This is a genomic window from Nocardia huaxiensis, from assembly GCF_013744875.1.
Classification (GTDB): Bacteria; Actinomycetota; Actinomycetes; order Mycobacteriales; family Mycobacteriaceae; genus Nocardia; species Nocardia huaxiensis.
Window position 1 is genome coordinate 1,724,014 of record NZ_CP059399.1, and the last position, 56,283, is coordinate 1,780,296.

At 67.9% G+C, this 56,283-nt stretch carries 58 protein-coding genes (2 of these 58 cut by a window edge); 29 read left to right on the forward strand and 29 right to left on the reverse strand.

Going from position 1 to position 56,283, the window contains the following annotated elements; genetic code table 11:
- Positions 1-781, forward strand: the 3' portion of a protein-coding gene (locus H0264_RS07760) for a YncE family protein (RefSeq protein ID WP_181583333.1). 269 nt of this gene lie to the left of the window's left edge; only the last 781 of its 1,050 coding nucleotides appear in the window; the start codon falls outside the window, past its left edge; its stop codon occupies positions 779-781.
- Here H0264_RS07760 and H0264_RS07765 read toward each other — a convergent pair.
- Positions 768-1,244 carry a nucleoside deaminase gene (locus H0264_RS07765; protein ID WP_181583334.1) on the reverse strand — a complete coding sequence of 159 codons (477 nt, stop codon included), beginning with the start codon at positions 1,242-1,244 and terminating at the stop codon, positions 768-770. The genes H0264_RS07760 and H0264_RS07765 overlap by 14 nt on opposite strands.
- A gap of 67 nt (positions 1,245-1,311) precedes the next feature.
- Positions 1,312-1,755: a winged helix-turn-helix transcriptional regulator gene (locus H0264_RS07770; RefSeq protein ID WP_181583335.1), complete on the reverse strand. Its 444-nt coding sequence runs from the start codon at positions 1,753-1,755 to the stop codon at positions 1,312-1,314.
- 111 nt (positions 1,756-1,866) lie between these two features.
- On the opposite strand from H0264_RS07770, the gene H0264_RS07775 reads away from it, so the two are divergent.
- Positions 1,867-2,715, forward strand: a complete 849-nt coding sequence (locus H0264_RS07775; RefSeq protein WP_181583336.1) for an SDR family oxidoreductase — start codon at positions 1,867-1,869, stop codon at positions 2,713-2,715.
- Positions 2,716-2,798: 83 nt separating this feature from the next.
- On the opposite strand, the gene H0264_RS07780 is transcribed toward H0264_RS07775, so the two are convergent.
- Both H0264_RS07780 and H0264_RS07785 read right to left on the reverse strand, forming a co-directional pair.
- Positions 2,799-3,140, reverse strand: a complete 342-nt coding sequence (locus H0264_RS07780) for a hypothetical protein (RefSeq protein ID WP_181583337.1) — start codon at positions 3,138-3,140, stop codon at positions 2,799-2,801.
- Positions 3,141-3,142: 2 nt separating this feature from the next.
- Positions 3,143-3,319, reverse strand: coding sequence for a hypothetical protein (locus tag H0264_RS07785; protein ID WP_181583338.1), 177 nt, complete (start codon positions 3,317-3,319; stop codon positions 3,143-3,145).
- Between the two features lie 188 nt (positions 3,320-3,507).
- Between H0264_RS07785 and H0264_RS07790 the strand changes: the two genes are divergently transcribed.
- Positions 3,508-4,722, forward strand: a complete 1,215-nt coding sequence (locus H0264_RS07790) for a helix-turn-helix domain-containing protein (RefSeq protein WP_181583339.1) — start codon at positions 3,508-3,510, stop codon at positions 4,720-4,722.
- A gap of 151 nt (positions 4,723-4,873) precedes the next feature.
- Here H0264_RS07790 and H0264_RS07795 read toward each other — a convergent pair whose 3' ends face one another.
- The 3 genes from H0264_RS07795 to H0264_RS07805 all read right to left on the reverse strand — a co-directional run bounded on the left by H0264_RS07795 (position 4,874) and on the right by H0264_RS07805 (position 7,021).
- Positions 4,874-6,157, reverse strand: a complete 1,284-nt coding sequence (locus H0264_RS07795; RefSeq protein ID WP_244976130.1) for an RNA polymerase sigma factor — start codon at positions 6,155-6,157, stop codon at positions 4,874-4,876.
- A 7-nt stretch (positions 6,158-6,164) separates the two neighbouring features.
- Positions 6,165-6,524 (reverse strand): YciI family protein, encoded by a 360-nt coding sequence (locus H0264_RS07800; protein ID WP_181583341.1) that lies wholly within the window; start codon positions 6,522-6,524, stop codon positions 6,165-6,167.
- 119 nt (positions 6,525-6,643) lie between these two features.
- Positions 6,644-7,021, reverse strand: a complete 378-nt coding sequence (locus H0264_RS07805; RefSeq protein WP_181583342.1) for a VOC family protein — start codon at positions 7,019-7,021, stop codon at positions 6,644-6,646.
- Between the two features lie 124 nt (positions 7,022-7,145).
- On the opposite strand from H0264_RS07805, the gene H0264_RS07810 reads away from it, so the two are divergent.
- A complete protein-coding gene (locus H0264_RS07810) occupies positions 7,146-7,766 on the forward strand; it encodes a hypothetical protein (RefSeq protein ID WP_181583343.1) in 621 nt (206 codons plus the stop codon).
- 24 nt (positions 7,767-7,790) lie between these two features.
- Complete coding sequence (locus H0264_RS07815; RefSeq protein ID WP_181583344.1) at positions 7,791-8,435, forward strand: GNAT family N-acetyltransferase; 645 nt, start codon at positions 7,791-7,793, stop codon at positions 8,433-8,435.
- A gap of 10 nt (positions 8,436-8,445) precedes the next feature.
- On the opposite strand, the gene H0264_RS07820 is transcribed toward H0264_RS07815, so the two are convergent.
- The 9 genes from H0264_RS07820 to ramB form a co-directional block, all read right to left on the reverse strand.
- The gene (locus tag H0264_RS07820; RefSeq protein WP_181585359.1) at positions 8,446-8,976 is read right to left on the reverse strand and encodes a carboxymuconolactone decarboxylase family protein; all 531 of its coding nucleotides are present in this window, start codon (positions 8,974-8,976) and stop codon (positions 8,446-8,448) included.
- A gap of 73 nt (positions 8,977-9,049) precedes the next feature.
- Positions 9,050-9,730 carry a GntR family transcriptional regulator gene (locus H0264_RS07825; RefSeq protein WP_181583345.1) on the reverse strand — a complete coding sequence of 227 codons (681 nt, stop codon included), beginning with the start codon at positions 9,728-9,730 and terminating at the stop codon, positions 9,050-9,052.
- A 14-nt stretch (positions 9,731-9,744) separates the two neighbouring features.
- Positions 9,745-10,437 carry an urea ABC transporter ATP-binding subunit UrtE gene (gene urtE / locus H0264_RS07830; RefSeq protein WP_181583346.1) on the reverse strand — a complete coding sequence of 231 codons (693 nt, stop codon included), beginning with the start codon at positions 10,435-10,437 and terminating at the stop codon, positions 9,745-9,747.
- Positions 10,430-11,233, reverse strand: coding sequence for an urea ABC transporter ATP-binding protein UrtD (gene urtD / locus H0264_RS07835; RefSeq protein ID WP_181583347.1), 804 nt, complete (start codon positions 11,231-11,233; stop codon positions 10,430-10,432). The genes urtE and urtD overlap by 8 nt, the downstream gene beginning before the upstream one ends.
- Complete coding sequence (urtC, locus tag H0264_RS07840) at positions 11,230-12,372, reverse strand: urea ABC transporter permease subunit UrtC (protein ID WP_181583348.1); 1,143 nt, start codon at positions 12,370-12,372, stop codon at positions 11,230-11,232. The genes urtD and urtC overlap by 4 nt, the downstream gene beginning before the upstream one ends.
- Positions 12,369-13,253 carry an urea ABC transporter permease subunit UrtB gene (gene urtB / locus H0264_RS07845; RefSeq protein WP_181583349.1) on the reverse strand — a complete coding sequence of 295 codons (885 nt, stop codon included), beginning with the start codon at positions 13,251-13,253 and terminating at the stop codon, positions 12,369-12,371. Before urtB ends, urtC begins: the two co-directional genes overlap by 4 nt.
- 82 nt (positions 13,254-13,335) lie before the next feature.
- Positions 13,336-14,604, reverse strand: a complete 1,269-nt coding sequence (gene urtA, locus H0264_RS07850; protein WP_181583350.1) for an urea ABC transporter substrate-binding protein — start codon at positions 14,602-14,604, stop codon at positions 13,336-13,338.
- Between the two features lie 199 nt (positions 14,605-14,803).
- On the reverse strand, positions 14,804-15,388 hold the full coding sequence (locus tag H0264_RS07855; RefSeq protein WP_181583351.1) for a DUF8020 domain-containing protein: 585 nt from the start codon (positions 15,386-15,388) through the stop codon (positions 14,804-14,806).
- 95 nt (positions 15,389-15,483) lie between these two features.
- Positions 15,484-16,893 carry an acetate metabolism transcriptional regulator RamB gene (gene ramB / locus H0264_RS07860; RefSeq protein WP_181583352.1) on the reverse strand — a complete coding sequence of 470 codons (1,410 nt, stop codon included), beginning with the start codon at positions 16,891-16,893 and terminating at the stop codon, positions 15,484-15,486.
- A 93-nt stretch (positions 16,894-16,986) separates the two neighbouring features.
- Between ramB and H0264_RS07865 the strand changes: the two genes are divergently transcribed.
- The gene (locus H0264_RS07865; protein ID WP_181583353.1) at positions 16,987-18,528 is read left to right on the forward strand and encodes an ATP-dependent DNA ligase; all 1,542 of its coding nucleotides are present in this window, start codon (positions 16,987-16,989) and stop codon (positions 18,526-18,528) included.
- Here the strand turns inward: H0264_RS07865 and H0264_RS07870 are convergent.
- A complete protein-coding gene (locus H0264_RS07870) occupies positions 18,508-18,942 on the reverse strand; it encodes a MarR family winged helix-turn-helix transcriptional regulator (protein ID WP_181583354.1) in 435 nt (144 codons plus the stop codon). The two genes, H0264_RS07865 and H0264_RS07870, sit on opposite strands and share 21 nt — an antisense overlap.
- Positions 18,943-19,050: 108 nt before the next feature.
- On the opposite strand from H0264_RS07870, the gene H0264_RS07875 reads away from it, so the two are divergent.
- Together H0264_RS07875 and H0264_RS07880 are read left to right on the forward strand one after the other, a co-directional pair.
- Complete coding sequence (locus tag H0264_RS07875) at positions 19,051-19,395, forward strand: DMT family transporter (protein ID WP_181583355.1); 345 nt, start codon at positions 19,051-19,053, stop codon at positions 19,393-19,395.
- A gap of 37 nt (positions 19,396-19,432) precedes the next feature.
- The gene (locus H0264_RS07880) at positions 19,433-19,753 is read left to right on the forward strand and encodes a DMT family transporter (RefSeq protein WP_181583356.1); all 321 of its coding nucleotides are present in this window, start codon (positions 19,433-19,435) and stop codon (positions 19,751-19,753) included.
- Between the two features lie 285 nt (positions 19,754-20,038).
- Here the strand turns inward: H0264_RS07880 and H0264_RS07885 are convergent, their stop codons facing one another.
- The 8 genes from H0264_RS07885 to H0264_RS07920 all read right to left on the reverse strand — a co-directional run bounded on the left by H0264_RS07885 (position 20,039) and on the right by H0264_RS07920 (position 28,689).
- The gene (locus H0264_RS07885; protein ID WP_181583357.1) at positions 20,039-20,488 is read right to left on the reverse strand and encodes a DUF4254 domain-containing protein; all 450 of its coding nucleotides are present in this window, start codon (positions 20,486-20,488) and stop codon (positions 20,039-20,041) included.
- A gap of 125 nt (positions 20,489-20,613) precedes the next feature.
- On the reverse strand, positions 20,614-21,438 hold the full coding sequence (locus H0264_RS07890) for an esterase/lipase family protein (RefSeq protein WP_181583358.1): 825 nt from the start codon (positions 21,436-21,438) through the stop codon (positions 20,614-20,616).
- A complete protein-coding gene (locus H0264_RS07895) occupies positions 21,435-22,964 on the reverse strand; it encodes a beta-N-acetylhexosaminidase (protein ID WP_181583359.1) in 1,530 nt (509 codons plus the stop codon). The genes H0264_RS07890 and H0264_RS07895 overlap by 4 nt, the downstream gene beginning before the upstream one ends.
- Entirely contained in the window at positions 22,961-24,571 is a 1,611-nt protein-coding gene (locus H0264_RS07900; RefSeq protein WP_181583360.1) for a CocE/NonD family hydrolase, read from the reverse strand. The genes H0264_RS07895 and H0264_RS07900 overlap by 4 nt, the downstream gene beginning before the upstream one ends.
- 271 nt (positions 24,572-24,842) lie before the next feature.
- Positions 24,843-25,631, reverse strand: coding sequence for a DeoR/GlpR family DNA-binding transcription regulator (locus H0264_RS07905; protein WP_181583361.1), 789 nt, complete (start codon positions 25,629-25,631; stop codon positions 24,843-24,845).
- Between the two features lie 21 nt (positions 25,632-25,652).
- A complete protein-coding gene (locus H0264_RS07910) occupies positions 25,653-26,543 on the reverse strand; it encodes a carbohydrate ABC transporter permease (protein ID WP_181583362.1) in 891 nt (296 codons plus the stop codon).
- On the reverse strand, positions 26,540-27,439 hold the full coding sequence (locus H0264_RS07915; RefSeq protein WP_231083579.1) for a carbohydrate ABC transporter permease: 900 nt from the start codon (positions 27,437-27,439) through the stop codon (positions 26,540-26,542). The genes H0264_RS07910 and H0264_RS07915 overlap by 4 nt, the downstream gene beginning before the upstream one ends.
- Positions 27,436-28,689 carry an extracellular solute-binding protein gene (locus tag H0264_RS07920; RefSeq protein ID WP_181583363.1) on the reverse strand — a complete coding sequence of 418 codons (1,254 nt, stop codon included), beginning with the start codon at positions 28,687-28,689 and terminating at the stop codon, positions 27,436-27,438. The genes H0264_RS07915 and H0264_RS07920 overlap by 4 nt, the downstream gene beginning before the upstream one ends.
- A gap of 149 nt (positions 28,690-28,838) precedes the next feature.
- On the opposite strand from H0264_RS07920, the gene H0264_RS07925 reads away from it, so the two are divergent.
- The 11 genes from H0264_RS07925 (at position 28,839) to H0264_RS07975 (ending at position 39,227) form a co-directional block, all read left to right on the forward strand.
- Positions 28,839-29,753, forward strand: coding sequence for an SIS domain-containing protein (locus H0264_RS07925; protein WP_244976131.1), 915 nt, complete (start codon positions 28,839-28,841; stop codon positions 29,751-29,753).
- Positions 29,750-30,748, forward strand: coding sequence for an ROK family protein (locus H0264_RS07930; protein WP_181583365.1), 999 nt, complete (start codon positions 29,750-29,752; stop codon positions 30,746-30,748). Before H0264_RS07925 ends, H0264_RS07930 begins: the two co-directional genes overlap by 4 nt.
- Positions 30,749-30,960: 212 nt before the next feature.
- Positions 30,961-32,109: an N-acetylglucosamine-6-phosphate deacetylase gene (locus tag H0264_RS07935; protein ID WP_181583366.1), complete on the forward strand. Its 1,149-nt coding sequence runs from the start codon at positions 30,961-30,963 to the stop codon at positions 32,107-32,109.
- Positions 32,106-33,161, forward strand: a complete 1,056-nt coding sequence (locus H0264_RS07940) for a hexose kinase (RefSeq protein ID WP_231083575.1) — start codon at positions 32,106-32,108, stop codon at positions 33,159-33,161. The genes H0264_RS07935 and H0264_RS07940 overlap by 4 nt, the downstream gene beginning before the upstream one ends.
- Positions 33,152-33,988 carry a class II fructose-bisphosphate aldolase gene (locus tag H0264_RS07945; RefSeq protein ID WP_181583367.1) on the forward strand — a complete coding sequence of 279 codons (837 nt, stop codon included), beginning with the start codon at positions 33,152-33,154 and terminating at the stop codon, positions 33,986-33,988. Before H0264_RS07940 ends, H0264_RS07945 begins: the two co-directional genes overlap by 10 nt.
- Positions 33,989-34,113: 125 nt before the next feature.
- Entirely contained in the window at positions 34,114-35,058 is a 945-nt protein-coding gene (locus H0264_RS07950; protein WP_231083572.1) for a 1-phosphofructokinase, read from the forward strand.
- A gap of 119 nt (positions 35,059-35,177) precedes the next feature.
- Entirely contained in the window at positions 35,178-35,585 is a 408-nt protein-coding gene (locus H0264_RS07955) for a hypothetical protein (RefSeq protein ID WP_181583368.1), read from the forward strand.
- Between the two features lie 88 nt (positions 35,586-35,673).
- Positions 35,674-36,495, forward strand: coding sequence for an ABC transporter ATP-binding protein (locus H0264_RS07960; protein ID WP_181583369.1), 822 nt, complete (start codon positions 35,674-35,676; stop codon positions 36,493-36,495).
- The gene (locus tag H0264_RS07965; RefSeq protein WP_181583370.1) at positions 36,492-37,247 is read left to right on the forward strand and encodes an ABC transporter permease; all 756 of its coding nucleotides are present in this window, start codon (positions 36,492-36,494) and stop codon (positions 37,245-37,247) included. The genes H0264_RS07960 and H0264_RS07965 overlap by 4 nt, the downstream gene beginning before the upstream one ends.
- Positions 37,244-38,047, forward strand: coding sequence for an ABC transporter permease (locus H0264_RS07970; RefSeq protein ID WP_181583371.1), 804 nt, complete (start codon positions 37,244-37,246; stop codon positions 38,045-38,047). The genes H0264_RS07965 and H0264_RS07970 overlap by 4 nt, the downstream gene beginning before the upstream one ends.
- Before the next feature lie 79 nt (positions 38,048-38,126).
- On the forward strand, positions 38,127-39,227 hold the full coding sequence (locus H0264_RS07975) for an ABC transporter substrate-binding protein (protein ID WP_181583372.1): 1,101 nt from the start codon (positions 38,127-38,129) through the stop codon (positions 39,225-39,227).
- Between the two features lie 5 nt (positions 39,228-39,232).
- Here H0264_RS07975 and H0264_RS07980 read toward each other — a convergent pair whose 3' ends face one another.
- A complete protein-coding gene (locus H0264_RS07980) occupies positions 39,233-40,234 on the reverse strand; it encodes an XdhC family protein (protein WP_181583373.1) in 1,002 nt (333 codons plus the stop codon).
- 13 nt (positions 40,235-40,247) lie between these two features.
- A complete protein-coding gene (locus H0264_RS07985) occupies positions 40,248-40,958 on the reverse strand; it encodes a nucleotidyltransferase family protein (RefSeq protein WP_181583374.1) in 711 nt (236 codons plus the stop codon).
- 111 nt (positions 40,959-41,069) lie between these two features.
- Here H0264_RS07985 and uraD point away from each other — a divergent pair, with 111 nt between their 5' ends.
- The 5 genes from uraD (at position 41,070) to H0264_RS08010 (ending at position 45,560) form a co-directional block, all read left to right on the forward strand.
- The gene (gene uraD, locus H0264_RS07990) at positions 41,070-41,579 is read left to right on the forward strand and encodes a 2-oxo-4-hydroxy-4-carboxy-5-ureidoimidazoline decarboxylase (RefSeq protein ID WP_181583375.1); all 510 of its coding nucleotides are present in this window, start codon (positions 41,070-41,072) and stop codon (positions 41,577-41,579) included.
- Positions 41,576-41,896, forward strand: a complete 321-nt coding sequence (uraH, locus tag H0264_RS07995) for a hydroxyisourate hydrolase (protein WP_181583376.1) — start codon at positions 41,576-41,578, stop codon at positions 41,894-41,896. The genes uraD and uraH overlap by 4 nt, the downstream gene beginning before the upstream one ends.
- Positions 41,897-41,900: 4 nt before the next feature.
- Positions 41,901-43,265: an 8-oxoguanine deaminase gene (locus H0264_RS08000; protein WP_181583377.1), complete on the forward strand. Its 1,365-nt coding sequence runs from the start codon at positions 41,901-41,903 to the stop codon at positions 43,263-43,265.
- A 239-nt stretch (positions 43,266-43,504) separates the two neighbouring features.
- Complete coding sequence (locus H0264_RS08005) at positions 43,505-44,236, forward strand: 2OG-Fe dioxygenase family protein (RefSeq protein ID WP_181583378.1); 732 nt, start codon at positions 43,505-43,507, stop codon at positions 44,234-44,236.
- Positions 44,229-45,560 (forward strand): M20 family metallopeptidase, encoded by a 1,332-nt coding sequence (locus H0264_RS08010; protein ID WP_181583379.1) that lies wholly within the window; start codon positions 44,229-44,231, stop codon positions 45,558-45,560. The genes H0264_RS08005 and H0264_RS08010 overlap by 8 nt, the downstream gene beginning before the upstream one ends.
- Here the strand turns inward: H0264_RS08010 and H0264_RS08015 are convergent.
- Entirely contained in the window at positions 45,493-48,330 is a 2,838-nt protein-coding gene (locus H0264_RS08015) for a tetratricopeptide repeat protein (RefSeq protein ID WP_181583380.1), read from the reverse strand. The genes H0264_RS08010 and H0264_RS08015 overlap by 68 nt on opposite strands.
- A gap of 334 nt (positions 48,331-48,664) precedes the next feature.
- Here H0264_RS08015 and H0264_RS08020 point away from each other — a divergent pair, with 334 nt between their 5' ends.
- The 3 genes from H0264_RS08020 (at position 48,665) to H0264_RS08030 (ending at position 53,188) form a co-directional block, all read left to right on the forward strand.
- Entirely contained in the window at positions 48,665-49,072 is a 408-nt protein-coding gene (locus H0264_RS08020; RefSeq protein ID WP_181583381.1) for a hypothetical protein, read from the forward strand.
- A 343-nt stretch (positions 49,073-49,415) separates the two neighbouring features.
- On the forward strand, positions 49,416-50,234 hold the full coding sequence (locus tag H0264_RS08025; RefSeq protein ID WP_181583382.1) for an FAD binding domain-containing protein: 819 nt from the start codon (positions 49,416-49,418) through the stop codon (positions 50,232-50,234).
- Positions 50,231-53,188 carry a molybdopterin-dependent oxidoreductase gene (locus H0264_RS08030; RefSeq protein ID WP_181583383.1) on the forward strand — a complete coding sequence of 986 codons (2,958 nt, stop codon included), beginning with the start codon at positions 50,231-50,233 and terminating at the stop codon, positions 53,186-53,188. The genes H0264_RS08025 and H0264_RS08030 overlap by 4 nt, the downstream gene beginning before the upstream one ends.
- Here the strand turns inward: H0264_RS08030 and H0264_RS08035 are convergent.
- Positions 53,122-54,264: a lipase family protein gene (locus tag H0264_RS08035; RefSeq protein ID WP_181583384.1), complete on the reverse strand. Its 1,143-nt coding sequence runs from the start codon at positions 54,262-54,264 to the stop codon at positions 53,122-53,124. The genes H0264_RS08030 and H0264_RS08035 overlap by 67 nt on opposite strands.
- Before the next feature lie 486 nt (positions 54,265-54,750).
- Here H0264_RS08035 and aceA point away from each other — a divergent pair, with 486 nt between their 5' ends.
- The gene (gene aceA, locus H0264_RS08040; protein WP_067716784.1) at positions 54,751-56,040 is read left to right on the forward strand and encodes an isocitrate lyase; all 1,290 of its coding nucleotides are present in this window, start codon (positions 54,751-54,753) and stop codon (positions 56,038-56,040) included.
- A gap of 233 nt (positions 56,041-56,273) precedes the next feature.
- Positions 56,274-56,283: the start of a 3-hydroxybutyryl-CoA dehydrogenase gene (locus H0264_RS08045; RefSeq protein ID WP_181583385.1), read on the forward strand. Its footprint extends 863 nt past the window's final position; only the first 10 of its 873 coding nucleotides appear in the window; it begins with the start codon at positions 56,274-56,276; its stop codon lies beyond the right edge, outside the window.

Genomic DNA, 56,283 nt, shown 5'->3' on the forward strand with positions numbered 1-56,283 from the left:
GCTTCCGGCTGTGCCGCGTGACATCGCGGTGGATTCGGCTGCGCACACCCTCTACGCCGTATCCAGTCCCGGCGGTTACGAACAGCTGGAATCGGGGACCGTCACCGTTGTCGACACCAACGCCAAGACCATCACCGCCACTATTCCCACGGGGAAGAACTCCTGGCAGGTCGAGGTCGACGAGAACACCCATACCGCTTACGTTTTGAATTGTGTGCGGAACTGCCTCGCCATGGATGTGTCGTCGGAGGAGCCCAGCACGCTGACAGTGATAGCTCCGGGTGACGTCGCGGCAGGCACTCCGGTACCGTTCGGCGACTATGCCAGCGGGTTCGTGCTGGATGCCGACCGGCAGCGTGCCTATGTCGCGACCGCTGCCAAGAGAATCGATGTGATCGATCTGGCCACCCTGGCCAAGGTTGCGGAAACACCGGTTCCGCACTGGGCTTCGGACATCTCCTTCGATCGCGCGGGTCGGACGTTGTTCACCGGATACTGGCGATGGAAAGAGCTCGATCTGATCGAGGTCGACACCTCGGCCGTCCGGTCCATCGATCGGCCAGGCTGCACTGATCCCTCGATGGTGCAGACCATGGACAGTTCGGCACACACCCTCTACGCCACGTGTCCTGCCGCCGACACGGTTGCCGTGATCGACACGAGGACCGGAGCGGTGACCGGCACCGTGAATATCCGCAGTCCCGAGGCGGTCGCCGTGGACCCGGATACGCACACCCTGTACGTATACGGCGCGGGTGAGGTCTCCGTCATCTCCCGTTGAACCGGCGGTGCAGGGCGTACACGCGATCGGTCAGTTCCGGGAACGGGCCTGCCACAGCGATATTCGGGGCAATCTGCTGGATCGGCAGCGGATTCACTGGTCCCGGGGCGACGCCGAACTCTGTGAGCCAGGCGGTGAGCTGGATGGTCGAGGCGGCATAGACGATGGGGCCGAGGCCGACCCAGGCGTGTGCGGCCGAGCACATGGGGCAGTGTTCGCCGGAGGTGTAGACCGTGGCCTTCGCGCGGTCTTCGGGGGCGAGATGCGCTGCGGCCCAGCGGGCCAACTCGAACTCGGGATGGCGGGTGTGGTCGCCGCCCGCCACGCGATTGCGATCCTCCGCGAGTACCGTTCCGTCCGCTGCCACCAGGATGGACCCGAACGGCTCGTCGCCCGCATCCAGTGCCTCGCTTGCCAATTCGATGCAGCGCTCCAGGTACCGCAGGTCGGTTGTGTCGGTCACGGGTCCTCCTTCGGCGATCTCGAGGGGGTTCGGAGGCGAAGCCCCTGAGAAGCCCCGAAGAGTTGGGTCAGTCCCGGTGGTAGGACTCTTGGGCGGCGCGGATCTTGCCGATATTGGATTCGAGCACGTCGATGAGGTCGTGCAGGTGGTAGGCGACCTGGGCGCCGAGGTCGGTGAGGGTGTATTCGACGTGCGGGGGGATGGAGGTCTGGACTTCGCGGTGGATCATGCCGTCGCGTTCCAGGGCCTGCAGGGTTTGGGAGAGCATGCGTTCGCTGATGCCGTCGACGCGGCGGCGCAGGGCGCTGAAGCGGTAGGGGCCTTCGCGGAGGGCGACCAGGGCGAGGACGCCCCAGCGGCTCGCGACATTGCCGAGGACCGGGCGGGACAGGCAGTTGCGGGCGAAGACGTCGGCCTCGAGGGTGGGGTCGGCACTGTCGGCGGCGAGGGCCTCGGGGTCGTCGGCCGGGTCGGGGCCCGGGACTTCGAGGGAGGAGTGCCGCGTGCTCATGACTTCCAGGGTATCCGTCCTTGTTGCAGTGGTGCGGGAATGGATGGTACTAACTAATAGTTAGTACATACCGAAGATGCAGTTCATTCCCTTACCTACCTGGAGGAAGTCATGACCGTCGCGGTTACCGGAGCCAGCGGACAGTTCGGCCGTCTCGCCGTCGAGGCGCTGTTGCGGGAGGGGGCCGACGTGGTGGCGGTCGTGCGTGACCCCGCCAAGGTGGCCGATCTCGCGGAGCGGGGCGTGCAGGTGCGGCAGGCGAGCTACGACGATCCGGAGGCCCTGGATCGCGCCTTCGCGGGTGTCGATCGGGTGCTGCTGGTGTCCGGCACCGAGTTCGGTCAGCGGGTTGCCCAGCACACCAATGTGATTCGGGCGGCCGAGCGCGCGGGCGTCGAGCTCCTCGCTTACACCAGCATCCCGAATGCCGAGCGCAATGAGCTCATCCTGGCCCAGGAGCACCGCGGCACCGAGGCGGTACTGGCCGAGTCGTCCGTCCCGAATGTGCTGCTGCGCAACAGCTGGTACTGGGAGAACTACCTCGGCGGCCTGCCGCACGCCGTCGAATCCGGCGTGCTGCACGGCGCGGCCGGAACCGGTCGGGTGGCGGGCGCGGCACGCGCCGACTACGCCGAGGCCGCCGCCAAGGTGCTGACCACCGACGGCCACGCCGGGCAGGTGTACGAACTGGGCGGTGACGAGCGCCTCACCTATGCCGAACTGGCGCAGGCCGTTTCGGAGGCCGCCGGCAAGCCGGTCCGCTACGAGAACCTGCCGCAGGCCGACTATGCCGCCGCCCTGGAGCAGGCCGGTCTGCCGTCCGGCTATGCGCAGGCCCTGGCCGACGCCGACAACGGCATCGCCGGCGGCATCCTCGACGTGACCAGCGGTCACCTGCAGAAGCTGCTGGGCCGTCCCGCGACCCCGGCCGTGGAGGTGTTCCGCGCAGCGCTCAACTGACCTGCGCGGAACCGGCGTCGCCGGCTGCCGCCGGTTCGTGTCCGGCCGGATGCGAAGCAGCGGCGGCCACGCGCGGACACGGTTCATCGCGACCGCATCTCGTCCGGGAGCTGCCCGGCGCTCCAGCGGGCATATGTCCGTTGTGGTTCGACGGTGATCACATCCACCACCCGAACCAGCTCCTCGGGGATCCTGCCCCCGAAGTGGGCGATACCGGGCACCACCACCGCCTCCGCGCCGACCCGCAGCACGACGTTGATCAGCCTGCGAATGGGATCGTCGGTGTTCTCGTTGAATACAACGGTTTTCGCGACGGTGTAGCCGAGACGTGCTGCCAAGCTCCGGTTTTGATGCTCGTCCCATTCCTTGCGCTGCCCGGAGACGTCCGCGCGCAGATAGCCGATGGCGGTACAGATTCCGAGCATCGTCAGCACCTCCGACCGGCGATGACGTAGGTTGGCCGCTCCTCGGCCGCCAACCTGGCCGTGATCTCGGCGACGCTGCGCCCGCGATGGTGACGCGCGGGCGTCGGCGAGTGGTTGGATACGGACAGTGCGATGACGATCACCAGTGCGGCGAGTGTGATCGCGAGGATGATTTCCACGTCGAGCGCCTCCAACTCCCCTGGAATGGGTGGAATGCATCCGACGCGGCTGTGGATCGAGACGCCGGGTTTACGAATGAGGTTCGGCCGCCAACGGATGCCCCTAGACAGTGGCCCGTGCCACAATGGCAGAGGGGCACAAACTGTGCCCCTACTGCAGGGGCACCCCTGGTTGGCTCGGAGACATCATGGTTCTCGATGACAACGAATTCGGACAACGGCTCCAGCGCCTTCGCACGCAGCGAGGCATGACCCGTCCTGTACTGGGGGATCTGGCCGGCCGTTCGGCAGGTTGGGTCAAGGGGCTCGAAACGGGCAGGCTCAAAATGCCTCGTGTGCCGATGCTCATCCGGCTTGCGGAGATCCTCGAGGTGCGCGATCTGACGCAGCTGACCGGCCCGCAGCCATTGCAGCGTTCGGCGTACGGCAAGGCAGTGCATCCGGCGCTGCCGAAAATCACTGAGGCGCTTGCGTCGTACCCGACCGAGCCGAGTAACGAAGACGCCGACCTGTCGCCGCGGGCTATCGCAGCGCGTACGCAACAAGCCTGGGCGTTGTGGCATGGCGCGGCTCGCCAGCGTTCGGCCATCGCGACCGTCTTGCCGGATCTGTTGCGCGACACGCGCGTTGCGGTTCGGCAGCTGGACGGTACGGATCGCCGGAAGGCGCTCGTCATGCTGGCGCAGGTATATCACCTCACGCAGTTGTATTTGTCGTTCCAGCCGCCCGCCGCGCTCGTGCTGCTATCCGGTGATCGCGCGATGACCGCCGCGCAGGATGCTGACAACCCGTACGCGATGGCTGCCGCCGCGTGGTACGTGAACCACGTCTACCGCGACGCAGGCGAAGAACACGAGGCTCGCGTCGAACTGGCCCGGCAGATATCCGGACTTCTCAGCCCCGACAAGGGCGGCGACGACCTTGCGTTCTGGGGCGTGCTGCGGCTGGCCATGGCGCTGTCATACGCGAAGGTCGGTCGAGAGGGTGACGCACTGCGATACTGGGATGAGGCCGACCGAGCCGTTAAAGCGCTGGGCGACAACTACGTTCACCCGTGGCTCATGTTCGGCCGCTCCATGGTCGACGCTTACATGATCACCATTCAGGCCGACCTCATGCACAGTGGGTATGCGATCCGCCAGGCCGCGAAGGTCGACCTGAGCAAGATGCCCTCGGCCACACGACGCAGCTTCCACATGGCCGAAACCGCGCGAGCTCACTTCATGCGCGATGAAGCGCTGGCAACGGTGGCCATGCTGACCAAGGCGAATGGCGAATCGCCCGACACGCTCGGTTTCTCGCTGTTCGCGCAAACGGCGGTGCCCGACTTGGTCGAGAACGGCGGCGCAACGGTGCGGGCCGAAGCCGAGCGGCTCGCGTCGGCACTCGGTCTCGACGGGTGACCTCGGCCCCGACCATCTGACCGTGATGCGTTGTGCCGCTATCGTTTCCGTGGGCGGCCGAGAGCAACATGAGAACGCGGCGCGTGCCCTTTCGCCTATCAGGGTGCCGCAATGGTTGTCGCAATAGGGCTGCAGGAGCGGCGAGGGCGCATTAATCGCGGGATTGCTCGGCGGCGCGGGTGCGCAGGAGTGATTGCTCGGTGGTGTTGGCGGTGAGGTCGGCGGCGCGCTGGAAGGCGTCGCGGGCTTCGTCGTAGCGGTGCAGGCGGGACAGGAGGTCGCCTCGTACCGCGTGCAGCAGGTGGTAATTCGTGAGTTCGCCGGTGGCGGTTACGGCGTCGGCGAGGTCGAGGCCGGCGGCGGGGCCGTGCACCATGGCGACGGCTACGGCGCGGTTCAGGTCCACGATCGGGGACGGGAAGCGTTGGGCCAGTACGGCGTACAGGCCGGCTATGCGGCGCCAGTCGGTGTCGGCGGCGGTCGGGGCCATGGCGTGTGCGGCGGCGATGGCGGCTTGCAGGGTGTAGCGGCCGGGTGGATGACCCTGGGCGCGGGCCACCGAGTGTGCTCGCGCCAGCGCGGCGTAGCCGCGGCGGATGTAGAGGCGGTTCCAGCGGGTGCGGTCCTGATCTGGCAGCAGGACAAGGGAATTGCCGGTGTCGGTGCGGGCGGAAAGGCGGGACGCCTGTAATTCCAGCAGCGCAGCGAGGCCGTGCGCTTCGGCCTGATCCGGGAGCAGCGCTGCCAGAATGCGCGCCAATCGCAGTGCGTCTTCGCATAGTTCGTCGCGCGCCCACCGGTCGCCGGAGGTCGCGGAATACCCCTCGTTGAAAATCAGGTAGATGACCTCCAGCACCGAGTCCAGGCGTTCGGTCAATTCCGGGCCGTGCGGCACCTCGTAGGGGATCCGCTTGGCGGCGATGGTGCGTTTGGCACGGACGATGCGTTGCGCCACCGTCGATTCCGCGACGAGGTAGGCGCGGGCGATCTCGGGGGTGGTCAGGCCGCCCACCATGCGCAGGGTGAGTGCCGCCCGTGCGGCGGGACTCAGTACGGGGTGGCACGCGGTGAAGATCATGCGCAGGAGATCGTCTTCGATCTCGTCCGCGCCCGTCTCCACCGTCGCCGTCTCGTCGTCGATCAGCAGTTGGTGTCCGAGCAGCGGCAGTTTGCGGGCGAAGGTGGCGTCGCGCCGAATCCGGTCCACCGCACGGTGTTTGGCGGTGAGCATGAGCCAGCCGCCCGGATTGGGCGGGACGCCGTCGCGTGGCCACTGTTCCAGCGCGGCGACGTGCGCGTCCTGCGCCAGTTCCTCGGCCGCGCCGATATCGCCGGTGAGCCGGGTCAATCCGGCGACCAGCCGCGGCCACTCGATGCGCCAGGCCGCTTCGACGGCCCGGCGTGCCGAATCCTCGTGTGACCGCGGCGGATTCACGTCCGGATCAGTCCTGGTGGTCGAGTTGCCGGAGCTCGAGTTCCACATCCCAGGACGGATCGTGCAGGCGCAGGAAGCGGCTCGACCATTCCGTGGCCTCCTCGGTGGATCGGGTCTGCAGCAGCAGGTATCCGCCGATGATCTCCTTGGTCTCGGTGAACGGCCCGTCGACGACGGCCGCTGAACCGTCGGGTCGCTGCCGGAGGCGGGTGGCCTCCTCGATGGGGCGCAGGCCGTTGGTGTCGAGCAGGACGCCGGCCTTGGTCATCTCCTCGAGCAGGGCGGTGATCTCCGAGACCATGTCCGCGTCGGGGCCGCCCTCGGGAATCGTGGTGGGGTCGAGGCGGATCAGCACCATGTGTCGCATCGGTCTTCCTTTCGGTCGAATTCGCGGGCCGCTGTCCGGCCCTCGACTACTCCTCGATCGGGTGGACCGGGAATCGACACGACCGCCGGAGAATTTTTCCGGCGGTCGTCGTTCTCATGTCAGACCCACTGTACGAGCTGGATGATCACGCCGTTGGGGTCGACGGTCTGGAAGTAGCGCTCACCCCAGGGCTCGGTTTCGATGGGGGTCACGATCGGCGCTCCTTCCTGCTGGACGCGTTCGTATTCGGTGTCGATGTCCTCGACGACGAAGACCACGAGCAAGCCCTGGCCGGCGGGGCCCGCGATGCGTTCGGGTTTGAAGGTGGGCAGGCCCGTGCGCAGGTAGATGACGTTGAATCCGGCGTCCTCGCGGGCCAGGGAGACGAAGCCGTCGGCTGACATCTGCTCGGCGAAGCCGAAGTGGTCGATGAGGAACTTCGCCGAGGCGGCCGGGTCGGCGACGTTGAGGGACAGGGCGGAAGCGGTGATTTTCATGGGTCCTCCTGCGGTGCCGGATATCTCTATACGTTGTACGCTATACTTTGTACGGAAATTCCCGATCGGTTGCATCGTGACGGTCGTCACGCCCGGAGCGCGGTTGCCGGGTAGCCTTGTGTCGGTGCGGTGGGTGCGTTTCCAGGGGGGTGGCATCCAGCATTGGCTGGAGCTGTCCGATGAGGGAGCGGTGCTGCGCCGCATCGAATTCGACAGCGCCGCACCGGATCCGCTGCCCGAACAGCTGAAGCCGCAGCACAGCGACTATCCCGGCGCCGCGGCCGTCGCCGCCTCGACCGCCGAATTCATCAGTGTGCGTTCCCGATTCGGGGATAGCGGAGCCTGGGTCTACGAGGCATTACGCGGAATCCCCGCGGCCGAGTCCGAACCACCCGCCGATGCCGACGACGTCACGGGCGACGAATTCGAGCGCGCCTGGAACCACGCGGTGGTGCAGCGCAACTTCACGCCCTGCGACGGCGGCCCGCTACCGGAGGGCTCACGGGTGACGGGCACCGTGGAAGCCCTGCCCTGGGGTCCCGGGCAGACCGGGATCCTCGTCGATATCGGCATCCCGATCCCCGGGTTCGTGGACCGCGCCCACCTGCCCGCCGACCCCGCGGAGTGGCCGTCCATCGGCGTGCGCGGCACCTTCGAGGTGCTGCAGATCCGCTTCAGCCAGTGGGAAGACACCGCCCGGCTGCAGATCCGATTGCGGCCGACCGGAATTCTCGGGCGGCGATGACTTCGCAGGAGCAGAATTTCAGCTATGCCGCGATCCACCCCGGCAATCGTTGCCACTGAGCTCTTCACGCGGTCGGCGCAGCCGGTGATCCCGGCGGGCGACCGGCTGGTGTTGCGGCCGTGGCTGCGCCGCGACGCCCCCGAGGTGTACGCCGCGTTCCAGGACCCGGCCATCCGGCGCTGGCATGTGCGCACCGCCGACACCGAGGACGAGGTCGACGAGTGGGTGCAGGCGTGGGCGCACACCTGGAGTCGCGGGGTGGACGCCAATTGGGCTGTGGCCGACAGTCGTTCGGGCCGGATCGTGGGCCGGGTGTCGCTGCAGCACATGGTGCCGACGCAGGGGCTGGCGGCGGTGGCCTACTGGGTGGTGCCGGCGGCGCGCGGCCGGGGTGTCGCGCCGCGTGCGGTCAACGCGCTCACCGAGTGGGCGTTCCAGCAGGCCGGATTCCATCGGCTGGAGCTACGCCACTCGGTGCACAATCCGCAATCGTGCCGGGTGGCAATCAAATCCGGGTTCCTGCTGGAGGCCGTGAACCGCAGCGCCGGGCTGCACGAGGACGGCTGGCACGATATGCACCTGCATGCCCGGGTCGCGGGTGACGAGGACGAGAACCTGGAGTTCGCGTCCGCGCCGACGCTGCCCTTCCGGCGGGAATTCCGCGGCTGACGGGTGCCGCTCAGTGGTCGAGCTGGATGCGCAGTGCGGTGATGGTGCTGGCGAGGCCCTCGTATTGGTTGACCAGCAGCACGATTTCGATGAGTTTGGGCTGACTGTAGTGGGCGGCCAGCGCCTGCCAGGTGGTGTCGGACAGGTCGCGGGTGGTGACGAGCTCGTCCACGGCGGTGAGGAGAGCCTGTTCCTTGGGCGTCCAGCCGGGGGCGGACGGGCCGACGCGCACCCGGTCCAGGATCTCTGGCGTGACGCCCGCGCGTTTGCCGAGCCGGATGTGATGGTCCATCTCGTATTCGCAGCTGCGCAGGTGGGCGACGCGCAGGATGGCGAGCTCGGTTTCGTAGCGGCGCAGGGTGCCGCCGGGCATGAGCCGTCCGGAGAAGTGCAGCCAGCCGCGGAACAGGCCCCTGGCCTGTCCCAGAGTGCTGAACAGATGTGCGTCGTCCGTGCCTGCGGCCCGCGAAAGGACCTGCCAGACAATCCAGTTCACCGGGCCGAGTTCGCGCAGGCGACCGGGTGTTATGCGTGGCTCCATCGACACCATGGGGCCACGCTAACAGCCCGTCTCAGTCACTGCCAGCCCCTACTGTCAGAGACAGTCGGCCGGGTCAATCGCGCAGGGCGCGCGCCATTCTGGTGAGGCGCAGGGCGTGTTCGGCGCGGGCGAGCACGTGATCGCGGGAGGTGGTGATGTGCGCGACCAGGGCGTCGAGCGCCTTGTCGGGATCACCGGCGAGCAGGTGTTCGGCAATGGCTATGTGCTCGTCGGTCATGCTCGCGACACGGTCGGTGGTGGGCAGGTCCAGGGCGCGCAGCGGCCGCACCCGGGCGTGCACGGTGTCGAGGGCGTCGGCCAGCGCGGCATTGCCGGAGGCGGCCAGCAGCGCGGTGTGGAAGCGCTCGTCGGCGGCGATGAGGGCGGCGCCCGGTTCGGGCGGATGGTCGCGCAGGTCCCGCCAGGTCGCGAGTTCACGCCGGACCGGTTCCGGATCGTGTGCGTGCCGCCGCTGTATTCCCCTCGCTTCCAGCAGGATTCGGAGCTCGTACAGATCGGCGAGCTCCTCCACTCGCGGCCGGTAGGGGTAGAAGCCGTCGGGATGCCGTTCGACGAGGCCGTCGGCGAGCAGGCGCGCCAGGGCCTCGCGGACGGGAGTGCGTGACACGCCGTAGGTTTCGGCGAGACGCTCCTCGCCGAGCCGTTCGGTGGGCACCAGCACCCCCGCCGCGAGATCCCCTCGGAGTGACCGATACACCCGTTCCGACAACGGGATACGCCCCCTGCGCGCCATATCGGTTCGCCCGGTCAGATGGCCATGGCCAGCCGGACATCGGATTCGGCGCCCGCACCGCCCGCCCCGGCGGAGGTGATCCGGCCCGAGCGCAGCACGTAGTACTGCTGGGCGGCCTGCAGCGCGAAACCGATGTGCTGTTCGACCAGCAGCACGCTCAAACCACCGCGCGCGGTGAGTTCGATGATGGTGCGCTCGATCTCGGCGACCACCGACGGCTGGATGCCCTCGGTCGGTTCGTCGAGAATGAGCAGCTTCGGTTCGGTGATGAGCGCGCGGGCAATGGCCAGCTGCTGGCGCTGGCCGCCGGAGAGCAGGCCCGCCTTGCGGGACAGCAGGTCTCGCAGCGCCGGGAAGAGGTCGAGCGCCTCGGCGATCAACTCCTTGCCGCGTTTGCGCCCATCCGCTACCACCTGCAGGTTCTCCAAGGTGGACAGCTGCTGGAAGGACTGCTGACCCTGCGGGACATACGCGATGCCGTGCTTGACCCGTTTGGATGGCGAGTGCTTGGTGATATCGCTGCCGTCGAAGGTGATCCGGCCGGATTTGGCGGGCAGCAGTCCCACGGCCGCGCGCAGCAGCGAGGTCTTGCCCGCGCCGTTGTGGCCCATGATGGCGGCCACCCCGTCGTCCGGAACCGTGAGGGAGACACCGTGAATGACCTCGGTGCGTCCGTAACCCGTGTGCAGATCGGTGATTTCAAGCATCGGCGGGCTCCTTCAGGTCCGTGCCGCTCGCGACTTCCTCGGTGCTCGGGGGCAATTCGCCCGCTGCCGCGGTGCCGAGGTACACCTCCTGCACCTTCGGGTCGGCCTGCACCTGTTCGACCGTGCCCTCGCTGAGCACCCGGCCGCCGGCGAGCACGGTGACCGAGTTCGCGAAGGCGCGCATGAAGTCCATATCGTGTTCGACCACGACCACCACCCGCTTGTCGCCGATGCGCCGCAACAGGTTTCCGGTTTCTTCGCGTTCCTCGGCGCTCATGCCGGCGACGGGTTCGTCGAGCAGCAGCACCGAGGCGTTCTGCACCAGCAGCATGCCGATCTCCAGCCACTGCTTCTGACCGTGCGCGAGGATCCCCGCGGGCTTGTCGCGCAGGGCGGTCAGGCCGATGGTCTCGAGGGCTTCCTCGATGGCGGGCAGCACCGACTTGCGTTTGCGTAGCAGGGTGAGTGCGGACCGTCCGGCGCCGGCGGCGATATCCAGGTTCTGCAGGACCGTCAGCTGCTCGAAAACACTCGCGGTCTGGAAGGTCCGGCCGACTCCCAGCCGGGCGATCTGGTGCACCTTCTTGCCGATCAGCTCACTGCCGGACTTCTGGGCCGAGCCGGTGGCCGGGACCAGTCCGGTGATCGCATCGATCAGCGTGGTCTTGCCCGCGCCGTTGGGTCCGATCAGGAAGCGCAGATCCCCTTGCAGCACAGTGAGATCCACGTCGGCGACGGCCTTGAATCCGTCGAAACTCACCGAGAGGCCGCGGATTTCGAGATATTCCTCGCTCATCGTGCTTCCACTTTCTCCGGTTCGATCACTTCGGCCGCGGCTTCCGTCACCGGCGTCGGGGTCACGGTCTTCGCGGGCCGGGCGCGCTCCAGCACTTGCTTTGCCAGCGGCCCGAATCCGGCCAGCCCGGCGGGAATGAAGCCGACCACGACGATGAACAGCGCGCCCTGGAAGTACACCCACCCGGACGGGAAGGTCTCCGAGAAGCTGGTCTGCGCCCACGCCACCCCGACCGCGCCCAGAACCGGGCCCAGCAGTGTGGTGCGCCCGCCGATGGCGACCCCGATCAGGAAGGCGATGGACGGCACCACCCCGATGTCCGCGGGCGAGATGATCCCCACGATCGGCGTGAACAGCGCTCCCGCGATTCCGGCGAAGAAGGCCGCCACCACATAGGCGACGATCTTGATATTGGCCGGGTCGTATCCGAGGAAGCGCACCCGCTCCTCCTGATCACGCACGGCGACAAGGAGTTCGCCGTACCGGCTGTGCATGAGCTGCCGTGCGATGGCCACCACCGCGAGCAGCGCGCCCGCCGCGAAGAAGAACAGCATGCGCCGGTTCACCGGATCATCCAGGCGGTAGCCGAAGAAGGTCTTGAAGTCGCTGAGCCCGGTGAAGCCGCCGATGCTCTGCTGCCCGGTGAGCAGGATCGCCAGCGCCGCCGCCAGCGCCTGGCTCAGGATGGCGAAGTACGCGCCCTTGACCCGGCGCTTGAACACGCCGAAACCGAGGACCAGCGCCAGCAGGCCGGGCAGGAGCAGAATGCCGAGGACCGCCACCAGCGGAGACTCGAAAGGCTGCCAGTAGGACGGCAATTCGTCGATTCCCGAGATGACCATGAATTCCGGGACATCGTCACCGGCCTTGGCGGCGTCGGCCATCTGCATGTGCATGGCCATGATGTAGGCGCCGAGCCCGAAGAACACGCCCTGTCCGAGGGTGAGCATGCCGCCGCGCCCCCAGGCCAGGCCGATGCCGACGGCCACGATGGCGAAACACAGGAACTTGGCCAGCAGGCTGAGCCGGAAATCGCTGAGCACCGCGGGTGCGATGCCGAACAGCAGGACGGCGGCAATCGCGAAGCCGCCCAGGGCTTTCAAGGAGGAATTGGCGTTCAAACGCTGGATGATGCTCATGCCAGACTCCGGGTGCGGACGGTGAACAGGCCCTGCGGGCGTACCTGCAGGAAGATCACGATCACCACGAAGACGATCACCTTGGCGACCGATGCGGTGGTCGAATACTCGACGAACGAATTCAGCAGGCCCATCCCGAAGGCCGCGATGACCGTGCCCTTGATCTGACCCAGTCCGCCGATGACGACGACAAGGAAGGCGTCGACCAGATAGCTCTGCCCGATGGTCGGGCTGGTGGAACCGATCAGGGTGAGCGCCACCCCGGCCACGGCGGCCAGGCCGGAGCCGATGAAGAAGGTGCTCAGATCGGTGAAACGCGAAGAGATGCCGGAGGTTTCGGCCAGGCTGCGGTTCTGCACCACGGCCCGGATGCGCCGGCCCATGGGTGTGGCCTTGAGCGCCACGGCCAGCGCCGCCACCGCGGCCACGGCCAGCACCATGATGAAGATGCGGGTCTTGGGCACGACGGTCCCGGCGATCTCCAGGCCGCCGGTCAGCCACTGCGGAATGTCGACCTGCTTGGCCTGCGCGTCGAAGATGTCGCGGGTGGCCTGCTGCAGCACCAGGCCGACGCCGAAGGTGACCAGCAGGGTGTCCAGCGGCCGGTCGTACATCCAGCGGATGAGCCCGGCCTCGAGTGCCGCGCCCAGCAGCCCGCCGACGACGAATCCGGCGAACAGCGAGATGATCAGGGCCGCGCCGGTGGACGAAACCAGCTGCTGGACCACGAAGGTGGTGTAGCAACCGGCCATGATGAATTCGCCGTGCGCCATATTGACCACGCCCATCTGGCCGAAGGTCAGCGCCAGGCCGAGCGCGGCGAGCAGCAGGATCGAGCCGAGGCTCAAACCCGTGAAGAGCTGTCCGACAGCGACTTCCATTGTGAATACCTCTGTCTAGATGTGTGCCGTATGGCCGGTGCGGACAGCGTCCGCACCGGCCACCCCTCAACGGCAGTGCCGACTACTTCAGGCCCGCCGCCCACTCGTAGGACTTCAGGTACGGGTCCGGCGTCACGGCCTTGCCGGAATCCCACACGGTGTAGATCAGGCCGTCGGAACGGATTTCGCCGATGCGCGCGGTCTTGGTGATGTGGTGGTTGGCGCCGTCGATGGTGACGGTGCCCTCGGGCGCCTCGAAGCTGACGCCGTCGGCCGCGGCCTGAATGTCGGCCACCGCGAAGGACTTCGCCTTCTCGACGGTGTTCTTCCACAGGAAGACCGAGGCGTAGGCGGCTTCCATCGGATCGGAGGTCGGCTTCTCCTGACCGAAGGCGGCCTTGTAGTCGGCGACGAACTTCTTGTTCACCGGGGTGTCGACGGTCTGGTAGTAGTTCCAGGCGGTCAGCTGGCCGACGATGTTCTGCACGCCGATGCCCGCGACCTCCTCCTCGGCGATGGAGACCGAAACCACCGGCATGTCAGCGGCTTTCAGGCCCGCGTTGGCGTACTCGCGGAAGAAGGCGACATTGGAATCGCCGTTGAGCGTGTTGAAGACCGCGCCCGCCTTGGAGTTGCGGACCTTGTTGACGATTGTGGAGAAATCCGTGGAGCCCAGCGGCGCCAGATCCTCACCCTTGATCTCGATGCCGTTGGCCTTGGCGTAGGCCTTGATCTCGCGATTGGCGGTCTGCGGGAAGACGTAGTCCGAGCCGACCAGGTAGAGGGAGGTGATGCCCTTCTGCTTGAGGTAGTCCAGCGCGGGCACGATCTGCTGGTTGGTGGTCGCGCCGGTGTAGAAGATGTTCTTGGAATCCTCCAGGCCCTCGTACTGCACCGGGTAGTAGAGCAGCGAGTTCAGATTCTCGAACTTGGGCTTCATGGCCTTGCGTGAGGACGAGGTCCAGCCGCCGAAAACCGCTGCGACACAGTCGGAGCTGATGAGCTTCTCGGCCTTCTCGGCGAACGTCTTCGGATCCGACGCGCCGTCCTCGAGGACGAGCTCGATCTTCTTGCCGAGGACACCGCCCGCCGCATTGATCTGATCCACCGCCAGCTTGGTGGAATTGGCGACCGTCACCTCGGAGATGGCCATGGTCCCGGTGAGCGAGTGCAGGGAACCGACCTTGATGGTGTCCTTCGAGGTGTCCACGCAGGACTTGGCATTGGACACGGGATCGCTGTCGCGGGAACCGCACCCGGACACCAGTGCGACGGACAGGGCCAGCGTGGCCGGGATGGTGATCGCCTTGATCAGACGCCGAGTGCGATCTCGGCCGGGGGAATCTTGCATGGGGCGGACCCTTCTCACGAGCTTCTGCGACGTCTGCTGCGCCGCTTGCGAATACCGCCGCGTATACAGCCGCTGTATTCGTGGTGAGAAAGGTAAACGGGAAGTGTTGCGGCGGAATGTCTCTCGATGACACTCCGATTTCTCGAGTTACGCGGAGGTGAATTTCCGCGCACCGCAACACTTCCCGCTCGGTGAGCTCCTAGTGGCAGGACCACCGGTTGCAGGTGAGCTCCAGGATGTTCGGCTCGTCCGAAGCCGGGATGGCGGCGCCGATGCCCGCGCCGATCAGACCGCCGATGATCATGCCGACCGGCATGGTGATCAGGGCGAGCACGCCGTAACCGAGGATGCCGATCATGCCGACGAGACCGCCGATGGCGGAACCGATCTTGGAACCGGTCTCGATATTGAGCTGCCGCTGCGAGAGCCAGCGCGCGACCGGCGTGGCGGTGAGCCGGGTGCCGTTGTCGGTGACGGTGGGCTGCAGATCGAGCTGCCCCTCCTCGGTGGTGACGGTGAGAGCCACATTGGAGATCTCGGTGCCCGCCGCGTTCGTGATGCTCAGCCGGCCGTCGCGGATGGCGAAGGTGCCGCCCTCGAGGGTCATGCTGAAGGTGCCGGAACCCTCCTGCCGCGAAATGTCATAGGCGACACCGTGGTCCACGCCCTTGTCCGGAGCCGCTGCGGTGTCCTCGACCGACACGTCGGCGTAGGCGGTTCCCCCCGCAATTCCCGTGGCGGCAATGGTCATGATGGCCGTCGCGGCGAACTTCCTGATGTTCAATTCATGCCTTTTCTCGTGAATCCCCGACCCGGGCGCTGTCACCGCGCCCCTGGGTCAGGACATTAACACCCGGAACCGACAGAATTGAAATACGACTATTGAATGACATAGGGGGAGATGGAACTTCGGTGTTCGCTGATGTCGAGCGACTTGCCCAGCGGCGGGAATGCGCGCTGCGGGCAGCTGGATCGCTCACAGACGCGGCAGCCCGCGCCGATCGGAGTTGCCTTGGGCTCGTTGAGATCCAGGCCGTCGGCATAGACCACGCGACCGGCATGCCGCAATTCGCAGCCGAGGCCGATGGCGAATACCTTGCTGGGTTCGCCGTAGCGCGTCGCGCGACGTTCCACGGTGCGGGCGACCCAGAGGTATTTGCGGCCGTCGGGCATCTGGGCGATCTGCGTCATGATCTTCGCGGGGTAGGCGAAGGTCTCGTAGACGTTCCAGAGCGGGCAGGTGCCGCCGCTGGAGGAGAAGTGGAAACCGGTGGCGGACTGGCGTTTCGACATATTGCCGGCCCGGTCCACCCGCACGAAGGAGAACGGGACCCCGCGCAGTTTGGGGCGCTGCAGCGTCGAAAGCCGGTGGCAGATGGTCTCGTAGCTCTGCGTGAAGAAGGCGGACAGGCGCTCGATGTCGTAGCGGAAGTCCTCGGCCACCTCGTGGAAATGCGTGTACGGCAGGACGGTCGCCGCGGCGAAATAGTTGGCCAGGCCCAGTTTGGCCAATATCCGCGACTCCTGGCTGGAGAAATTGCCTTCCTCCACAAGCTTTTCGATGAGGTCGCCGCATTCCAGGTAGGCCAGTTCGGCGGCGAGTTTGAACACGCGTTGCCCGCCCGACAGATGCGGGGCGATTTCCAGGCGGCGGGCGTCGGGGTCGTAGCGGTGCAGCACGCCGTCGCCGAGATCGATGCGTTCCACGATCTGCACGCCGTGCGCGGTGGTGAGGCGGCGGGCGATCTCGCGTTTCAGGTCGCCGCCGTGGAATCGCATGCGGTTGGCGAGTTCCTCGGCCGCGGTATCCAATTCGTGAATGTAATTCTGCCGCTGGTAGAAGTAGTCGCGGACTTCCTCGTGCGGTTTGGAGATGGCGCCCGAACCGCTGCCGTCGGCGAAACGGTCCTCGGTGGCGGCGGCCAGCTGCGCGGTCGTATTGCGATAGCGGCGATGCATGTTCACCATGGCGCGCGCCAAACCCGGGTGCGCGGAGACCATTTCGGCGATCTCCTGGGCGTCGGCCTCGATGCCGAGCTCCTGGTCCATCACGACCTCTTGGAGTTCGGCGATGAGCCGGGTGTCGTCCTGTGAGGAGAAGAAGCCGGCGTCGACGCCGAACACCTCGCTGATGCGCAGCAGAACCGGTACGGTGAGCGGGCGGACATCATGCTCTATCTGATTCAGATAGCTCGCCGAAATCTCCAGCGACTTCGCGAGAGAGACCTGGCTCATCCCGCGTTCGGTACGCAGCTGCCGTAGCCGCGCGCCGACGTAAGTCTTGGCCATGTGCCCAGTTTATGGCCGGTTTCGCAAACCTGCCAATTGAGAATTAACAACCGTGCTGAGCAATCTGTCACACCCGGGGGTTACGGTCGGTTGGTGCTGCTGTCGCAAGTCGTGCAGGCGTCGCAGACCGTGCGTGCGACCACCTCACGAAAGACCAAGATCAAAGCCTTCGCCGAGCTGCTGGAGTCTGCCGGGCCGGACGAGCTCGCGCCGGTTGTGGCGTGGGTTTCCGGGGAGCTGACGCAGGGGCGGATCGGGACCGGGTGGCGGACGCTGACCGCCATGGAGGTGCCCGCGGCCGGTGGGCCGACGCTGAGCGTGGCTGCGGTGGATTCGGTCTTCAGCGAGCTGGCGGCCGTCAATGGGTCCGGGTCGACTGCTCGCCGCAAGGAACTGCTCACCGGGCTGTTCGCCGCCGCGACCAAAGACGAGCACGATTTCCTGATTCGCCTGCTGACCGGCGAGATGCGGCAGGGAGCCCTGACGGCCATCGTGGCCGAGGCGGTGGCCATGGCTTTCGACGTGCCGGTCGCGGCGGTGCGGCGGGCGCACATGCTGTCCGGGCGACTACCCGCGACGGCGCTGGCGGCGCAGACCGGGGGAGCGGCTGCGCTGGCGGCGTTCCGGCTGGAGGTGGGGCGGCCGATCCAGCCGATGCTCGCCTCGCCGGGAGCCACACTCGATACGTCGCTCGCCGAGTTCGGCGGCGAGGTGAGTGTCGAGATCAAGATGGACGGTGCGCGAATCCAGGTGCACCGCAAGGGCGATCAGGTCTGGGTGTTCACCCGGACGCTGCGCGACATCACGAGCACCGTGCCCGAACTGGTGGAGCTGGTGCGCGGGTTGGACTGCACGAGTGTGGTTCTGGACGGGGAGACGCTGGCCCTGGAGGATTCCGGCCGCCCCCGGCCGTTCCAGGAGACCATGAGCCGCTTCGCCGCCGATCCGGCCGTGGCCGAGGCGAATTCGACCCGGGAGCTGCTGCTGCACCCGTACTTCTTCGACTGTCTGCACCTGGATGGTGCGGATCTGTTGGACGCGCAGCTGCGCGACCGCCGGGACGCGCTCACCAAAGTGGCGGGGAGCCTGAGCATTCCGGCCCTCATCGCCCCCGATGAGGAGGCCGCCGCCGAATACTTCGACGGTGCGCTGGCCGCCGGGCACGAGGGCATCATGATCAAATCCCTGGCCGCCCCGTACGCGGCGGGCCGGCGGGGCCGGGCCTGGCAGAAGGTGAAGCCCACCCACACCCTCGATCTGGTGGTGCTCGGCGCGGAGTGGGGGTACGGCCGCCGCACCGGGTACCTGTCCAACCTGCACCTGGGCGCGCGCGACCCCGAGGGCGGTGAACCGATCATGGTCGGCAAGACCTTCAAGGGCCTCACCGATGCGCTGTTGCAGTGGCAGACGGCCGAATTCCCGCGGCACGAGCGCGAACGCGACGCCACCACCGTCTACCTGTTCCCGGAACTGGTGGTGGAGATCGCCCTCGACGGCGTGCAGACCAGCCCGCGCTATCCGGGCGGGGTGGCCCTGCGATTCGCTCGCGTGCTGCGCTACCGCCCCGACAAGGAGCCGGCCGACGCCGACACCATCGACACGATTCGCGCGCTGCTACCCGGCGCGCCGAGCTGAGGCGAGCAGTTCGGCAATGGCCGGATCCTCCTGCGAGATCTCGTCCAGCGCCGCGCTGAGCGTGTTCTCGTAGGTGGCGCGGGCCTCCCGATACCGGGCGCGCCCGGCGTCGGTGATGACGGTGTAGACGCCGCGCTTATCGTCCGGGCACAGATCCCGGTAGGTGAACTCGGCCGCATTGAGCCGCCCGACGAGCCGGGTCACCGAACTCTGGTTGAGTCCGAGCTTGTCGGCCAGCTCCTGCATGCGCAGCTCGCTCTCGGGGGCCTGATCGAGGTGATTCAGCGCACGATATTCCGACAGTCCGAGCCCGTGCCGACGCTGCATGACGGTCGCCAATCGGCTCTCGACGTGCGCGTGCAGCTGCAGCATCCGGTTCCAAAGCCGGTTGTCCGCGGACGTTTTCGTTGCCATCGATCTTCTCCTCCAGGGGCTTGACACGAGTTTACATGTACATGCATGCTCTTGTTCGCGGTTCAAGAACTTGCACATACATACAACTACTCGGTCGAGGAGAATCCCATGCCCTGGGTCTTCCTGCTCATCGCCTCCGTCTTCGAGGTCGTCTTCGCCCTGGCCACCAATGCCACCCACGGTTTCACCGTGCTGGGTCCGTCGCTGTTGACCGCCGCCGCCGCGGCAGGCGGCATCTTCTTCCTGAGCCTGGCGCTGAAATCGCTGGATGTCGGTGTCGGCTACACCATCTGGACCGGCATCGGCTCGGTGGGAACGGTGGTGTTCGGCTCGGTGGTGTTCCACGAGGAGTTCACCCCCGCCAAAGCCGTGGCCTTCGTCCTCATCATCGGCGGCGTCCTGGGGCTCAAGCTCGCCGACAAGCTGAGCGCGCCCGCCGCCGTGCACGCCTGAATCCTTCCTTCTCCCATCTGTTTTCGAGGAGTTCGTCATGTCCTGGGTCTACCTGCTGATCGCCGTCGTCTTCGAGGTCGCCTTCGCGCTGGGCACCAATGCCACCAAGGGCTTCACCCGGCTGTGGCCGTCGGTCTTCACCCTGCTCGCCGCCGCGGGCGGCATCTTCACCCTCAGCCTGGCCCTGCGGACCCTGGATGTCGGTGTGGGATACACGATTTGGACCGGTCTCGGCTCGATCGGCACCGTGGTCCTGGGCGCGCTGATCTACAAAGAGAAGATCACCGTCCCGAAGCTGCTGTCCTTCGCGTCGATCATCGCCGGGGCGATCGTGCTGCGCGTCGCGGCCGGAGTCTGAGCGGCAGTGTGGTCCCCGGCGTCACCGGGCTCCCAGCTGATTCACAGGAATGCTCGAGCGGGCTCCTAGCTTGGGAGCGAAAGCTTACGGGCGTCGGGGATCGGCCGAGCGGTTGTCAGGTGATCGCACGGGGATACTGCTGCCGCAGTCACTGCGGGTTTCGCGTGCGGTGCCGCACGGTGATCGCCGACGGTGGATTATGCGGATGGTCCATCTGTGCTGTGCCGGCGGCGCGCCCGATCCCCTTGCCGGGCGGGCCGCCGGCCGTACTACTTTCCCGGGAATTCAGTAGTCGTAGTCCTGGTCCTGGCTACCGGTGAGATTGGGTAGGCGGCGGCGGCCCGCGGCCAGATCACCCGCCAGATGTTCATAGGCGACGGCCAATTCGGTGAGCCGCTGAGCGGCCTCGTGAATGGCGGCGTCGGGGGAGGCGACCAGCGTCAGATAGGCCAGGGCGGAGAACTGGGCCAGCCGGTCGACCACGGTGCCGACGGTTTCGGTGTGCAGGTGGGCTTCCCTGGGCGCCTTGGGCAGCTCGGTGGCCACCCAGCGGTCGATATCGTGCACCAGCTGGGCACGATCGTGATCGATGGGACCGGTGGACCCCGCCACGGCCGACAGTCGCCGCTCGTGCAGATCCGCGAGTAGGCCGGCGCAGCGCAGCACCGGATGGTCGGCGGGAGGCAGGCCGCGGCACGCCTGCAGGAGTAGCTGTTTGTTGGGAAGCGGATGCACCAGGCCATGGTGCTACGCGAATATCTCCGATTGGCAACGAAATTCAATCGGAATGCGGGTCGCTGACCAACTGTGGCACGAGTTGTCAGTACGGGGGCGGAATTCGTGGAAACCGATCGACCGACCTAGTCGGCAATGTCCGTATTCAATCGCATTGTCACCCAATCCATGACGGCCTGGTTGGACGGCATGTCCTTGTGCGCCACCACGCCCGGACGCAAGTCCTGGACGAACAGATTGGTGACTCCGGGCTCGTCGATGAACGAGGCCGCGCCCGCCGGAGTGACGACCGAATCGTCATAGGTGGCGAGCACCGAATAGCGCACACCCGGCTGCGCGATCGGGCCCGCACCGAGCGTGCGCATGAAGGCCGAGCCGCGTTGCAGATCGACGCATGCCGGGCAGAACGACGGGAGCATCGTCGAATTCACCAGACCGCCCAGGGCGGGAACCTGATTCGCCAGTTCGACCGTGCCGAGCAGATCGGTGCCGTGCGTGGCGACCGCCAGCAGGATCGCCGACCGCACCTTGCTCGCCCCGCCGAGATTCTTGGCGTAGTACTCGGCAATGGTGCCGCCCTGGGAGTGGCCGACGATATCGACCCGTGCGGCGCCGGTGACCGCGAGCACGCGATCGACATAGTCCGCGATCGTCGCCGCCGACTGTTCGATCGGAGCCACCCCGCCGCCCACCGGAATCACCGACGGATACGCCCCGTAGCTCGGCGCGAACACGCAGTACCCGGCCGCTGTGAGCCTGGGGGCCAGCGCATTCCAGGCCGAGGCGTCATCCATCGTCCCGTGCAGCAGGACCACCGGATACGGATGGTTCGGCGCGGGGGTGCAGGCGGCCGGTTCGCCCAGCGCCGGCACCGGATCCGCGGCGGCCGGTGCGAGGGCCGGCAGGGACAGGGCGACGACCGCGGCGGCGACGGTGAGCAGGCGAATCATGCGGAAGGAACCCCCAGTATCCGAACGTGTTCCGTGAACTCCGGATAGGTGAGCAGGCCACCGGTGCCGGACCACAGCTGCTGCGCCATGATAGGCAGCCGGGTGCGGATCGGGCCGACCATCTGCTCCTCGGTCATGGCCGTCGGATCATCGCACCAGACATGGAGTTTCGAACCGGTGAGCGCCGAACGCTGCTCCGCGCGCAGCCGCACGCCGTTCACGAACAGCCCGGGATCCCAGGCGTACAGCGCCTCCGGCGGAGCGTTGAGTGGGGCGGCATAACCGCCGCTGGCCCAATATGTCGGTGTGAAACCGGAATTCATGATGGGGTGGCCCGCGTCGACAATGCTCTGCGGACCGTTCTGGTTGCCGATCCAGGGCAGTAGTCCGTCACCGGAGGTCCAGTACTCGACGAGAATCGACGCATCGACCGGAACCGCCGAGTCGTGCGGGATTCCGTCGTTCCACATGCGCGCGGTTTTCCCGTACGAGCGGACTATTCCATTGGCCCAGTTGAAGAAGGATGCGACCATATCGACGGACAGCTGCGGGTAGCGGGAGAAATCGCGGACGTACTCGTCGCCGCCGATGTGGAAGTACTCGCCGGGGAACAGCGGAACGAATTCCCGCAGCAGATCCTCGATCAGCTGCCGGGATTCCCGGAGTGAGATGTCGATCTTGCCTTCGGCGCTCCCGGCGAGCAGCGTGTCGGAGACGACGTCGGCCGGGCCGGTGGAGGCCGGTCGCAGCTTCAGATCCTGATGCGGCGCGAGGATCGCGTTCATATGGGCCGGGAAACCGATCTCCGGCACCACCTCGATGCCGTATTCACCCGCGTACGAGACGATCTCGGCGATCTCGGCGCGGCTGTAGTGCTGTGGTGCGGTGATCTCGGGATGGCTGAGGCTCGCCAGCCGGAAGCCGCCGGTGTCGGACAGGTGCAGGTGCAGCAGGTTCATCCGGTAGTACGCCATCTCACGGATGCGCTGCTTGATGAAGCCGACGCTCATGAACTCGCGACCCACATCGAGCATGAGCCCGCGCTCGGCGTAGTCCGGGTGGTCGGTGACCGTGCCCGCGGGCAGCGTCGTGGTCTGCGAGAACCATTGCAGCAGAGTCTGAGTCGCGTGCACCGCGCCGGCATGCGTCCGGGCGGTGGCCGTCACGGTGTCGCCGATGTCGATGCGATACGACTCCGGTTCCGCCGGTCCGGAATCGTCGATGCGCACCACCACGTCACCCGTGTGCGCCGCACCCGAGGCCACATCGGCCGCCCGGCCCGCGCGGCGCAGGTCTCCGGCGAAGCGCGCCGCCACCACCGCGCCGCCGCCGCCGTCGACGATCCGCACCCCTCCGGGCAGATCGAAACGGCCCGCGGCGGGCTCCCAGCCGCGCACACCCGGCACCGAAACCGGCAGTGCGGGAGCCGGATCGGCATGCACGGCGGGACCGGGAACGAGCAGCGGCGCGAGCAGGAGCGCCGGCATCAGCAGGGGTAGCGCGAGGGTGCGCAGCGCTCGGGTCACGCCGCGTTCACCGGGATATCCACGGTCGACGGCGCGGCGAAGGTGACCATGCTGCCCAGCGGAGTCGAGCTCACGAACGGGATCGGATCCTGCGAGGTGACGGTGAGCGTGAGCCGGTGTCCCGGTGCGAGATTCCAATGTGTCGCCGCGAGTTCCCAGGCGATCTCATTGGGTGCGCCCGCCGTCAGCCCGTGCCGGGTGACCGGCGCGTAGGTCACGACCGTGCCCGTCCCGTCCGGGCCCTCGTCGTAGAGGATGCCGATCAGGGTGAGATCCGAAGTCTGCGGCAGCACGGTGAGTTTCAGCGCGGTCGTGCCCGAGACCACGCCGCCGCCGGCGAACGGAGCGGTGCGCCAGACGCCGGCCAGATTGCGGTCCACCCCGCCGAGTGGAATGGCGGGAGCGAGACCCAGCTGGGCCACCGTGCCGCTCACGTAGGGCACCGCCGCCACCGCGATGGTGGGACCGGAAAACAGTGGCTGCGACCAGGATTCGGCCGGGTCGGCGCCCATCACGCCGGCCGCCGGGGCCGACAGCGGGAAGGTGCGCGCGGCGGCCATGGCCGCGGCCGCGGAGGGGAAACCGGTGTACGGCGCGCCGATTCCGCCGTTGGCGGGGGCCAGCTGGACCGGCGCCTCGCGGTCGATGCCATTGTCCGCACCGTTGACGTAGTGGTCGAGCCAGCGAATCCCGGCGTCCCACACCGCGTTCGGCAATCCGGCCACCTGCCCCGCGCCGCCGCCGGTGGAATGGTCGCCCGCCTGCATGTACAGCATCTTCGGCCCGGTCAGCTCGTCGAACATGGTGAAGGCCGGTCCGGAGGGCAGCAGCGAATCCTGCCAGTCGTGCGCCAGGAACACCGCGGTGCCATTGGCGTTCAGCTTGGGAATGGCCTCGGCCAGCAGATGTTCGTTGGGCACGCCCTGCAGAGCGTAGGCGTCATTGCCCAGGATCATCGGGAGGCCACGCTCGATCAGTTCGGTGCTGAAGCGATTGGTCTGCACACCGGCCAGAGCGAGGGCGATGGGACCGCCGGTCTTGGGAGTTCCATTGGGCGCGAGCGCCTCCCCGATATCGGTGGGCGGGGAATCGGCGACGATGGCCTTGATCCGCGGATCGTGCGCGGCCGCGATCAGCGACATGCCGGCCCCGTACGAGCCGCCCGCGATGGCGATGCGGTCCGGATCCACATTCAGATTCGCGATGGCCCAGTCGATGACGGCCGACGCGTCCTCGGCGTCCTTGTGGCCGAGGAGGTCGACCTCGCCTTCGGACAGGTACATGCCGCGCGCGGTGTATTCGATGGAGATGAAATTCTCGCCGGTGGAGAGCCGGTAGGCCGAGCCGATGCTGCCCATGGCCGGCATGCCCCAGCCCGACGGCTGCAGGACCAGCGGGTTCTTGTGCGTGGCGATATCCGCGGGCGCGGTGATGATGGCATTGAGGCGGACGCCGTCGGCGCCCGGAATCCAGAGCGTGGTGGCCTGACCGCCGGGAATCGGCACCGCGCCGGCCGGGGCCTGCGCGAGCGCGGCGGCGGAGGCGATGAGGGCGGCACTGGCCAGCGTGCAGCACAGGCGGCGGCCGAAGCGCGCGCGGGCCTTCACAGCAGGACTCCGAGCAGTCGGCCGAGGTTGTGCAGCAGTGAGGTCGGAGCCATCTGCAGATAGCCCAGGAGGGTGCCGAGCAGATCGGGTTCGGGGAGCTGGTTCATGGAGTCCCTGCCAGGTGGTCGAGCGGTGCGCGGACGAGGGGCACCTGCGGATTTCTTACTGAGAAGTAGGGTAACTGCTCATATATGATTCGTCTACGGTCCAAACGATCAGTAATGATCAAATGTCGGAGACATGGCGAAGCTCCGCCGGGTAGCGGCGGAGCTCAGACCAGATCGACCCGCACGCCCGCGGCACGCAGTGCGGCCACCGCATCGGGATCGGCATCGGAATCGGTGATCAGCAGATCCACCTGATCGATCGGGCAGATGCGGGCCAGCGCGCTGCGGCCGAGTTTGTCGGAAGTCGCGACCACCACGACTTGCGTTGCGCGGCGCACCATTTCGGCATTCACCCCGGCCTCGCCCAGATGCTTGCACTGTGCGCCGCCCTCGGCCGAGATGGCGTTGACGCCGAGCACGAGCGTGTCCAGGCGCAGTTCCGCCAGCGAGCGCTCGGCCAGCGGGCCGTACAGCTCATAGGACTCGCGCCGGGCGGTGCCGCCCAGGCAGACCGTGCGCAGGTGCGGGCGCAGCACCAGCTCGGAGGCGATATTGAGGGCATTGGTGACGATGGTGAGCTGCTCGTCGCCGGACCCGGACAGATCGGTGCGGCCGGCCAGCGCCCGCGCCACCGCGGTGGTGGTGGTGCCGCCGTTCATGCCGACCACACAGTGCGGCTCGATGGATTCCGCGGCGTGCTCGGCGATCCGGTGCTTGGCCTCGTCGGCGTGCCGGTACCGCGCGGGCAGTTCGTAGGCGACCGAGGTGGCCACGATGCCGCCGTGCGTGCGGGTGGCGAGCTGCTGTTCGGCCAGGGCGGTGAAGTCGCGGCGGATGGTGGCGGGGGAGACCTCGAGGACCGCCGACGCCTCCTCCACCGACAGTCGCCCGGAGTGCGCCAGCAACTCCAGCAGCCGATTCCAGCGTTGCGGTCGATCAGCCGCTGCGGTCACTTCAGCCTTCCGGTCGAGGGGTCATTTCACGCTTCCGGCCGTGAGACCGGCGACCAGTCGCTTCTCGATGAGCGCGAAGAGAATGACGACGGGCACGATGCCGACGGTAGAGACCGCGAAGACATATTGCCAAGACGTGTCGTACTGGCCGATGAACTTCGTCAATGCCACCGATAGTGGCTGGTTCTCCGGCGTGGTGAGAATGACCAGGCTGGCGGCGAATTCGTTCCAGCAGGCCACCACCGTGAAGATGGTCGCGGTGACGATGCCCGGCCACACCAGCGGCAGGCTCACCCGCAGCAGGGTCTGGGTGCGGGACAGGCCGTCCAGCGCCGCCGCCTCCTCGATCTCGATCGGCACCGCGGCGAAGAACGAGTGCATGATCCACACCGCGAACGACAGATTGAACGCCGAGTTCACCAGGATCATGGCCAGCCAGGTGTCGGTGATGCCGAGCGTGAAGAACTCCCGGATCAGGCCCGTCACCAGCACGGTCGGCTGCAGCATCTGGGTGATGAGCACCAGCGCCAGGAACGCCGCCTTGCCCGGAAAGCGTTTGCGCGCGGTGTAATACGCGGCCGGGATGGCTACCGCGAGCACCAGCAGCGTGGCGAACGAGGCGATGATGATCGTGCTCACCAGGTTGAACGGCAGCGGGGTCTCCGGGGTGTCCCACATGGTGGTGTAGTTGTCCGGATGCCACTGCTCGGGCAGGTAGGTGGGCGGGATGCGCAGGATCTCGGGCCGGGATTTCAGCGAACCCAGCACCATGACCAGATAGGGCAGCAGGAAGAACGCGGCCAGCACCACGCCCACGGCGGTGAGCTCCCAGCGGCGTCGTTTCGGCGGCGGCGCAGTGGTTTCCGCCGCGACCTCGGGATCTCCGGCGGGTCGGGTCAGCACGGTCGTCATGTGTCCACCTGTTCGGTCGGGCGGACCACCTTCACGTAGACGGCGATGATCACGACAATGAGCGCGAAGTTCAGCACGCTCATGGCCGCGGCCGTGTCGACCTGCTGGTTCTGCTGAATCAGCTTGAAGGTCAAGGTGGTCGTGGTGTCGGCGGCGAAACCGGAGATGCCGCCGGTGATCACCTTCAGGATCGGCAGCGAGTTGAACACATTGATGATGTTCACGATGGTCGCCACCGCGATGGCCGGGCGCAGCTGCGGCAGGGTGAGATGCCGGTAGCGCTGCCAGGCGTTCGCGCCGTCCACCCGGCCCGCCTCCTCGACCTCGGCCGGAATCGATTGCAGCCCGGCCAGAATCGTGTAGGTGGTGAAGGGGATGGAGACGAACACCGCCACGCCGATGGCCACGGCGAAGGCCGGGCCCGGCTGCTTGGTGAAACCGTAGCCGCGATCCAGCACGCCGATATCGACCAGGAAGCGGTTGGCGATGCCGATATCCGGGTCGAGCATGTAGTAGATGATCGTGGTGGTCATGACCACCGAGGCCGCCCACGGCACCAGCACGGCCAGCCGGACCGCGGTGCGGCCGGGGAAGTCCTTGTTCAGGAATTGCGCCAGCGCCAGTGACAGCACCAGTGTGAGCGCGACGACGGCCACCACCCAGACCACCGTGTGCCACAGCACCGAGCCGAGCTCCGGAATGTCGAACAGCGCACGGTAGTTCGCCGTCCCGGCCGAGCCGCGATCCTGCCCGTACGGGCTCAGATCCCGGGTGCTGGTCCACAGCATGTACCCGGCCGGGAAGGCGACGATACCGGCGATCAGCACGAGCACCGGGCCGATCCACGGCAGGGCGCGCAGCCCTGCCGTGGCGGAATGGGTTCTGCCCCTGCTCAATTCGCTGCCTGCTGGATCTTGGCGAGGACCGACGCCGGATCCTGGCCCTGGGTGACGGTGCCGATCTGCTGACGGATCGCGCCCTGGGCCGCGCCCCACTTCGGATTGTTGCTCGGGTAGAAGCGGGCGTTCGGCAGGGTGGGGCCGAAGATCTTGGTCACCTGGTCGTCGGCCAGCGTGCTCAGACCCGACTTGGTGATCGGGATGAAGTGCTCGGATCCCACGAAGTTCGCGTAGACGGCGGGCGAGTAGAAGTAGTCGAGGAACTTCTTGATGGTGGCCTGCTTGCCGCCGTCCTTCTTGAACGCCATCAGGTGATCGGCGACGCCCAGCGTGACCGGCGCGCCGGATTCGGTGGGTGAGGGAGCGGTGGCGAACTTCAGACCCGGGTTCTTCTCGCTGATCATGCCGAGCACCGGGGGCAGGCCCTCGATCATGCCGATCTTGCCCTGGATGAAGGAGTTGATCACGTCCTTGCGATTGGTGGCGCCCGGATTCGGTTGTGTCACACCGGCGTCCGCGAGCGCCTTCATGGCGGTGACGCCCTTCAGGTTGGCGGCGGTGTCGACGGTGACGGCGGTGCCGTCGGTCCAGGCGCCGCCCGCGCCGAAGGTCCAGATGGACGTTTCGCCCTGGGCCTCTTCGCTGCCCAGCGGCAGGCCGTACCCGGAGACGCCGCCGCCCAGGGCCTGGATCTTCTTGGCCGCGTCGGTCAGCTCGGTCCAGGTCTTGGGCGGGGTGGCCACGCCGGCGCGCTCGAACAGCTCGGTGTTGTAGAAGAGCGTGCGGGTGGAGGCGAACAGGGGCAGCGCCCACTGGGTGCCGTCGATGGTGGCGTTCTTGGCGAAACCCGGATCGATATCGGCCAGAACGGAATCCGAGACCACGTCCTTGGCCGGATAGAGAATCCCGTCGGCGGCGAAGGTGGAGTAGGCGTCGATGTTCAGGATGTCCGGCGTGGTGGACGTGGATTGCAGTTTGGTGCGCACGACATCGTTGATCGAGTCCCAGGACTCCACCTGAAGGCGTACCTTCAGGTCGGGATTGTCCTTCTCGAACCCGGCGATGATGCCCTCCCACAGCGCCTTCGTCCCGGTGGGGCCGTCGCTGTAGGCGGGCACCAGCAGGGCGATGGAATTGGGGTCCTTGTCGTCGGCGTCGTTGGAGCCGAACCCGCACGAAGTGGTCGCGAGCACCGCCGCGGTGGTCAGCGCGACCCCCGTCAGGACGCGTCGAAGTGGTGTTTTCACGAATGAACCTTTCACATCTCACCCGCCCGGACCATCGCCGGCTGGCCGGACCGATCGGCATTTGATTCGAATCTAGCGCATGCGTGATCGTTTGTGACCGGTTCGGTTGTAAAGTTGACATGAACGATCACGGGGCGCACTCTGTTCTCGTGCTGACCTCTCCCGATCGAAGCCCCGCATCCCACCTCGCCACCGAAGTCGCCGCCCAGCCCGACCTGTGGGCACACGCCGAAACCCTCGCGGCCACGCACCGTGGGCTGTTGCCCGCGCCGGGAGAGCGCGTCGCCGTGATCGGTTGCGGCACATCACTGTTCATGGCGCGCGCGGTCGCCGCGCTGCGTGAGCGAGCCGGGCACGGGCTCACCGACGCCTGGCCCGCCAGCGCGGTGCCCGCCGGCCGGGACTACGACCGCTACCTGGTGATCTGCCGCTCCGGCACCACCACCGAGGTGCTCGACGCCCTGCGCGCCCTGCCTGCGGGAACGGCGCGCACGGTGATCAGTTCGAGCCCGGGCACGCCCGCACTGGAATTGGGCTCGCCCCTGCTCATCTCCGAGGCCGACGAGCAGTCGGTGGTGCAGACCCGGTTCGCCACAACCACTCTCGCCATCCTGCGCTGGCATCTCGGGGAGGATCTGACGCCCGTCATCGAGCAGGCCCGCGCGGTGCTCGCCGAGGACGCGGCCACCGCCCTCGACGCGGTCCGCTACGCCGACCAGATCAGCTTCGTCGGCATGGGTTTCGCCGCCGCCCTGGCCGACGAGGCCGCGCTCAAACTGCGGGAATCCTGCCAGTCCTGGACCGAGTCCTACCTGGCCACCGAATACCGCCACGGGCCCATCAGCATTGCCGCGCCCGGTCGCGTCGTCTGGGGGTTCGGCCCGCTGCCGGCCGGCTTCGCCGCCGAGATCGCCGCCACCGGCGCACACCTGGAACACCGCGGCACAGACCCCCTGGCCGACCTGGTCCGCGTCCATCGCCTGTGCGTGCGGCGCGCCGCCGACCTGGGTCTGGACCCGGATCACCCACGCAGCCTGAGCCGATCGGTAATCCTCGGTTCATGAGCGCGAATACGGTGAACACACCCTCGGCCGGCAAACTCCGCGCGGTCGGCAGGTCCGCGAGCGCGATCGGTCCCGTCCTGGACGCGCACGACCTGGTCCTCGGCGTCGACGTCGGCGGCACCACCATCAAGGCCGAGATCACCGACGCGGAGGGCGCGGTGCTCGCCGCTGGGACCGTCGAAACTCCACGGGGCGAAGCCGCTTTCGAGGCCATGCTGACCCTCGGCGACCAGCTGCTCGCGCGGCTGTCGGACGATGAGCGCGACCGCGTGCGTCGAGCGGCTGTACTCCTGCCCGGAGTCGTGGACGCCGACAAGGGAATCGCCGTATTCAGCGCGAACGTCGGCTGGCGTGATGTGGAGGTCGGTCCCCGCTTCACCGACCGCTGGAGCATGCCCGTCCTCATCGAGCACGATGTCGCCGCGGCCGGTTGGGCCGAATGGCGCTTCGGCGGCGGCCGCGGCCGGGACACCGTCTGCGTGATCATCATCGGCACCGGGATCAGCGGAACCCTGTCCGTGGCAGGCAAATTGGTTCGCGGCGCAACCGGCCAGGCCGGCGAGTACGGCCACATCGCCCTCCGCCGCACCCACGGCATCCCCTGCCCCTGCGGCAATGTCGGCTGCGTCGAGACCGTTGCCTCCGCCCCCGCCATCACCCGCGCCTACGCCCGCCGCACCGGTCGCGAATGCGGCAGTGCCGCAGAAATTTTCGACCGACTATCCACCGATGACGACGCCCAGGTGGTGGTGGACGATGCCGTAGCGGCGCTCGCCGACGGCCTGCTGGGCGTAGTTCACGCCGTCTGTCCCGAGGCCATAGTTCTCGGCGGCGGCCTCGCGGGCGCGGGTGACGCCCTCGCCGAACGCCTGCACGACGCCCTCACCGACCGCCTCCGCGTCATCCCCGCCCCCGAGGTGGTCATCGGCGACTTCGGCGCCCGCGCCGGCCTCGTCGGCGCCGCCCTCTACGCCCGCCACGGCGCCCTGACATGAGCTTCCGGAAATGCGCCGGCGCTGTCCGTGCCGCTCGCCCGGGAGTCGTGTATCGAGCCGGGCCGCCGGTTCGGGCACAGACGAGGGTGGCCACGAAGCCGGGGCTCGCGGTTGGTAGCGGTCGACACGGCCTTGCGCGCAGGCCATAGGACGTTGACATGAACGGTGGCATATCCGGGGAGGATGCTGATGAGGCGAGGCGAGGTGCTCCGATGACAGAACACATTCGAGGGCGGATCGTCACCGGCCACGAGATCTCGGACGACGGAGTCGTGACGGTTAACGGAGCGCGCGTCACGAGCGTGCTCGGGTTCGCCGAATGGCTGGCGCTACATCCTGAGTCGCGGATTCCCGGCCACGCGGGAACCGTACTGCCGGGGCTTGTCGACATCCACAATCACGGCGGCGCGGGGCATCGGTTCGATACCGTCGATCCGCGGGAGGCATTGGGGGCCGCCGCGTTTCACCGGTCGCGGGGAACGACAACCGTCCTGGCGGGGATTGTCACCGCCGCACCGGACGATATGGTCGCACAGGCCGGGATGCTGGGGGAGCTGGCGGCTGCGGGGGAGATCGGCGGGATTCACGCCGAAGGGCCGTTTCTCTCCGGTACGCGATGCGGGGCGCAGGATCCCCGCTTTCTCATCGAGCCGGACCAGAAACTGGCGCGGCGGCTGGTGGATGCGGCCGGCGGGCACCTGCGGGTGATGACCATGGCTCCGGAACTGCCGGGGTTCGACAAGGTTGCGGCAATGCTGGCCGAGCAGGGGGTGACCGTTTCGCTGGGGCACAGTGACGCGAGTTTCGCTGTGTTCCGGGAAGCCTTGCGGCCCAACGGGTTCGGTTCGTCGGTGACGCATCTCGCGAACGGCATGCCGCCGCTGCACCATCGCGGCGCAGGTCCGGTTGCGGCGGCGCTCGCGGCTGCCGCACGGGGCACTGCGACCGTGGAGTTGATCGGGGACGGCGTGCATGTCGATTCCGGTTTCGGGGCAATGGTTTTCGCGGCCGCGCCGGGGCAGGTCGCACTGATCACCGATGCCATGCAGGCGGCGGGGATGTCGGATGGGGTTTACCGGCTCGGACCGCAGGAGGTGCGGGTGAGCGCGGGCGTGGCCCGGGTGGCCAGCGGATCCATCGCGGGTGGGACGGCGCATCTGTTGCAGTGCGTCGCCTGGGCCGTGCGGGAATGCGGTGTGCCACTGGTCGATGCGGTACGGGCCGCTACCGAGACACCGGCCCGGGCTGCCGGGTTGGCTGATGTGGGGGATCTGCGTGCCGGGGGGTACGCGGATCTCCTCGTCGTCGACGACGAGCTGGCATTGCGGAGGGTGATGTATCGGGGAAGGTGGCTGCCGTGATCCTCACCGTGACATTGAATCCCGCCTATGACGTGACCTATCGCGTGCAGCGGATGGAACGCGGTGCGGCGCAGCGGGTGCAGACGGTGGAGCAGCGCGCGGGCGGGAAGGGCGTCAATGTGGCGCGCGTGCTCACCGGTGCCGGAATATATGCCGTGGCATCGGGTTTGGCCGACCTGGAGTTCGCCGAGTTCGCGGCCGGGTCGGTACCGGTCGATTTCGTGAACGGCCTGCCGTGGGTGCGGCGCACCCTGGTGGTGCACGAAGCCGACGGAACCGTGACCGGGTTGTGGGAGCCCGGTGCGGCAGTGCGGGATTCGAGCGTGATCGAGCTGCTCATGACTCGCATCCGCGTGCTGCTGCCGCAACTGCGGGGCATGGTGGTGTCGGGCTCGCTGCCGCAGGGGGTGCGTCCGAGCCTGCCCGCCGAACTCGCGCGCATGGCGGTGGGGGCGGGCGTGCCGGTCATCTGCGATGTGGACGGTGCGGCCCTGCGCTACGCGGTCCGCGTCCCCGGTGTGGTGCTCATGCCCAATGCCGAAGAGCTGCGCGAACTCACGGGATTCGCGACGCATGGTCCGGTGGAGGTGGTGCGTGCGGTGCGGCCCTTGCTGGCGGACGGCGTCCGGGCGGTGGTGGCCACTCGCGGTGCGGAGGGCATGGTGGCGGTGACCGCCTCCGGCGCCTGGCGCGCGCACCTCACCGAATCGATTACCGGAAATCCCACCGGCGCGGGTGATGCTGCTGCCGCCGCGGTCATCGCCCACCTCGCGGGCGCGAGTTTCGGTGCTCATGACCTCCCGAATTCCCTTGCGGTGCAGTCGCTGCCGGCGAACGGTGCGGTGTCGCAGGCGCTCGTGCCGGAGTCGCGGGCGCAGCGTGCGGTGCCGCAGTGGCCGGAATTGCTGGCCGAGGCGGTGGCGACGTCGGCGGCCGCGGTGGCGGCGCCGGTCGCGGGGGAGGTGGACCTATCGTTGCGCGCACGCCTGTTGCCCACAGTTCGGGTGGAGCCGGTGTGTGCGCCTGACCCACAGGAATTCTCATGTCCCTGATCCCTGTTCCGAAACTCATCGCGTCGGCCGCGCCCGGCGGATTGGGTGCCTTCAACGTGGTGGCGCTCGAGCATGCCGAGGCCATTGCCGCCGCGGCGGAAAGTGTTGGCAGACCGGCGATTCTGCAGATTTCGGAGAACACCGCGAAGTATCACGGCGGGGTGAAACCGCTGGCGCGGGCGTGTCTGGCCATTGCGGAGGATAGTGCGGCGGAGCTGGCGGTGCATCTGGATCATGCGACCGCGGTGGAATTGATTCGGGATGCGGTCGAGGCGGGGGTCACCTCCGTCATGTACGACGGGGCGCATCTCGACTACGGCGAGAATGTGGCGCGCACGGCCGAGATCGCGCGGTGGTGTCATGAGCGCGAGGTGTTCGTGGAGGCCGAGTTGGGGGAGGTCGGGGGGAAGGACGGGGCGCATGCGCCGGGGGTGCGGACCGATCCGGGGGAGGCTGCCGCATTCGTGGCTGCCACCGGAGTGGATGCGCTGGCGGTGGCGGTGGGGTCGTCGCATGCCATGCATACCAGGGATGCCGCGCTGGACGATGAGCTGATCGCGAAGCTGGCCGCGGCGTTGCCCGTTCCGCTGGTGTTGCACGGGTCCTCGGGTGTGCCGGATGACGGGCTGCGCTCGGCCATCAGGCATGGGATGGTCAAGATCAATATTGGTACGCGGTTGAATATCGCGCTCACGGACGCGGTGCGGGTGGCACTCGCCGAACAGCCTTCGGTCTCCGATCCGCGCAAGTATCTGGGGCCGGGGCGGCTGAACATTCAGCGCGACGTCGAGGTTGCTCTGCGTGTGCTGGATGTCCGATCGAAGTGAGTAGCGCGGATTTCACTGTGTTGCCGGACACTGTCGGTGAGAATGCTTCTGAGAGGCAATGACATTCGGTGCTCTACCCTTGTGCAGGGGTTGCGTCCGGTGCCCCGGCATGGAGAGTTGTACTGGTGATTCTCACGGTGACCATGAACCCCGCCTACGACATGACCTATCGCGTAGAGCATTTCGAGCGGGGGCGTGCGCATCGGGTGCGGTCCGTGGACCAGCGGCTGGGTGGCCGCGGCATCAATGTGACGCGGGTCTTGAACCAGCTCGGCAAGTACGCGCGCGCCACCGGGTTCGCCGATCACCAGTTCGCGGCGGCCGCCGAACTGGAGATGTCCGTCGACTTCGTGCACGCCCTGCCCTGGGTGCGGCGCACGGTCGTGATCAGCGAATCCGCCGACGGCACCGCCACCGCGCTGTGGGAACCCGGGCCGCGCGTCTCCGAACCGCACGCGGTCGATCAGCTGCGGGTGCGGGTCACCGGCATGCTGTCGGATGTGAGCGGCCTGGTGATCGCGGGTTCGCTGCCCGGCGGCGTCGATCCCGGGCTGCCCGCGGAACTGGCGCGCCTGGCCATCGCCGCCGGGGTGCCCACCATCTGCGATTTCGATGGGCCCGCCCTGGAACTGGCGGCGAGCGTGCCCGGCATCATCCTCACCCCGAATACCGAGGAGCTGGAACGGCTCACCGGCCGTCCCGCCACCACCGTCGCGGAGATCCTGACAGCCGTGGACCCGATCATCGCCGACGGCGCGGGCGCGGTGGTGGTCACCCGCGGGGGCGCGGGCATGGTCGCGGTCACCGCCGATCGCGCCTGGTCGGCGGGCCTGCCGCAACCTCTCGCGGGCAATCCCACGGGCGCGGGCGACGCGGCCGTGGCCGCCATCATCGCGGGTCTGGCCGGGGGCGTCACCCCGGACTGGCCGGCTCTGCTCACCGACGCGGTCGCCACGTCGGCCGCCGCCGTGGTCATTCCCGTCGCGGGCGAGATCGACCGGGTGCTGCGTGATCGATTGCAGCCGACGGTCCGCGTGCGCGAACTGGAAGCGGTCGCGGCCCGGCCGTAGTCGTCCGGCGGGTGTGGATCCCGGCCAAAAGCATGCCGGGATGACGGTCGGTGGTCATGCCGGGCTGAAAGGCGGCGTGGGAGACCGGAAACGACCGGTCGGCGGGATATGGTCGGCGAGTGTCCGACCTTCGTATGCCGCCCGATCCCGGGCCGGGCGTAGGCGACATGTACCGGATGCCGCGGGCCGTGCGCGCGGCACAGATCATTGCCGTCGGTCAGGCCGTGCTGGGAATCCTGTGCACGGCGTCGTCCGGCTGGTTGCTGGGCACCAAGGCCGCCATCGCCACCGGAGTTCCCTTCCTTGCCGCATGGTTGCTCGGACTGGTGGCGCTGACCTTCAACTCCGAGGGCCAGTCGGTGCGGATCGGCGGAATCCTGCTCGCCGCCATGAACATGCTGTGGACCGTCCCCTCCATCACCGACGGCCGCCCGCCCGGCCCGATCGGGCCGATTGTCTCGCTCGTGGTGATCGTGCTGCTGTTCCGCCGCGAGGCCCGGGACTGGTTCGAACCACCGGGCTGGTAACCGAAAACGACTGCCGCTGGTAACAATTGCGAAATCCGGTCCGCCGATTCGCAATATCACGGCAATTCCCGGCGCTTACCGTGACCGTATGAGTTCGGAAGCGGCCGCTGGAACGGGCATCCACATCAGCGGATTGAGCAAGACGTTCCGGGCCGGGCGGCGCACCGTCCAGGCGCTGGACGCGGTGGACCTGCACACGGAACAGGGCGCCTTCCTGTCGCTGCTCGGACCTTCCGGCTGCGGCAAGTCCACCATCCTGCGCATTCTCGCGGACCTGGACACGCCCAGCGCCGGAACCGCGCGCATCAATGGTGAGAGCCCGGCCGAACTGCGCAGGCGGCACGAATTCGGGATCGCCTTCCAGGATTCGGCGCTGTTGCCCTGGCGCAGTGTGGAATCCAATATCAAGCTGCCGCTACAGGTGGCCGGGCTGCCCGTCGACCCGGAACAGATCGCCGAGCTGATCCGCCTGGTCGGCCTGGAAGGTTTCGAGAAGGCCAAGCCGGTGCAGCTGTCCGGCGGTATGCGGCAACGGGTTTCGATCGCCCGCGCCCTGGTGGTGAAACCCAAGGTGCTGCTGCTCGACGAACCCTTCGGCGCGCTCGACGATATGACCCGGCAGCGGCTCAATCTGGAACTGCTGCGCATCTGGACCGAAAAGCCCGCCACCACCCTCATGGTCACGCACGGCATCGCCGAAGCGGTCTTCCTCTCCGATGTCGTGGCCGTCATGAGTCCCCGGCCCGGCCGCATCGTGCAGCTCGTCGACATCGACCTGCCGCGCCCGCGCACCCCGGAGATGATGCGCAGCCCGGACTTTCACAAACTCTGCGACTACCTGTCGGAACTGCTGTTCGGGCGCACCGGGCACGGCGGCGTCACCGCGGAGGAGGGGGTGAGCGCGGAATGAACCGGATCGGAAAACTCGGTGGGCTCGCGGGCCTCGCGGCCCTGCTGGCGATATGGCAGGCGCTGGCCGCCGCGCACGTCGCGGGCGGGACCATTCCCGGTCCGTGGCTGGTGCTGAACACCATGTACCACGACGGTTGGGCACTGTACGGGCCCAACTTCCGGATCACGGCACAGTGTGCGCTGCAAGGGTTTCTGTGGGGCAACGGCCTGGCCATCGCGCTCGCCGTGCTGGTGGTGCTGATCCCGCCGATCGAGATGCTGGTGACGCAGCTGGCCATCCTCAGCTACTGCACGCCGCTGCTGGCACTCGGGCCGATCATCCTGGTGGTCTTCGGCGGCCGCACCCCGACGGTGTTCCTGGCCGCCATGTACTGCTTCTTCACCACCATGGTCGGCACCGTGTCCGGACTGCGGTCGGCCGATCGCACCAGCCTCGATCTGGTGCGCGCCTACGGTGGCGGGCGGTGGCAGCGGCTGCGGCGCGTGCAGTTGATCTCAGCGCTGCCGAATACCCTGGCGGCGTTGAAGATCGCGGCCCCGTCGGCCGTGCTCGGGGCGATCATCGGCGAGTATCTGGGCGGCGTGGACAGCGGGATCGGTGTCGCCCTCACGGCCGCGCAGACCGCCTACAACATTCCGCGCACCTGGGGGATGGCCATTGCCGCCGCGGCGCTTGCGGGACTGGGTTACGCGGTCGTGGCGCTGGTGGCGCGGGTGGCCGTGCCGTGGACCCGGGCGGAGGCGCGATGAAAACCCGGAACGCGCTGCGGCCCATCGGGAAATTCCTGCTGCCGGTGCTGGTTTCGCTGATCCTGCTGGTGCTGCTGTGGCAGGGATTCCTGCAGCTGTACCCCCAGGTGGGACCGGTCGGCAAGACGCCCGGCGAGGTGTGGAAGTACCTGATGATCGGATCGACCGCCGAGTCCGCGCAGCAGCTGATCTTCGGCCAGCTGCGAATCACGCTGCGGGACGCCATGATCGGCTTCGCGGCGGGCTTGGGTGCGGCGCTGCTGGTCGCCGCGGCCTTCGTCGGCGTGCCCGCCATCGCGCAGGCGTTCATGCCGGTGGCCATGCTGCTGCGGTCGGTGCCGCTGGTGGCGCTCACGCCCATCATCGTGCTGATCTTCGGGCGCGGGCTGCTCGGCGTGACGGTCATGGCGGCCATCGTGGTGTTCTTCCCGGCACTGGTCATGATCATGACCGGGCTGCGGTCCGCACCCGCGCAGGCCATGGAACTGGTTGCCGCGTACGGCGGTTCGCGGTGGCAGGCCATGCGGCTGGTGGCGATTCCGGCCGCGCTGCCCGCGGTGTTCGCCGCCGCGCGAATCTCGGTGCCGGGCGCCCTGATCGGTGCGCTGCTGGGCGAATGGCTCGGCAGCGGAACCGGTCTGGGCGCAGGGCTGATCCAGGCCATCCCCCGCTTCGAGTACGAGCAGCTCTGGGCCTCCATCGCCATTGTCACGCTGGTGTCGGTGCTGGCGTACGCGATCGTCGGCGTGCTGGAGGGACTGGTGCTCGCGCGCTTCTCGCCGCAGGCCGAACGTGAGTGAATACTCGAATTAACGCAGCGCATACAAATACCTCTCCGAAAGCAAAAAAATCGAAATCGAAAGCCCCTACATTCGCCGCATGAGTCGTTTGTTCGGGCCGGATCCGGCCGCACCGCTGTCCCTGGATCGGCGATCCTTCCTCCGCTACGCCGGGCTGACCGCAGCCGCCGTCGGCAGCGCCGGACTGGTCGCCGCCTGCGGCAATGATTCTTCCGGGCCGGGCAATGGCACCACGCCGGACGGATCCAGGTACGGCACCGTCGCGGTGCAGCTGTCCTGGCTGAAGAACATCGAATTCGCCGGTGAGTACTTCGCCGACAGCCGGGGTTATTACAAGGAGGCCGGATTCGGGTCGGTGAACCTGATCGCCGGCGGTGCGGCCAGCACCTCCGTGGAATCGGGTATCGGCACGGGGAAGATCTGGATCGGCATGTCCGCGCCGCAGACCACCGCACCCGCCGTTCTGAAGGGGCTGCCGCTCAAGATCGTCGGCGCGACCTATCAGAAGAATCCCTTCTGCATCGTGAGCTCGGCGGCCAAGCCGATCAGAACGCCGCAGGAGATGAAGGGCCGCAAGATCGGAGTGCAGGACACCAACCAGCTGATTTTCGACGCGCTGCTCGCCGCCAATGGCATGACGCGATCGGAGCTGACCGTCGTACCCGCGCAATTCGATCCGACCCCGCTGGCCAACGGTGAGGTCGACGGCTGGGTCAGCTACTTCACGAACGAGCCGATCATTCTGGGCGCCAAGGGATTCACGAACTTCAGCTTCTTGTTCGCCGATTACGGCCTGCCGCTGGTCGCCGAAACCCTCACCGTGCACCAGCGCACCATCGATTCCGAACGCGACAAGTTGAAGGCCTGGCTGAAGGCCGACATCCGGGGCTGGCAGGATGCCATCGCCGACCCGGCGGAATCGGCGCGGCTGGCGGTCGAGGTGTACGGCAAGGACCAGCAGCTGAATCTCGGGGAACAGAAGCAGGAGGCCCTCGCCCAGAACGGGCTGCTGGAGTCGCCGGAGACCAAGGCCAACGGCCTGTTCACCATGAGCGACAAGCTGATTGCCGACAATATCGCCGCACTGGGCAAGGCCGGGATCGATATCGCCGCGGACAAACTCTTCGATATGTCCGTGCTGAAGGAGCTCTACGCCGAGGATCCGAGCCTGATCAAATAACTCGCTCAGGCCGGAATGCGGTGCGGGGAGCGGGGTTCCGCCGACGTGCCGTTGCGGACCGACAGCAGTTCGGCGGCGATCGACACCGCCGTCTCGGCCGGGGTGGACGCGCCCAGGTCGAGACCGGCGGGGGAGCGCAGCCGGTCCAGGGTGGCGGCGTCGAAACCGCCCGCCTCCAGGGCTTCCAGCCGATGCGTGTGCGCGGTGTGCGAACCCATGGCGGCCAGATAGCCCAGCTCGGGTAGTCGCAAAGCGATGGTGAGCAGCGGGATCTCGAACTTGGCGTCGTGCGAGAGCACCACCAGCGCTGTGCTGGAATCGATTTCGCCCGCTGACACCAGCGTGTTCAGGTAGCGGTGCGGCCAGTCCACCACCACCTCACAGCCCGGATAGGCGTCCTCGGTGGCGAAGGTGGGGCGGGCGTCGACGATCGTCACCCGGTAGCCGAGCAGCCGGCCCTGAATGGCCAGTGCGGACGCGAAAGCATTGGCGCCCACCAGGATCAGATGCGGCGGGCGCGCGAACGAGGAGACGAACACATCCGAATCGGGCAGCGACACCAGCTCGGTGCCGTGCCGGCGATCGGTGACCAGATGCTGGCCGATCACATCCGGATCCGCATGCCACACCACCGTGAACACGGTGACCTGCCGCTGCGCCAGAATGTCGGCGGCCACATCCGGGAACTCGGGAAAATGCCTGCGCGAGAACGGTTCCGCGAACACGTCGAGGGTGCCGTGGCAGTCGGTGCCGGCGTCCAGGCCGCTACCGGGGCCGAAGCGGTGCAGGCCGCGCTGGCCGGTGCGCGCCGCCTCCAGCGCCACCTGATAGGCGGCCGCCTCCGCGCATCCCGCCGACAGCGAGCCGAAGGCCCGGCCGTCTGCGTCCACCACCATCGCCGTCCCGATCGGCAGCGGCGAGGACCCGGTGGTCCGCACCAGAGTGACCAATCCGCCCGTGCGCCCGCTGTGCCACAACCGCATCAGATCGTCGACGATATTCCGCATCACTAGCTCCCGATTACCGTGTGCCGCCGCCGGGGTAGTCCCAGTCGATCCCAGTCGCGAGGTCGTCACACGTGACGCACACCATATCCGCTCGTTGCCGTAAATAAGTGCCCGCCCCTGAATTTCCCTCCGCCGCAGCTACAACGCCTGCCCAGTGCTCGCGGCCGAGCACCACGGGGTGGCCGGGGAGACCTGCGAACACCGCTCGCGCGAGCCTGCTCTCGCTGTCGCGCGCAGCCGCGACCACCCGGGCCACGACATCGCCCCGGACGTCCGGAGTGTCCACCGGCATGATCGCCACCAGGTCGGCCGGGCCGGTATTCCCGGTCGAAGTTATCCCCATGTCAATAATCCCTGTGGATTCTTTCCGCGCCGCAGCAGTCCGCACGGCAAGGGCGGAAACCGCCGCCAGACCGGCGCGGATCGATGCGCTGAGCCCGGTTTCCCAGTCGGCTGCCCACACCGGACGGGTGCCCTCGGGCAGAACGATGCGGGGTGTTTGCGCGACCAGCCAGCGCGGCTCCGAGGTCTGGTTTCCCGGCGGTAGCGGGTGCGCCGGACCGGTCGCGCCGAGCACCACGAAGATTCGGTCGCAGCCGCCGTCGCGCAGCGCGGCGACCGCCGTGTCCAGCCAGGAGCCGTTCTCCGCCAGCACCTTCGGCATGCCGTAGCGGGTTCCGGCACCGGCCGCCAGCAGGATGCCGTCGCAGCGTTCGCGGGTCATGCGCCGACCGTAGTGGTCCGAGGCGGTTTTCGCAGGATGGCGGGCTGCGCCCCGAGGATCTGCGGCACGTCGACTGGCGGGTCCGGTTGCCGTGCCCGATGCTGGAAGGCGATGACGGATACCGAGATCGGGCTGAACGAATTCGCCGCGCTGCCGGAACCCGCGGCGATCCGGGCATTGCTGGCCTGCTGCTCGTCCCCGGCCTGGGCGGCCGGAGTGGCGGCGCGACGGCCGTACCGCGATCTGGCGGGATTGCTCGAGACGGCCGACGCCGTACTGAACGAGGTGAGCGAGGCCGAGATCGATCTCGCGCTGGCCGGGCATCCGCGCATCGGCGACCGGCCCGACAGCGCGAACTCCGCCCGCGAACAGGCGGGCATGGCGACCGCGGACGCGGCCGTGCGCGCCGCCATCGCGGCGGGAAACCGTTCCTACGAACAGCGTTTCGGGCACGTGTACCTGGTGTGCGCCACCGGGAAGACGCCCGCCGAACTGCTGGCGATCCTGGAATCCCGGCTCGGAAACGTTCCCGCCGACGAAAGACGCATCGTGCGAGCGGAATTGGCGAAGATCAATCGAATCCGATTGCGGCGCATGATCGGCGAAGGGCAGGAACCGTGAGCACCCTCAGCACGCATGTCCTGGACGCGGTGCGCGGCACCCCCGCCGCCGGCATCGGCGTGACCCTGCTCGACGCCGGCGGTACGGAATCTGCCTCGGGCACAACCGATGCCGATGGACGTATCGCCGCCCTCGGCGGCGAGCTCACCCCCGGCACGTACCGGCTGCGCTTCGACACCGGCCCGTACTTCGCCGCCCGGCACGTCGACACCTTCTACCCCGAGGTCACCATCGCCTTCACCGTGACCGACGCCCGCCACTACCACGTCCCACTCCTGCTGTCCCCCTTCGCCTTCTCCACCTATCGAGGAAGCTGACACCATGGCCGCCGACACGATCCAGGTCATCGAGGGCTGCGCCGTCGCGACGGTCGACGCCGCCGGCACCGAACACCGCGACGGCCATGTGATCCTGCACGGCAACAGAATTCACGCTGTGGGCGCGGGTCCCGCCCCCGAAACCCCCGGCGCGACCCGCATCGACGGCCGCGGCTGCCTGCTCACCCCCGGACTGGTGAACACCCACCACCACCTCTACCAGTGGATCACCCGCGGCCTGGCCCCCGACGCCACCCTCTTCGAATGGCTCACCACCCTCTACCCCATCTGGGCCGGCATCGACGAGGACGCCACCCGCGTGGCCGCCACAGGAGCCCTCGCCGCCCTGGCCCGAACCGGTTGCACCACAACCACCGACCACCACTACGTCTTCCCCCGGCACGCCGGTGACCTGCTCGCCGCCGAAATCGACGCCGCCCGCACGGTCGGCCTCCGCTTCCACCCCACCCGCGGCTCCATGGACCTCGGCCGCAGCGCCGGCGGCCTGCCACCCGACGCGGTCGTCGAATCCCTCGACGACATCCTGAAAGCCAGCGCCGACGCGGTCTCCCGCTGGCACGACCCGTCCTTCGACTCCATGCTCCGCATCGCCCTCGCCCCCTGCTCCCCGTTCTCGGTCACCACCGACCTCCTCCGCGAATCCGCGGTCCTGGCAAGGGAACTCGGCGTCCGCCTGCACACCCACGTCGCCGAAACCCGCGACGAGGAGCGGTACTGCCGAGAGACCCACGGCTGCACCCCCGCCGAATACATGGAACGCCTCGACTGGGTCGGCCCCGACGTCTGGTGGGCCCACGCCATCCACCTCGACGACACCGCCATCACCACCATGGCTCGCACCGGCACCGGCGCGGCCCACTGCCCCACCTCCAACGCCCGCATAGGCACCGGCATCGCCCGCATCCCCGCCCTGCTCGCCGCAGGCGTCCCCGTCGGCCTCGGCGTCGACGGCGCGGCCAGCAACGAATCCGGTTCCCTCATAGAAGAACCCCGCAACGCCCTCTTCTTCGCCCGCCAAACCGCAGGCCCCCAATCCATGACCACCCGCACCGCCCTCGAGTTGGCCACCATGGGCGGAGCCCGCATCCTCGGCCGTGCCGACGAGATCGGATCACTGGAGCCGGGCAAGCTGGCCGACCTCGCGCTCTGGAACCTCACCGGCCCCGCCTACGCGGGTATCGACGACCCGGTCACAGCGCTCATCCTGGGCGCCGCCCCACCACTGGCCGCCCTGATCGTGAACGGCCGAATGGTGGTGCGCGACGGGGAAGTTCGCACCGTCGACGAAGCCGAAGTAGGCCGTCGGGTCGCCCGTGCCCAGGCCCGCCTCGTCGCTGCGGCGAGGTAGCCGCACGCCCGTTCGGAGACCCCTCGCTCGGTGAGCGGGTTTCCCGGGGCTCCTCTAAACTCCACGCCAGGCGGACCCTGTCCGACACGCCGACGCGGCCGTAACCCGGAACTGCGAATCGCGAAACATGATATGCGAAGTATCGCAGCCGTTTTGTGGCAAAATCCGACCCCGGCCCGCTCATCGGTTACGGGAGACGATATGACGTCACCGTGGAGGAAGGAGTTCCGCTGAACCCGATGAGCGGTGTGTCATCCGCCGACACCGCATGGTCCGGACTGCGTGCCACGGGCTATGCCGTCGTTCCGATGATCGACCAACTCACTCGTCGCGAATTCGCGTTGTTGGCCGATGTCTACGATAACGAATTGTCGCTGGACGACTGGCTTCCCGAGAAGAATCGCACCCGGCTCCGGTCCTACCAGCGGTTCTCGCTGTTCATCGAGAAATCCGGAGAGCTGCGTTTCGAACGGGACGAGGCGCCTGGGCCGTATATCCAAGATATGTCGGTCAATCGGCTGCAAGGCGGAATCGCGCGCGTCTTCAAGCTGATTCCCCCGGCGCATCCGGTCACCGCTGTCACCGAGAAACTCGCAAACTCGGTGGCGAGAATGCTGCTGGCCGCGGATGTATTGAACGAGACGCGGACCCCGGAGGTCGAGGTGGATATCCATTTCATCCGGATTGTCGCTCCCGGCGAACCCGCGCCCGAGGGCATCCACCGCGACGGGTTGCTCGGCGGTTCGGTCCATCTGGTCAGACGCGAGAACATCCTCGGTGGCGTGTCCGAGGTCTACCGGCCGGACGATGAGCCGACCCTGCTGGAAAGATTCGGATTGGACGAGCCGTTGCAGTCGTTCGTCTTCGACGACGCCAGGGTGCTGCACTTCACCCATCGGATCGAGCGCGACGGGAGCGACTCCGAAGGCTACCGCGACGTACTGCTGATCGGATTCCGCGATCGTGACTGACCAGGTCGCCCACTTCCTCTCGATATCCGAGAGCCTGCTCGCCGAATCGGAACTCATCGAGATCGCCACCGATCTGACCGCGATACCGTCCTATACGGGCGACGAGACCGCACTCGCCCTGCACGTCCGGGATGTCTTGCGGAACAACGGGATCGAAGCGAACGAGCAGTGGGTGGCAGCGGCCGCACAGCCCGGTGGCCCGGACCGCTACCAGACCATCGGACGCATCGGCGGGGCAGGCAAGCCCGCGCTGCTGTTCAACGGGCACCTGGACATGGATCCGGTGGACGATCGCCCGGACCGCTTCACGGCCCGGCGTCACGGGGACAAGCTCTACGGCGCGGGGCTGCACAATATGAAGAGCGGCCTCGCGGCGATGATCGGAGCGGCGATCATGGTGCAGCGCAGCGGAATTCGACTGGCCCGCCCGCTTCGCCTGGAATTCGTCGCCGGCGAACTGCAGGGCGGGGTGGGCACCAAGCGTGCGCTGTCCGAGGCGCTGGGCAAGGGCTTGCTCGCCGACGCCGCCGTCGTTCCCGAGCCGTATTCGGTGCGGCACATCCTGACTCGCACCGCCGGAGTGCACAAGTTCGCCCTCGTGGTGCGCGGGAAGACCGCGCACACCAGCCGTCATCGCGAGGGCGTGGACGCGATCGCCGTCCTGCGCGCACTGATGGACCTGCTCGATCGAACCGATCTCGGCCTGGGCGACCCGAAATATCCGGAGTTGCCGCGTCTTCAACTGTCCAGCCTGGTCGCCGGCCGCGGGGACCGGCACGATCCGTCGGGCGTCAGCTACAGCGCCGACAAGGCCACCGCGATCTACGATCTGCGCTATCCGCCACCGTACGAACCCGAGCTCGTCGTGGAGGTGCTGGAGGCGTTCGTGCGCACGGCGGCACGGTTGTTTCCCGAAGCCCGGATCTCGGTCGACCAGCCGCCCGATCCGGTGTTCCGGGTCGGCGGGGCCGAGATGCCGCCCATGGACGTGTCGCCCGATTCCGAACTGGTGAAGGATATTTCGGCCCTGCTGCCGCAGGTGTCCTCGTTTTCGGTCAAGGAAACCGGGCTGGTGCTGCCGTACTCCTACTGCGGCAACGACACCACCCACCTGTCCAGGGCCGGAATCCAATGCTGCCTGTTCGGTCCCCGCGGGGAGGGCCCGGATACCGAGGACCACGTTCTCGTCAGCGAAATGCTGGCTTGCGCACGGACTCTCGCGGCACTGGCCGTCCTGCGCTGCGGCGGGCCGCGATTCAGCAACCCAGCTGCCGGATCCGCTCCTCGACCCGCGCGCGCAGCGGTAGCCGCAGCCGCACAGTGATCGCCTGCGCCCGCCGCAACATGGCGCACGCGTCCGCGACGTTGCCCTGCTCGGCTGCCACCCGCGCCATATTGTGCAGTGCATCGGCCTCGCCCTGCGGGTTTCCCACGCGCCGGGCAATGGACAGTGAAGCCTTGTAGTAGTGGCAGGCCCGCTCATGGTCGGCCGCACTGCGTTCCAGATGGCCGAGCCCGCGCAACGCGTCCATATTCCCCAGTGGATCGTTCACCGCGATGGCCAGCCGCCCGGCCTGTTCGAGGTATTCCCGCGCCTCCCGCGAATTCCCCAGCGTGCGAAGGATATTGCCCAGCCCCCACAGGGCCCAGCCCTCGCCGTACCGGTCATGGATGCGCTGTGCGATGGCCAGCGCCTCCTCGTAGTACGTGCGCGCCGATTGCACCTCGCCGATCAATCGTTCCGAATGGCCGAGTCCGCGCAGCGCGTCCCCTTCGAGCTTGCGGTAGTTGATGCCACGGGCGATGCGCAGCGCGTTCACATAGTGGCGTCGCGCCGCCTCGTGATCGCCGCTCAGCCGCAGACATTCCGCCAGTCCCCATTGACCGGTGCCGATGCGCTCCGGGTCGTCCAGATCCTCGGCGACATCGAGCATGGCCTCCGAGCAGTCGCGGGCCTGCCGATAGTCGCTGACCATCCGGTGCGCCAGGCTCAGGCCGTCGAGGGCGTCGCATTCCGCGGGCTGATAGCCGATCGCGCGGGCGGTATCCAGCGCCTTGGTGAAGTTCTTCCGCGCCGTGGTGTGCTCGCCGGTGATCCACGCCAATTTGCCTCGCTCACACAGGACTTCGGCGAGGCATTGGCGATCGGGCAGGGACTGGGCCAGGGTGCGCGCCTGCCCGAAGAGGGCGGCGGCCCCCTCGTGCCGGCCGCTCAGCCGATCCACCCGGCCCAGCCCCACCAGCGCCCACGCCTCGGCCTGCCGGTCGCCGAGTTCCCGGGCGACCGTCGCCGAGCGCTCGTACAGGCGGTAGGCCGCCGACCAGCGTCCGCGCCCGCACAGGTGGGAGGCGACCAGGCGAGCCAGTTCCGCGGTTTGCGCACTCGCGCCGGCGTTTTCGACGCAGCCGACCAGGAGTTCGCGTTCCCGCGTCAGCCACGCCCTGGCCTGCGCACCGTCGGCCGGGCCGGTGGCGCGGACCGGCGAATCGGCCGGACTGGGCAGACTCGCCCGGCGGGCGACCGCGAGCGCGAAGACGACCAGGCGATCCATGGCGGAGGGAAGGCCGTCACCGGGGTCGGCGAGCAGGCTGGCGTAGAGCTTGGTCATATCGTGCATGCGATAGTGCGAGCCGCCCGGCAGTGGATCGAGCAGGCAGGCTTCGAAAAGCCTGCGTATCAAGGTCTTCGCGCGGCCGAGAGGCACATCGGCCATAGCGGCGAGCGGCTCCGCGCTGATCTCCGGACCGGGGAACGAACCCAGCAGCCGGACCGTGCGCTGTAGTTCCGGGTCGCGCAGCCGCTGGTACCACCGTTCGAAGGTGGTGCGCACCGACTCCTCGCCGGCCGCGAAACGATCCAGAATCGATTCGGCCAGTTCGCGATTGGCGGTGTCGTCGACCGGGGTGCGGCGCAATTCCGCGGTCAAGGCCGTCAGGTCGGCGGCGCTCTCGGCCAGCATGCTGGGATCGTGGTGGGCGAGCTGACTTCCGAACAGTTTGAGCGCCAGCGGAAGACGGCCCGCCGCTTCGACTATCCGGCCGACCGCCGTGCGGTCGTACTGGCCCACCCGCAGATTGGCGAACTTCGCCAGCAGCTCCTCCGCCTCGCCCGGATCCATCACATCCAGATGCATCGGCTGGGCGCCGACCAGCTCGACCAGCCTGCCGCGGCTGGTGACCAGCACGAACGATCCCGCGGAGTCCGGTAGCAGGTCCCGCACCTGCGCAGTGTTCGCCGCATTGTCGAACACGATCAACATGCGACGGCTGCGCATGGCCTCACGCCACTGCGCCGCCCGCCGGTCCGGCTCGGCCTCGATGGTCTCCCGCGGAACATCGATCTCCAGCAGCAGGCGCTCCAAAAGATCTGCGCTACTGCGTGGTTCACGCTTCGGTGTGAAGCCGAACAGATCCACCCAGATCGCGCCGTCCGGATACTGGCGCGCGAATTCCGTCACCGCGTAACGCGCCAGCGCCGTCTTTCCCACACCGGGAACGCCGTCCAGGACGTGCACGGGACCGCCATTGCGGTGAATATGCTGACGCACCCGCGTCTGCAGTTCGGCGCGTGCCTGCAGCCGTCCGGTGAAATGCGGTACCTCGGGCGGCAATTCGCCTTCGAAGACGGCCGAGCGATCCGTCGTCCGCTGCGCGACGGTTTCCCTGAACTCCGCCTTCACCTCCTCGGACTGATGTTCCAGGTCGGCGAGATCCAGGAGTTGATCCCAGGTGGTGCCATAGATGTTCGCCAGCGTGCGCAGGGATTCGAGGCCCGGCCGCGCGCCCTTCTCCGGGCGGATGGAGCCGTCCGGAGCGAAGGGCCACCGCTCGTACTCCGAGATTCGGCTGGCTCGCATACCGTCGCGGTCGCTGAGGGCATTGAACTCGTCTGCCACGGACTGCTGGCTGAGCTCCCGGGACAGCCGCCAGGCCACGCGCGGGCGATGGCCGCGCTGACGCAGTTCGGCGGCGAGCTGTTCGTCCAACTGTCTGCCGGTGATACCCAGGTGGTGCAGTTTGTCGCGTAGGCCGCGCCGCTCCTCCTTGTCGGCCGGGCTGCAGGGACACCCATCGCAGGTCTTACGTTTCGGCACCGGGTACCTCCCGTTCGCGAGGTGGCCGATCCCCCGGGCCGCGTGGCGATCCGCGTCCCGGGGGCGGCGGTCGATCGGCCAGTTCGCACCAATTTACTTGGTGACAGCGAGGATTCGGCACGGTCCGGGGTTCACGAGCGCGCAGAATCCACCCTGGAGCTTGTGAAGTTTTTCGGATCTCGGAAGTGTTCTCGCAGGTAGGAACCTTCGGTGTGGCGTAGAAACTGCCCCGTCCGCTGGTCTCGAAGCGGACAGGGCGGCAGGTCGACCATGGAGTCATGACAGGCGGACCCGTCTGAGGGGTCGGGTCCACCGCACGCGAAGGGACCGGATCATGGCAATCAAGGAGACCGACTGGCTGTTGACCAGTGATGTCGCGGACGAGGCAGCGTTCCGGGTGGATGTGCCGGAACCGGAATGGGGCCGGTGGGTGCTGTCCTATCTGCCGACGTCCATGCGCGTCAGCAAGGAGCAGGCCATTGCCGGGCTGGTGCTCGCCGAGATGATTCTCATCGGATTGCTCAGGGCCGGAGGGGAATTCGACGGTGAGATGGCGGCTCTGCATGCCGATGCGCTGGGGCTGACCGTCACCGATGTCATGTGCCTGCTGGCACTGCGCGAGCAGGGGCGGGGCGCGGACGAGGGGGACGCCGGGGGATCGTGGCGGCGGCCGGAAGGCCGGTTCGCGTCGGCCACGGTCACCCGGCGTCAGCGTCCCCGCGTCGGCGAGGGGAGGCGATGATGATCGGGCGCTGGCTGGTTCGGTGCCTCGGGATATTCGGGGCGGTAATGGTTTTCGCGGTGATGGTCATGCTCGCGGTGGCCGGCGGATGCGGGAGCCGGGTCGGTACCGAACCCGGGCGGCCGGGGGTGTCGCCGTCGGCCGTGGCGGGGGAGTGCGCGCCGTTTTGCGGGGTCGGGGGTGATGGTCACGGGATGGGGGTTGTTTCCTGACCAAGAGTAACGAAGTTGAAACAGGTGGGGGTGTTTCCGCAATCTCTGCGCAACTCGGTGCTCATAAGGTGGATACGAGGCCGGTGGCGTGTGGGCGCGGGCGGCCCCGCAGGTGAGAGCGGGTGAGACGGATGGATCTGGATACGGTCCGCGAAGTGGTGGTGGCACGGGATCGCGAGGATCTGGCCGGACTCGGGCCCGGGACCGTCGTACTGGCCGGCGGGACCTGGCTGTACTCCGAACCGCAGGACGGGGTGGAGCGGCTCGTCGATATCACCGGGCTGGGGTGGACACCGGTCGCCATGGATGCGGGCGGTCTGGAAATCGCCGCCACCTGCACACTCGCCCAGCTCGCGGACAGCCGGTATCCGGCGCGGTGGACGGGCACGGCGCTGTTCGGGCAGGCCTGCGGGGCGCTGCTCGCCTCGCACAAGATCCGGCGGACCGCCACCGTGGGCGGCAACGTCTGCCTGGCGCTGCCGGCCGGGGCGGTGCTGGCCGCGCTGACGGCCCTGGGTGGGTACGCGCTGGTGTGGGGGCCGCGGATGGACCGGTGGATACCGCTGTCGCAGTTCGTTTTCGGGCCGGGGAACACCCGGCTCAATACCGGGGACATGCTGCGGGCGATTCGGATACCCGAGCCGAATCTGCGGGCCCGCACCGCATTTCGCAAGATCGCGCTCGCGCCGCTGGGGCGGTCGGGGGCGGTGGTGATGGGGCGGCGCAATCTCGACGGGAGCTGTCATCTCACGCTCAGTGCCGCCACGCGGCGTCCGGTCGTGCTGGAGTTCGACGAGGTTCCGGGCGGTAGCGAACTCACGGCAACTATCGACGCGGTGAATCCGCGACTCTGGTACGACGATCCGCACGGTAGCCCGGACTGGCGGCACCACGTCAGCACCCTGCTCGCGGCCGAGGTCGCGGCCGAACTGGCGGGAGGCGACGCATGAGATTCCAGGTGGACGGCAAGCCGGTCGACAGCGCCGCACGACCCGGGCAGTGCCTGCGCACGCTCCTGCGTGAAACCGGGCATCTCGCCCCGAAGAAAGGCTGTGATGCCGGGGACTGCGGGGCCTGCACCGTGCTGGTGGACGGCGCGGCCGTGCACTCCTGCGTCTACCCCGCGCATCGCGCCGACGGACGGGCCATCACCACCGCCGCCGGGCTCGCCGGGGCCGGACCCAACGCCGTGCAGCGGAAGTTCGCCGAACACGCCGGCTTCCAATGTGGTTTCTGCACCGCGGGAATGGTCGTAACCGCCACCGACCTCGCCGCCCGCGGCGAACTCGATCCCGCCACCCTGCCCGAAACCCTCAAGGGCAACCTGTGCCGGTGCACCGGCTACCGCGCCATCGCCGATGCCCTCACCGCCGCCGCGGAGACCGCGGTGCCGCGACTGTGCAACCAGCCCAACGATTTCCGCAGCCCGGCCACCTCACCGCTGCCCGCACTCCCGTGCCACAGCACCTCCTGCGGGACCAGCGATCGCGTCCAGATCGCGCCCGGAGCGCCCGAACCGGGCGCGCCCGGCGTCACCGGTACCGGCGCGGGCGCGCCCGCCGGAGCCCGGATCGTCACCGGCGCGGAACCGTTCACCATGGACTTCCCGCCCGTGAGTGAAGTCCGGGACTCGGGGTACCCGCCCGATGTGTCTCCGGATGTACCCCCGAAGAACCCCTTGCATCTGGAGGTGCTGCGCAGCCCGCACGCCCATGCGCGGGTCGTGGCCGTCGAGACCACGGCCGCCGCGGCCATCCCCGGCGTGCGGGCTGTGTTGACGTTCACGGACAGCCCGGAGATCCGGTATTCGACCGCACGGCACGAGATTCGGGAGGACGATCCCGACGACACCCGGGTACTCGACCGGGTGGTGCGATTCCGAGGGCAGCGGGTGGCGGCGGTGGTCGCCGACACGCTCGCCGCCGCGCGGGCCGGATGCCGGGCGCTGCGCGTCGAATACGAAGTGCTGCCAGCGGTTTTCGAGCCGGAGCAGGCGCTGCGGGAGGGCGCGCCGCTCCTGCACGCCGGCAAAACCGCGCCCCGGATCGCCGATCCGGATCACAATGTCGTCGCCGAAATCCACGGCGGCGCCGGCGATGTGACCGCCGCACTGGCCTCGGCAACCCATGTGGTGCACGGGGTGTGGGAGACCCAGCGAGTACAGCACGTACACCTCGAGACCCACGCCAGCGTCGGCTGGCTGGACGAGGACGGGCGGCTGGTGGTGCGCACCAGCACACAGGTGCCGTTCCTGGTGCGCGACGAACTGAGCCGGGTCTTCGGACTGCCGCGCGAGCGAGTGCGGGTGTTCGCCGCACGGGTCGGCGGCGGATTCGGCGGCAAACAGGAGATGTTCACCGAGGATCTGGTGGCCCTGGCGGTCCTGCGCACCGGTAGGCCGGTGCAGTACGAACTGACCCGCACCGACGAATTCCTCACCACCTGCCGCCATCCCATGCGGGTGGAGGTCACCGCCGGAGCCGACGCCGACGGAGGTCTCACCGCGCTCGCCGTGCAGGTCCTCGCAGACGCGGGCGCGTACGGAAACCACAGTGCCGGAGTGCTTTTCCACGGCCTCACCGAGTCCGTGGCGCTCTACCGCTGTGCCGCCAAACGGGTCGACGGCCGGTCGGTGTACACCAACAATGTGCCCTCGGGCGCGTTCCGCGGTTACGGGCTGGGGCAGGTCCAGTTCGCGATCGAATCGGCGCTGGACGAACTGGCCCGCCGCGCCGGCCTGGACCCCTTCGAATTCCGCCGCCGCAATGTGGTCCGCCCCGGCGACGATCTCATCGGCGGATTCTGCCACCCCGAACCCGATCTCGGCATTGTCAGCTACGGCCTCGACCAGTGTCTCGACCTGGCTGAACAGGCCCTGCGGCGCGGCAACGGGGTCGCCGCGCCCGGCCCGGACTGGCTGGTCGGCGAGGGTATGGCCCCGTCCATGATCGCCACCGTCCCGCCGCGCGGTCACCGCTCCACCGCGCACGCTGCCCTGCTCGCCGACGGCACCTGCGAAATCCGGGTCGGCACAGCCGAATTCGGCAACGGGACCACCACCGTGCTGGCGCAGCTGGCCGCCACCGCCCTCGGCACGAATATCGAGCACATACGCATACGGCATGCTGACACCGACGTAACCGACTACGACACAGGCACTTTCGGATCCACCGGCATCACCGTCGCGGGCCGCGCCACCCACGCCGCCTGCGAAGCCCTGCGCCGGCGCATCCTGCGGCGCGCGGTCGCACTCACCGGCCTGCCCACCGAACTGCACACCGTCGAATCCGGCGGCGTCCGCATCCTGGATCGCTTCCTCACCGCCGCCGACCTGGTCGCCGACGGCCCGCTGCGTGCCACCGCCACCCATGACGGCACGCCGCGCTCGGTCGCGTTCAATGTGCACGCCGTGCGCGTGGCGGTCCACCCTGGCACAGGGGAGGTCCGGATTCTGCAATCGATTCAGGCCGCCGACGCCGGCACCGTCCTCAACCCGGTGCAATTGCGCGGCCAGGTGGAAGGCGGCGTGGCACAGGCCGTCGGCACCGCCCTCTACGAGGAGATTCGCACCGACAGTGGTGAGACGACCACGAAAACCCTACGGCACTACCATATTCCGCAGTTCGCCGACATTCCCCGCACCGAGGTCCACTTCGCCGCGACCACCGACCCGCTGGGCCCGCTGGGCGCGAAATCCATGAGCGAGTCCCCGTACAACCCGGTGGCGCCCGCCCTCGCGAATGCCATTCGTGACGCCATAGGTGTTCGGCCGCACCGGCTTCCGATGACGGCGGACCGAATCTGGAACCTGCTGCGCGCCGGTTCCCCGGCGCCGGATCAGCCGAACAGCCCGCGCACGAACGGGATCGAATCCGCCAGTGAGGCGTTCACCGTCCCGCTGTGATCGGCCGGATAGGTGTGCAGGGTGACCGGTTGGGCGTTCGCCTGCAGTTTCGCCGCCCACAGCAGGGTCGCGGGGGTCAGCACATCGGTGTCGGTCAGGCCCTGGCCCAGGAAAAGCGGTCGGTCGTAACCGGATTCGGGCAAGCCCATGTAGCGGGTGAGCAGGCCCGGCAGGTCCGGAATCTGCGCCAGGGGGCGGCTGAACATGCTGCCCAGCGTCACGCCGGCCGCCGACAGTTCGTTGCCGAACGGTTCCAGGCACGAGGAATTGGCGCGATCGACCCAGTTCCGGCCCGAATCGTTCAGGTAGGAGTCGATATTCAGTTCCGGGTAGGTGGTGCGCAGGCCATTGAGGATGTAGAGCACGTAGGCCGTGGTGTGCGCGCCGAGCTTGATCGGCGGGACGCCCGGTCCCAGCGGCAGCAGCGCGTCCTCGATGTAGGCGGGCACGCCGGTGCCCACCGCGCCCCGGTAATCCAGTTCCGGACCGCCGAATTCGGTGGCGTAGCGCGCGGTCAGCACCGCCGCGCCGCCGCCCTGCGACTGGCCGACCACGACCCACCTGTTGGACAGCGAGTCGTACTGCCGGGTCGCGGCCTGCACCGAATCCACCACATTGTGGGCTTCGACCACGCCGTTCAGATACGGATGGTCGCCGGGCGTTCCCAGGCCCGCGTAGTCGGCGGCCACGATGGCGTAGCCCTGCTGCAACCAGGTGCCCAGGTAGGCCCAGTCGCGTTCGCGCGCTCCGGGTCCGGCGATGGAGTAGGCGCACTCGTCGCCCATGCCGATGGTGCCGTGTGCCCAGGCGATGACGGGCCAGCCGCCGGCGGGTGCGTCACCCGACGGGAAGTACACGGCGGCACTGGCGGTGGCGGGCTCGTCGCGGGCCGTGGAGGTGCGGTAGAGGAACCGTTCGGCACGCGCTGCGCCCGGGGGAGTGGCCACCGCGGCGAGCGGTTCCACGGCGGTGACCGTGCCGGTCGGGTCCGGTGCGGCGGTGGCCGGGGCGAGCCCGGCCGGGGTCAGTACCGCTGTGGCGGCGAGGGCCGCACCGGCTATCCAGCGTTTCCGCATCAGGTCTCCTCGACTGCTCGCGTAGACCGGGGCTGAACTGGCCATACGCTGAATCACGTGGGCACAGCCTAGAACTCGGCTGTCCGGTTTGTCTGGGGACCCCGGTGGCTCGCGCCACATCGATCAAGATCACAATGGGTTGTGAAGGTGCTCACAGTCGGATGGTTCCCGGCGCGTCGCGTGTCGGTGGGCCGGATCACGCAAACAGTACGGGCGTTATGCAAAACTGCACGTCAGCGCTACCGGTGAGTAGATTCCGCCGCTGCAATTCGCAAGCAAATTTCGCAGACTTAGCAAAAGGTAGGCGAAAGCTAGCGGCGATTCACACTTGCAACAGGTAGACGCACATTTTTTCCTGTGCCATCGTGTGGAAGTACACCCCGCGGGCCTAACAAGTCTGCGAATTGCCGCTCCAGCAGTGGTCGAACAACGCGAGTGGATCGACCGGCGGGGCAACCGAGACCGAACGAAGAAGTGGAGTCAGAGATGTCGAACGTCGGCACCCCGAAGACCGCTGCGGAACTCCAGCAGGATTGGGACACCAACCCCCGCTGGAAGGGCATCACCCGCAACTACACGGCCGATCAGGTCGTGAAGCTGCAGGGCACCGTTGTCGAGGAGCACACCCTCGCCCGTCGTGGTGCCGAGATCCTCTGGGACCTCGTCAACAACGAGGACTACATCAACTCCCTGGGCGCCCTCACCGGCAACCAGGCCGTGCAGCAGGTCCGCGCCGGCCTGAAGGCCATCTACCTGTCCGGTTGGCAGGTCGCCGGTGACGCCAACCTGTCCGGCCACACCTACCCGGACCAGTCGCTGTACCCGGCCAACTCGGTTCCGGCCGTGGTGCGTCGCATCAACAACGCGCTGCTGCGCGCCGACGAGATCGCCAAGGTCGAGGGTGACACCTCGGTCGCCAACTGGCTGGCCCCGATCGTCGCCGACGCCGAGGCCGGCTTCGGTGGCGCGCTGAACGCCTACGAGCTGCAGAAGGCCATGATCGCCGCCGGCGCCGCCGGCGTGCACTGGGAGGACCAGCTGGCCTCCGAGAAGAAGTGTGGCCACCTGGGCGGCAAGGTGCTGATCCCCACCCAGCAGCACATCCGCACCCTGACCTCCGCGCGTCTGGCCGCCGACGTCGCCGACGTGCCGTCGGTCATCATCGCCCGCACCGACGCCGAGGCCGCCACCCTCATCACCTCCGATGTGGACGAGCGCGACCGCGAGTTCCTCGACGGCACCCGCACCCCCGAGGGCTTCTTCGGTGTCAAGAACGGCATCGAGCCCTGCATCGCGCGTGCCAAGGCCTACGCCCCCTACGCCGACCTCATCTGGATGGAGACCGGCGTGCCGGACCTCGAGGTCGCGCGCAAGTTCGCCGAGTCGGTTCGCAGCGAGTTCCCGGACCAGCTGCTGGCCTACAACTGCTCGCCGTCCTTCAACTGGAAGGCGCACCTGGACGACGCCACCATCGCGAAGTTCCAGCGCGAGCTGGGCGCCATGGGCTTCAAGTTCCAGTTCATCACCCTGGCCGGCTTCCACTCGCTGAACTACGGCATGTTCGACCTGGCCTACGGCTACGCCCGCGAGGGCATGACCGCCTTCGTCGACCTGCAGGAGCGCGAGTTCAAGGCCGCCGCCGAGCGTGGCTTCACCGCCATCAAGCACCAGCGTGAGGTCGGCGCCGGCTACTTCGACACCATCGCCACCACGGTCGACCCCAACACCAGCACCGCTGCGCTGAAGGGCTCCACCGAAGAGGGCCAGTTCCACTGAGAACCCACCAGCGGCTCGAATTGATTTGAGCCGCAACAGGTTCTGAGAACAGCCCCGGGGCGGCCGTCGCATCACACCGTAAGCCGCCCCGGGACCTGCCCTTCCCGTCGACAGCCCCGGCGGGGAGGGCATTTTTCTAATAACTTCAAACGCAAGACCTTACGAAGGCGCAGGGTCTCCATACGACGCCTTCAACCACGAGCCTTGACGGCCAACAACAGCAGGAGCGGGACGTGAGCAACG

What these genes read in the sequence shown, in the direction of transcription:
- H0264_RS07770 (WP_181583335.1), bottom strand. Translation starts at nt 1,755, where the DNA reads ATGAGCACGCGGCACTCCTCCCTCGAAGTCCCGGGCCCCGACCCGGCC.
- H0264_RS07775 (WP_181583336.1), top strand. Translation starts at nt 1,867, where the DNA reads ATGACCGTCGCGGTTACCGGAGCCAGCGGACAGTTCGGCCGTCTCGCC.
- H0264_RS07780 (WP_181583337.1), bottom strand. Translation starts at nt 3,140, where the DNA reads ATGCTCGGAATCTGTACCGCCATCGGCTATCTGCGCGCGGACGTCTCC.
- H0264_RS07790 (WP_181583339.1), top strand. Translation starts at nt 3,508, where the DNA reads ATGGTTCTCGATGACAACGAATTCGGACAACGGCTCCAGCGCCTTCGC.
- H0264_RS07800 (WP_181583341.1), bottom strand. Translation starts at nt 6,524, where the DNA reads ATGCGACACATGGTGCTGATCCGCCTCGACCCCACCACGATTCCCGAG.
- H0264_RS07805 (WP_181583342.1), bottom strand. Translation starts at nt 7,021, where the DNA reads ATGAAAATCACCGCTTCCGCCCTGTCCCTCAACGTCGCCGACCCGGCC.
- H0264_RS07815 (WP_181583344.1), top strand. Translation starts at nt 7,791, where the DNA reads ATGCCGCGATCCACCCCGGCAATCGTTGCCACTGAGCTCTTCACGCGG.
- H0264_RS07820 (WP_181585359.1), bottom strand. Translation starts at nt 8,976, where the DNA reads ATGGAGCCACGCATAACACCCGGTCGCCTGCGCGAACTCGGCCCGGTG.
- H0264_RS07825 (WP_181583345.1), bottom strand. Translation starts at nt 9,730, where the DNA reads ATGGCGCGCAGGGGGCGTATCCCGTTGTCGGAACGGGTGTATCGGTCA.
- urtE (WP_181583346.1), bottom strand. Translation starts at nt 10,437, where the DNA reads ATGCTTGAAATCACCGATCTGCACACGGGTTACGGACGCACCGAGGTC.
- urtD (WP_181583347.1), bottom strand. Translation starts at nt 11,233, where the DNA reads ATGAGCGAGGAATATCTCGAAATCCGCGGCCTCTCGGTGAGTTTCGAC.
- urtC (WP_181583348.1), bottom strand. Translation starts at nt 12,372, where the DNA reads ATGAGCATCATCCAGCGTTTGAACGCCAATTCCTCCTTGAAAGCCCTG.
- urtB (WP_181583349.1), bottom strand. Translation starts at nt 13,253, where the DNA reads ATGGAAGTCGCTGTCGGACAGCTCTTCACGGGTTTGAGCCTCGGCTCG.
- urtA (WP_181583350.1), bottom strand. Translation starts at nt 14,604, where the DNA reads ATGCAAGATTCCCCCGGCCGAGATCGCACTCGGCGTCTGATCAAGGCG.
- ramB (WP_181583352.1), bottom strand. Translation starts at nt 16,893, where the DNA reads ATGGCCAAGACTTACGTCGGCGCGCGGCTACGGCAGCTGCGTACCGAA.
- H0264_RS07870 (WP_181583354.1), bottom strand. Translation starts at nt 18,942, where the DNA reads ATGGCAACGAAAACGTCCGCGGACAACCGGCTTTGGAACCGGATGCTG.
- H0264_RS07875 (WP_181583355.1), top strand. Translation starts at nt 19,051, where the DNA reads ATGCCCTGGGTCTTCCTGCTCATCGCCTCCGTCTTCGAGGTCGTCTTC.
- H0264_RS07880 (WP_181583356.1), top strand. Translation starts at nt 19,433, where the DNA reads ATGTCCTGGGTCTACCTGCTGATCGCCGTCGTCTTCGAGGTCGCCTTC.
- H0264_RS07890 (WP_181583358.1), bottom strand. Translation starts at nt 21,438, where the DNA reads ATGATTCGCCTGCTCACCGTCGCCGCCGCGGTCGTCGCCCTGTCCCTG.
- H0264_RS07910 (WP_181583362.1), bottom strand. Translation starts at nt 26,543, where the DNA reads ATGACGACCGTGCTGACCCGACCCGCCGGAGATCCCGAGGTCGCGGCG.
- H0264_RS07930 (WP_181583365.1), top strand. Translation starts at nt 29,750, where the DNA reads ATGAGCGCGAATACGGTGAACACACCCTCGGCCGGCAAACTCCGCGCG.
- H0264_RS07935 (WP_181583366.1), top strand. Translation starts at nt 30,961, where the DNA reads ATGACAGAACACATTCGAGGGCGGATCGTCACCGGCCACGAGATCTCG.
- H0264_RS07945 (WP_181583367.1), top strand. Translation starts at nt 33,152, where the DNA reads ATGTCCCTGATCCCTGTTCCGAAACTCATCGCGTCGGCCGCGCCCGGC.
- H0264_RS07960 (WP_181583369.1), top strand. Translation starts at nt 35,674, where the DNA reads ATGAGTTCGGAAGCGGCCGCTGGAACGGGCATCCACATCAGCGGATTG.
- H0264_RS07965 (WP_181583370.1), top strand. Translation starts at nt 36,492, where the DNA reads ATGAACCGGATCGGAAAACTCGGTGGGCTCGCGGGCCTCGCGGCCCTG.
- H0264_RS07970 (WP_181583371.1), top strand. Translation starts at nt 37,244, where the DNA reads ATGAAAACCCGGAACGCGCTGCGGCCCATCGGGAAATTCCTGCTGCCG.
- H0264_RS07975 (WP_181583372.1), top strand. Translation starts at nt 38,127, where the DNA reads ATGAGTCGTTTGTTCGGGCCGGATCCGGCCGCACCGCTGTCCCTGGAT.
- H0264_RS07980 (WP_181583373.1), bottom strand. Translation starts at nt 40,234, where the DNA reads ATGCGGAATATCGTCGACGATCTGATGCGGTTGTGGCACAGCGGGCGC.
- H0264_RS07985 (WP_181583374.1), bottom strand. Translation starts at nt 40,958, where the DNA reads ATGACCCGCGAACGCTGCGACGGCATCCTGCTGGCGGCCGGTGCCGGA.
- uraD (WP_181583375.1), top strand. Translation starts at nt 41,070, where the DNA reads ATGACGGATACCGAGATCGGGCTGAACGAATTCGCCGCGCTGCCGGAA.
- H0264_RS08000 (WP_181583377.1), top strand. Translation starts at nt 41,901, where the DNA reads ATGGCCGCCGACACGATCCAGGTCATCGAGGGCTGCGCCGTCGCGACG.
- H0264_RS08005 (WP_181583378.1), top strand. Translation starts at nt 43,505, where the DNA reads ATGAGCGGTGTGTCATCCGCCGACACCGCATGGTCCGGACTGCGTGCC.
- H0264_RS08020 (WP_181583381.1), top strand. Translation starts at nt 48,665, where the DNA reads ATGGCAATCAAGGAGACCGACTGGCTGTTGACCAGTGATGTCGCGGAC.
- H0264_RS08025 (WP_181583382.1), top strand. Translation starts at nt 49,416, where the DNA reads ATGGATCTGGATACGGTCCGCGAAGTGGTGGTGGCACGGGATCGCGAG.
- H0264_RS08030 (WP_181583383.1), top strand. Translation starts at nt 50,231, where the DNA reads ATGAGATTCCAGGTGGACGGCAAGCCGGTCGACAGCGCCGCACGACCC.
- H0264_RS08035 (WP_181583384.1), bottom strand. Translation starts at nt 54,264, where the DNA reads ATGCGGAAACGCTGGATAGCCGGTGCGGCCCTCGCCGCCACAGCGGTA.
- aceA (WP_067716784.1), top strand. Translation starts at nt 54,751, where the DNA reads ATGTCGAACGTCGGCACCCCGAAGACCGCTGCGGAACTCCAGCAGGAT.